Raw genomic sequence first — 53,280 nt, 5'->3', positions numbered from 1 at the left:
TAATTAAAATGATTAGATTAAGATTTAGAATGAACTAGCAGCTAAAAAAAGTGCAATGTTTAATGTAAATCGAAGAGGCTCAGTAGCTCAGTCGGTAGAGCAAAGGACTGAAAATCCTTGTGTCGGCGGTTCGATTCCGTCCTGAGCCACCATTAATAAGCCGGAGTAGCTCAATTGGTAGAGCAACTGACTTGTAATCAGTAGGTTGAGGGTTCAAGTCCTTTCTCCGGCACCACTCTTGGAGGGGTAGCGAAGTGGCTAAACGCGGCGGACTGTAAATCCGCTCCTTAGGGTTCGGCGGTTCGAATCCGTCCCCCTCCACCAGTTTTTAGGGGCATAGTTTAACGGTAGAATAGAGGTCTCCAAAACCTTTGATGTGGGTTCGATTCCTACTGCCCCTGCCAATTAATAAGTTAACTTGAATAATGGCGGTTGTGGCGAAGTGGTTAACGCATCGGATTGTGATTCCGACATTCGTGGGTTCGATTCCCATCAGTCGCCCCATTGGGGTATAGCCAAGCGGTAAGGCAACGGATTTTGATTCCGTCATGCCCTGGTTCGAATCCAGGTTCCCCAGTTTATTTGCGGAAGTAGTTCAGTGGTAGAACACCACCTTGCCAAGGTGGGGGTCGCGAGTTCGAACCTCGTCTTCCGCTCCATTATTTCCTCCGGCGGCATAGCCAAGTGGTAAGGCACAGGTCTGCAACACCTTTATCACCGGTTCAAATCCGGTTGCCGCCTCCAGTTTTTTAAATTAAACTTTGATACTTATATTTTGCCGGTGTGGCGGAATTGGCAGACGCGCGGGACTCAAAATCCCGTATCCTCTGGATGTGTCGGTTCGACCCCGACCACCGGTATCTTAGCTAAAAACCAGTTAATACAAGAAATAATAAAACACCCTCAAATGTTGATTTGATAACATTTAAGGGTGTTTTTGGTTTATATAATAGAGGCCAGCTTTTTGCTATTAGATTTTAGGTAGAAAACATAAAAGATACTGGAGGATACCGTTGGATATGTAACACTAAATACATGTTTAGCACATCAACTATTTTCTTGCGAAACAGGTAGATATTATAATAGATTTGATAGATATATTTCCTTACAAAAGTGTGTAATTATCGAAAAAGTTAAGGATGACTACATTACCAAAAGAAGTTACCTATAGTATAAAACTTTAGTTTAGAACTTACATATTTTAATTAATATCAAACACTAGTGCTTTTATTAACCGCCTGTTCCACCTATTAAATTTGGTAAAAACATAATAAATGGCTCTGCAAACATAAAAACAAATAGTAATATGATTAAGGCTATTGTAAATGGAAGTGTCGCTTTAGCAACTTGTTCTAAAGACAATCCACTAATAGCACTAGCAACGTTAAGGTTATCCCCAACCGGTGGTGTTAAAAAGCCAATTTCTGCTGCTAAAATCATGATAATTCCAAAGTGCACAGGATGCATTCCTAATTCTGTTACAACAGGCAATAAAATAGGGGCTAATAATATAATTCCAGCTAATGTTTCCATAAACATTCCGATAAACACAAGTAGTATAACAATTGCAGAAAGAATAACCCAGGAGCCGACAGGAAGAGATGTTAAAAACTCCGCAATTAATATTGGGATTTTTTCTATTGTAAGAATTCTTCCATAAGTAGAAGCAGTCGCTATAATAATAAGGATTATCCCAGAAATTAAAGTTGTCTGCTTAAATAATTCAATTGCATCTGCCCGTTTTATTTCCTTATAAATAAAAATTCCTAAAAAAGCACTATATGCTACTGCAATACCTGCCGCTTCAGTAGGAGTAAATATTCCTCCGTAAATTCCACCTAGTACAACGATTGGCATTAAAAGCGTCCATTTTGCTTCATTAATATACTTAAAGCGTTCTTTCCAAGTAGCTTTTTTTCCGGATCCAATAAACCCTCTTTTTTTAGAGATAATATAACTAATCGACCAAAGTAACACTGCGATAAATAAACCAGGTATGATGCCTGCAATGAATAAATCGCCAATAGAAGTATTTGTTGTAATACCATAAATAATTAAAGGTATACTTGGTGGAATAATTATCCCAAGAGTTCCAGCGGAAGCAACTACTCCTGAACTGAATCCTGGATCGTACTTTTCTTTTACCATCGCTGGAATCATAATTCCCCCGATTGCTGCAACTGTTGCAGGACCAGATCCACTAAGTGCGGCAAAAACAGTACAAGCCAAAATTGCAACCCCAGCAAGCCCTCCAGTCTGGTGACCAACAAATGACTTTGCGACATCAATCAATCTTCTAGAGAGCCCTCCGTGTTCCATTATTAATCCTGCGAATACAAATAGTGGAACTGCCATCAAAGCATAAGAATCTACTGTAGTGAACATTCCTTGTGCAATGAACTGAAGTGGCATTTTTTCAGTGATGAATAATGTTAAAACGGATGATATACCTAGTGCAAACGCAATAGGAACACTAAGAATCATTAAAATAATAAAACTTCCAAATAATATTAGAGTAGCCATGCTCACACCCCCTGTAAAATTAATGGCTTTCTTTTATGTTTTTCAATTCCTTAAAGCCATTTACGATATGTTGGGTAACTCTAAATGTCATTAATAAAGCTCCCATTGGTAATCCAAGATATACAATATACATTGGAATTTGGTTGGCAGGTGATACTTGTCCCATGTTGAACTGATTCATAACTGTTTGAACACTATAGTAATCTACAAATATTAGAAAACCTACCCAACAAAATAAAGCAATTATTTTAAGGATTTGACTATAAGTTGGAGAAATTTTATGAAGTATATTCACTAAAAAGTTAAATTTTACATGTCGCTGATATCTTACCGCAAAGGCTGCACTTGTATAAACAAACCAAACAAATGCATATCTGGATAATTCCTCGGACCATGTCAATGACTCATTAAAGATATAACGCATAACAACTTGGAAGATACATAAAAATGAGAAGAAAATTAATAAAATTGCGGATAAATACGTTTCAACATGGTCATCCAAATGTTTATAAAGATTCATTAAAGTCGCCTCCTTGAACACATTTAAACTAAATTACACCCAGAATTTCGTGATTAGATAATGGTATAATCGCCAATTTTCTGGGTGCTAATCTAGAAATTATTATTTTATTGCATCTAGGAATTTATCGTTTCCAGTAGCTTCAAGTAGTTGGATTAGCTTTTCTTTATCCACTTTATCTGCATTTTTTTCATAAAAAGGCACGGAAGCTTCAATCCATGCATTATATTCTTCATCAGTTAGGTCTCTAAAGATAGCACCTTCTTCTTCGAGCTTAACTCTTAGCTCTGCATCAATGGAACTATTTAATTCTCTCAAATACGTAACCGTATCATTTATAGAAGATTGGATTATTTCTTGATTTTCTTTAGAAAGGCTATTAAAGAAATCTTTGTTCATAATATAGATTTCAGGATCATAAATATGCCCAGTTGTTGTAATATACTTACTAACCTCGTGGAATTTACCCGAATGGATTAGTCCAAGAACGTTTTCAACTCCATCGACAACACCTTGAGATAAACCTGTAAACACTTCAGTGAAAGCTAAAGGTGTTGGATTTGCTCCTACTTCTTTCCAATAAGCGATATGCATAGGGACTTCCATCGTACGAATCTTCAGCCCGTTAATATCCTTAGGTGTAACGATTTCTCCTTTATTGTTGGATAAGTGTCTATAACCAAGTTCACCATAATTCAATCCAACAAGTCCGCTTTGTTCTAATCCTTTCAATAATTCTTGTCCAAATTCACCATCAACAACTTCATGTGCTGTCTTTGAATCTTTAAAAATAAATGGAAAATCAAATATTTGTAGTGCAGAAGAGAAGTTTGCAAGTACTCCAACTGAAGGAGAAGACATCTGAATATTACCTGCTTGTGTACTTTCTATCATTTCTCTTTCTCCACCTAGTTGACCATCAGGATAAATATCTACTTCGATATTCCCATCAGATCTTTCTTCAACAAGCCTTTTAAATTCCATAAATGCTTTATGTTGAGTAGTTTCTGTAGAGACAACATGCGCTGCCATAATGGTGATTTTTTTATCACTACTTGAAGCAACGCCACTACTACTTGACGTTGAATTTGTTTTAGAACACGCTACTAGTGTTAATGCAACAACAGCTAAAATTAAAAACAATAACTTTTTTTTCAATTTCTTCATATCCCCTTTATCAATGTGATAGGAACTTTCTTTAAGAACACACCATTCAATTACTTCTTAAAGTCTTAGTTTTTTTATATCTTCGCTCCTTTCAGTCGATTGTCGACATCAAAATTTTATTTTTTAATTCGCCAATACCTTTAATACGAACTACCATTTCATCTTTAGGATTTACGGGACCTACTCCAAAAGGGGTTCCTGTAATAATTACATCTCCCGGAAGAAGGGTCATTATTTTGGAAACATAACTCACGATATAATCTATTCCGAAAATTAAATTTTCAGTATTGGAACTTTGCTTTAATTCACCATTAACATGAAGAGTGATATCTAAATTACTGGGATCGATGTCTCTTACAATACCTGGGCCAATTGGACAAAATGTATCAAACGATTTTCCCCTAGTCCACTGTCCATCAGAAAATTGTAAATCTCGTGCTGTTACATCATTTGCGATTGTATAACCCAAAATTGCGTCTTTAGATTCTTTTTCCGTTATGTTTTTAGTTTTCTTTCCAATGACTATTCCTAATTCTGCTTCATATTCAACATGATTAGTTTGTTTAGGGTAAATAACTATATCCTCTGTAGCAATTACCGTTGTGTTTGGTTTAAGAAAAATAAGTGGTTCTTTCGGTAGTTCAAGATTAACCTCTTTTGCATGATCAACATAATTAAGGCCAATACAAACTACTTTAGAAGGCTCAGTAGGGGGTAATAATTTTAAATCTGTTATGTCTAATTCTTGTTCTGTCACAGTAAAATTGGTAAAAATGTCTCCGTCAATCACTTTTACTTTTCCGTCTTTTAATAATCCATACAATATATTACTATTTTGATTTTCAAATCTAATTATCATCGTAAATAACTCCTTTCATATTTCTTTGATTTTTTACATAACCCATAAAAAGGTAACAGTAGATTGAGGTATATTAACCAGGTAACAGATTAATAGTTTTAATACTCTATGTTCAGGGTAATCACATTTATTCTCAGCTAGAACTTTTCTAAAGTTTTTTTAGTAGTCATATTGTCGACTATCGACAATATAATAAAATATGGAGGGAATTATGTGACCAAAAAAGGATTATTGCCTATAATCGATTGGAGAAACCAGTATTAGAAGAATTAAAAAGTAAGTATGACGTTAAGTTTTTTAAAAACATAAATACTAAAACTGACAAAGTCTTTCTAGATTACTTAGAAAAAACGGAAGGGATTATTGGGTTAGATTTAGTAGTTGATAAGGATCTATTAGAAAATGCACCTAATCTAAAAATCGTCAGTAATGTTTCTGTTGGCTATAATAATTTGGATGTTGAAGAATTAACCAATAGGAACATTATGGCAACAAATACACCAGATGTCTTAACGGATACTGTTGCCGATACTGTATTTGGTTTATTATTAGCTACGGCAAGACGAATTCCAGAGTTAGACCATTTCGTTAAATCAAAACGATGGAATAATCCACTAGAATCAGAACATTATGGCATAGATGTGCATCATAAAACATTGGGGATTATTGGAATGGGGAAAATTGGGCAAGCAATTGCTCAGCGTGCAAGCCTTGGATTTGATATGAAGATTTTATACAATTCTCGTAAAAAAAAGCCGGAAGCTGAAGCAAAGTATAATGCTACTTATTGTAGTTTGGATGAATTACTTAAACAATCTGATTTTGTTATACTAATCACTCCATTAACGGAGGAAACAAATGGTTTTATTGGTCGAAGGGAGTTTCAACTGATGAAAAAGTCAGCCATTTTTATCAATGGGTCTCGAGGAAAAACCATTATAGAAAAAGATCTCATTGAATCATTAAAAAACGGGGAAATTGCCGCAGCTGGTCTCGATGTTTTTAAAATAGAACCGGTTGAACATGATAATCCATTATTAAACATGAAAAATGTTGTGACACTTCCTCACATTGGTTCCTCAACCTATGAAACTGAGTTGAAAATGTCTGAACTAGCGGCTAAAAATCTCGTTGCTGGTCTAAATGGTGAAAAACCACCTTCTTTAATTAATACGGACGTTTGGGAAAATATTAAGCCAGTAGTGAGTAAAAAAGTCAATTGACAAGTAAAAAAATAGAATTATATACTCTTGAACTAATTGTCGACAATCGACTAACTGGCTGATCTTTTCATTCAGGCAATATTAAGGGGGAATATCATTTATTATGAATGATTCCATCAAACAAGAGTCCTTAGGTGAACTTGTAGCAAATGAAATAAGGAAAAGTATCTGGAATAAAGAACTAGAATTTGGCCAAAGGTTAATTGAAAATGATTTATCGGAAAAGTACGATGTTAGTCGGAGTACAATAAGAGATGCACTGAAAATTCTTGAATTTGAAGAATTGGTAATTAGTAAGCCAAGAAAAGGCACTTATATTTCTCCGTTTTCTAATAAAGATTGGCGAGAAATAATTGAACTTCGAACGATGGTAGAAGCTTATGCTTTCGTTAAAGCAATTCCAAAACTTGACAGTGGGCAAATCAAGAAATTAGAGATGATTCTAGAAGATATGAACATCAATACAATAAATGAAAATTGGAACAATTTATTTGACTTAGACATGAAGTTTCATAGTTACGTTGTAAATTTATCTGGAAATTCTCGAGTTATTAGAATTTACGAATCCATTCAGGTTCAAATAAGAACTTTTCTTGTTAATCTTGATAAATATTATTCTAACCACCAGTCATTCTATGAAGAACAAAAAGAACTATTTGAAACTATGTTAACGAAGGACCCTGAACTAATTGATAAAAAGATCCGTATCCATATTGAATATGTAGAAGGTGAACTTCTGGCAGATGACCAAAATACAATTAATGATTAATTAACTTTATTAGAGGTGATAAGGATGCAAAACTTATTGTTTATTGATGGAAATTGGACTGGGGAAAACTTGGAGAAGTTTCCGGTCTACAACCCGGCTACTGGTGACATAGTATCTGAAGTCCCAAAAGGCGGTAAAGAAGAGGCGTTTGCAGCCGTGGAAGCAGCACATCGAGTATTTGAATCATGGTCTGCCACGACAGCTTATGAGCGAGCTGCTCTGCTGAAAAAATACTTTCATTTAATTATTGACCATGAGGAAGAATTAGCAGAATTAATGACAAAAGAAATGGGAAAGCCGTTTACTGAAGCAAAAGGTGAAGTTCATTATGCTGCGAACTATATTGAATGGTACGCAGAACAGGCAAAACGAATTTATGGTGAAACAATTCCTAGCCATGATAAAAACAAACGACTGCAAGTTTGGAAAAAACCTATTGGTGTTGTTGCTGCAATTACACCATGGAATTTCCCAGCTGCCATGTTAACGAGAAAAATGGGTCCAGCTTTAGCTGCTGGATGTACAGTCGTTATAAAGCCAGCAAGTGACACACCATTAACGGCAATTAAACTTGTAGAATTGGCGGAAGAAGCAGGGTTTCCAAAGGGAGTTATTAATATTGTAACTGGTTCTTCTAGTGAAATAGGTGGTGTCTTTTTATCAGATCCACGAGTAAAAAAGATTACCTTCACGGGTTCTACGGAAGTTGGAAAAGTTCTAATGCGACAAGGTGCTGACACCGTGAAAAAGCTAAGTCTTGAGCTTGGTGGTCATGCCCCAATGATTGTTCTTAACGATGCAAATATCGAAACTGCAGTTCAAGGAGTCATGGCTTCAAAATTTAGAAATGGTGGTCAGACTTGTGTTTGTGTTAATCGGGTTTATGTACAGTCTAAAATCTATGAACAGTTCATCGATGTCTTTGCCGCTCGAGTAAAGGAACTTAAAGTAGGTAATGGGATGGAAAGTGGTGTAAATATCGGTCCGTTAATTAATCAGGCTGCCGTGGAAAAAGTCGCTGAACATGTCCAAGATGCTGAAAAAAATGGTGCTACAGTAATTGTGGGTGGCGGCCAGCCAGAAGAAAAAGGGAATTACTATTTGCCAACAATCATTAAAGATGCAAATGAAAATATGTTAATTATGCGTGAAGAAACATTTGGTCCAGTTGCTCCAATCCAAAAATTTGAGAGCATTGAGGAAGCAATTAAATTAGCAAATGATACACCATATGGTTTAGCGGCATATGTCTTTACAGAAAATATTTCGCAAGGTACAAAAATTATTGAAAGATTAGATTATGGAATTATCGGTTGGAATGACGGAGCGCCTTCTGCTGTGCAAGCTCCCTTTGGGGGCATGAAAGAAAGTGGGCTTGGCCGCGAAGGCGGTCATCAAGGGATGGATGATTTTCTAGAAATACAATATGTATCGATCGGAATCTAAACATATATTAGGGGGAGAAGAAATATGTCAATAACACACGGGAAAAGTTTAAAAGAAGAGTTAGTGGAGTTAGACAAAAAGCATTTTATTCATCCGACATCTAATATGAAACAACTTCAAGAGGATGGTCCAACATTTATTTTTACTGAAGGTGATGGGATTTATTTGAAGGATGTAGAAGGAAGAAAATTAATCGACAGTCTTTCTTCCCTATGGAATGTAAACATTGGACATGGGCGCAAAGAACTTGCAGAAGTCGCAAAAAACCAAATGGAAAAACTAGCATTCACTTCTACTTTTAATAACTGGAGCCATGAACCCGTTATAAGACTTGCTGCTGAAATTGCAAAATGGACACCTGGAGATTTAAATGCGACATTCTTTACTTCTGGAGGATCGGAATCTAATGATACTGCTTTTAAAACTGTTCGTCATTATTGGAAAATTAAAGGTCTACCAGAAAAAAAGAAAATTATATCTAGAAAACTTTCTTATCATGGCGTTGCAATGGGAGCTACAAGTGCAACGGGTATTGAACAATTTCATACGTTTACAACGTCAATTGCTCCCGATTTCCACTATGTCGATAGTTCAGTAGAATCATTGAAAGAACTGATTGCTAAAGAGGGTGCTGATACGATTGCTGCATATATTTCAGAGCCGGTTCAAGGATCTGGTGGGGTAAATCTTCCTCCCGAAGGATATTTCCAAGCAGTTAGAGAAATTTGTGACGAAAATAATATCTTATTTATTGCAGATGAAGTGATTTGTGGTTTCGGTCGTCTAGGAACCAATTTCGGTATTGAACGATTCGGTGTGATTCCTGACATTATTACAATGGCTAAAGGTATAACGAGTGGGTACGCGCCATTAGGGGGGATGATTCTTTCCGAAAGACTTCATAATGATATCATTGAAAAAACGGAAGGAAACTTCTGGCATGGGTATACGTATAGTGGTCATCCGACTGCAGCTGCTGTTGCACTCAAAAATTTAGAAATTATTAAGAACGAAAATCTAATGGATAATGTTAATATCGTTGGAAAACAAATGCTTGAAGGTTTTGAGTGGATTAAAGAACAAAATGATAATGTAGACAATGTTCGTGGAATCGGGTTACTAGGAGCGATTAGTCTAGAAAAAGCTTCAAAATCTGCTGAACCAATCGGACCTAAAATAGTTGCAAAAGCCCTTGAAAAAGGATTAATATGCCGTTCTGTTATTTACGACGGGCAAGATACTCTTGCATTCGCTCCACCACTTATAATAACGAAAAATCAAATGGATGATATGATTACAATTGTCAATGAATCTATTAAAGCAGTAAAATAGTACGCGCAGGTTGGCATTTATGCCAACCTGTTTTGTGTTATTCCCCAGAGTTGCATGTGCTCATTATCTGGATGATTTTTATTAACTATTATTTATCACCTATCATGCTGATATATGAAAAACTATATAATCGAGCATTGGAACTAAAACAATTACTTTCTTCAACTATATACGATGAATAGAGATCTAAAAAGACAATTTGAATCTGCTAACTTGGTGATGCTAGATTTACATTGGGAATATTAGAAGATGAATAATTTGGAAGAGGAAATGGTAGATACAGAGAATGAAACAGCATTAAATCTATACAAATCCGTCGGGTCTGAGGTCATAGAAAAGGAAAATAGATATTTTATTGAGCTCTAATCGTTAATTTCTTTCGACAAAGGGTTCTTCGTTTAATGGTCATTCAGAGAAATTTATTAGTTAATTGTTTAATAAAAACGAAAACAGGGAAGTTAATAATATAGAAGTTGGCTAGGTGAAAGGTATTTCAGAGTGAGCCGACGTAGTAGAAAAATATAAGTAAAATGGGGGACCTAAAAATGATCAAAAAATATAACTTCATTATGAATGGTAAAATTATAGAAGTAAATGCTTCCTCTAAAGCAGAAGCGTATAAAAAAGCAATGACGATAAACTTTGAAATGGATAAGGAAAAGAATCTTCCTACAAAGAATTGTGTATAAATTCCTGATACAAATTTGATGAGGACATTAAAACAGGAATATATTGCAGTTTGTTGAGAGCTATATCGACGCTTTTTAATCAAGCCTAAAACGACTCGATTATGTCAGCCATAATCGAGTCGTTTTCGTTAATAAATGTATTAGAGAGCTAATAGTGAATTGAGCTTAAACCAAGATGGAGAGGATAGGATATTAGCCTGAACATTTAGTTGAATGGGGAAACAATAAAAGGCAGGTTCAACTAAATGAACCTGCTTTAACTTTATTATATTAGTATGAGTTCGTGTTATAGTCTATACCGCTTTCATTATCTATGCTGATCTAACAGAATCTGATTACCATCTGGATCTTCAATTGTAAAATATGCAGGTCCTTCTGTAGTTTCATCCGCTTCTTGCAGTATTTTTATTCCTTTTTCTTTCAGCTGTTTTTGAAGTTCTCGAACATCTGTAAACGCCTCAAGATTTTCTGCATTACTATTCCATCCAGGATTAAAAGTAAGAATATTATTTTCAAACATACCTTGGAAGAGACCAATTATACAATTATCATTTTTCATGATAAGCCAATTTTGTGTAATATCTCCTCCCATAGCTTGAAAACCGAGATTTTCGTAAAATGTTTTTGATATATTTATGTCTTTTACTTTTAAACTTACAGAAAATGCTCCTAAATTCATATCATAACCGCCCTTTAGTCAGAATTATTAATAAGTATAAGAGAGTAAACGAAATTATACAAGCACCAGAAAATAGAAGAGTATCATAACCCTGATGGCTCCATGGGAATAACTACGCTAGTGGTTCCATGAAGTAAGAATGGAGATTGTATTAAATTCATCTATTTGGTATATTATTAAGTATATACAATCTTTGATGTGGCCAAGTAAATAAGAATTGTGAAACAGAAAATATAGCAGCTTGCTGAGAGCTATATCACCGCTTCTTGTTGAAACCTACCACGGAGATGTTATGCAAACATAACCGAGTCGTTTTCGTTAACAAACGTATTAGAGGGCTAAAAGGAATTTTAGCTAAACTAAGGTGGTACCACGTCTATCCAGCACAGAGACGTCCTTTTCCGAGGACTGCTCTGTGCTTTTTATTATTAGGAGGGAACTTTATGACAAATCAACAACAAAATGATTTTTCGAAATGGTATATCGACACAATTCAGAAGGCAGATTTAATGGATTACACACCTGTTCGTGGGTGTATTGCATTTAAACCGGATGGCTTTGAGATTTGGGAGCATATTCAAGCTGAAATGGATCGACGTTTTAAAGAGACTGGACATCGCAATGCTTATTTCCCAATGCTTATTCCAGAATCATTTTTTCAAAAAGAAAAAGATCATATCGAAGGCTTCTCACCAGAGCTACCATGGGTAACAGAGGCAGCAGGTGAAAAATTGGAAGAGCGCCTAGCACTTCGTCCAACCTCTGAAACAATGATAGGTCATTTATATTCTGACTGGATTAAGAGTTACCGTGATCTACCAGTGCTTATCAACCAATGGGCAAACGTATTCCGTTGGGAGAAGAAAACTCTTCCTTTCATTCGTACTTCTGAATTTTTATGGCAAGAAGGGCATACTGCGCATGCAGATGAAGAAGAGGCACGTACGGAAACAATGCAGATGCTTAACATCTATAAAGAGGTCGTAGAAGAGCTATTAGCAATTCCAGTATACGATGGTCAAAAAACTCCTTCTGAACGCTTTGCAGGGGCTGTAGATACGTATTCTATTGAAGCCATGATGAAGGACGGAAAAGCAGTGCAAGCTGGTACATCTCATTACCTTGGAACAAAGTTTGCTGAAGCATTTGATATTAAGTATTTAAATAAAGAAAACAAGCATCAGCATGTGCATACAACATCTTGGGGAACATCTACACGTCTAATCGGTTCGGTTATTATGGTTCATGGTGACGAGCAAGGGCTTGTATTGCCACCACGTATTGCTCCAACTCAAGTTGTATTAATACCAGTAGGTCCTTGGAAAAAGAATCCTGCTATTATGGAAAAACTAGATGAAGTGTTTGCTGCATTAAAAGCAAAAGGTATTCGTGTTCGTCTAGATGATTCTGACCAATCTCCAGGCTATAAATTTAATGAGTGGGAGTTAAAAGGAGTTCCAGTTCGTATTGAATTAGGACCACGTGATTTAGAAAACAACCAAGCACTATTAAAAGCTCGAGATGAAGAGAATAAAGTATCTGTAGATATCCCTAATTTAGTGGAACGCATTGAAGAAGAGTTAACAACAATGCAAACACGTTTACTTGAAAAAGCACGTGCATTCCGTGATCAAAACTCGCATACACATGTGAATTCATTAGATGAGTTAAAACAACATCTTACTGATTCAACTGATAAAGGAGAAATCCCAGGATGGATTCTTGCAGGTTGGTGTGGAGATGACGCTTGTGAAGAGCATGTGAAGAATGAAACGAAATTTACGACACGTAATATTCCATTCAACCCACCAGCTGAAAAAGCAACATGTATCAACTGTGGCAAGGAATCGAAACATACTGTATGGTTCGGTCGTGCTTACTAATTAAATAGAAAATATAAGTTAAAAAATCAACCATTGCTTGTTAAATGGTTGATTTTTTATTTTTTCAACATTTCATGTAAGATAAATGAAATACATTCGTCTAATTATTAAAGAAAGGGGGGATCCCTTGGAGAAGAGCTTAATAGAAGAATGGTTTGAGCTATACGAACAAGATATAACCAGCTTTCTAATATACTACACTGGATCAATGGAAATAGAAGATCTGGTACAAGAAACATTTCTTCGAGCGTGGAGCAAAATAAATAAATATAAAGAGAGCTCCCATCCAAAAACATGGCTTATATCCATCGCCAGAAATATGGTAATCGATCGTTACAGAAGAAATCGAGTTTGGAGCAAAATCAGGCATACCTTATTACAAGAGCAGAATTTTTCTATTAGTACAGAACAGCATATCATTCTAAATCAAGAAAACAGCCATTTATACAATGCTATTAGTCAGCTTCCATCAAAATATAAAGAAGTCATCATTCTTAAAGGGATTTTGGAGATGTCATCCAAGGAAGTTAGCCATGTGATGAAAAGTAATGAGAATAATATAAATGTGATATATCATCGCTCCTTGAAAAAAATAAAGACACTCTTAGAAAAGGAGGGATATGAATATGGAGGATTATAAGGAACTGCAAAATCGTTTGAAAAACCTTCCAAAGTATTCACTGGAGAATGAACAAAAAGAAAAATTATTATATACGTTGAGAGCTAAGCAAAATATAGTTAAGAAACCAGTCTTATTAAAACCAATATTTACGATTGTAGCCATATGCTCTATACTTCTTTTGCTTTTATTAACGCATGAAGATTATTACAAATTTAGTGCACAACAAGGAACAGTTTTTACATTACCAGATAGAGATCAAGAAGTACTGGGAGTGGAAGGTAGGATAGGGATTCTTGTTTTTAATGAACAATTTGTTGCAGAGGACAAGAGAAGAGTGTCCAAGATGATGCTTTACTTCTGGGGAGATGAGCATGCGCTTGTGGACAAAAAGTTCAGAGTAGAAGCGGAAAATATAAAAAGAGAAAAGATTGTGTTAACAGAAGGTGTTCTCTCAAGCGGCCTTTATAGTGAGGATGCTCATACATTAGCTAGATTTGTTCCGTTCCCATCAGAAGGGGAATGGCAGTTATCGTTTTATGTGGAAGATGTACTATTCGAAGCATTTACAGTTAATGTCTTCCCACCATTCCCTAAAACGGAAAACTATGCACTCGTTGATTCTCCAAAGGAAATTCCAATCGGTGAAGCTTATGAAGTATATTTACAAAGTACACTTGGAGAAAAGGAAATAATCGAGGTGAAGTTACTCGATAACAAAGGGAGAGTAGTGGAAACTACCGTTTTTAAGCAGGACAGTAGCGTGATAGACGGTGGAGGGGGAGGAATAATTTATTATTACAAGGGTAATCTAACATGGAAAGATCATGGAATGTGGAAGCTCCTTATTGATGGAGAACAAACGGGAATATTTGAGAATTAGTATGAAAAAGTATTCAAACTCTTGATGATAGTTTACACACATAATTTTCGATAAAATAATAGTAGAGACGTTCCTTCCTTAAATGAAAGGAACGTCTCTATCTACATAATGTATTTACACTAATACTACAGAATCTTTGGAGGAAGATAATATTACCGGCTGTTCAATATGCGTTGCTTTCACATCAAACCTAGGATCAAGGGTTTCTAATTGCTCGCCTAGTAATAACTTAATTGCATAATAGGGGAAATTAATATCGGATAGGCAGCTTATATGTAACCCACCACTCATACGAGGGTTAATTTCTAATAGTTTTGGAATGCCGTCTTTATATCTTACTTGGATATTAAATACGTAAGGAATTTTATATTGTGCAGCCATTTTCTCAGCGATTTCGATTAATTCTTTATTGTATTCAATCTCACGAATGCGTCCATTTCCTTTTTTCCTTGGTATTGCCGTAAGTAAAGTTCCATCGGCTTCGGCTAGACAGTCAATGCTATACTCATAACCATCAAGATATTCTAAAACCATTAAGTCAGGGAAATGTTCTTGCGTTTTTAAAATTTTAATAGCTGTATCATAGGAAATCTTTTGGGAGGAAGCTGTACTGAATATAAAAGGAATAGTATCTGCTTTATTATCGATAATACGGAATCCGCTCGCTCCTTCTCCAATAACAGGCTTAATACATAGCTTCGTATTATTCTGACTTAATGCTTCATAAGCTGCTTGGAACTCTTTCGCATTGTTGACAATTCGGTAGGAAGGAATAGCTACTATAAAATTCCCTTCATTTTCTTGGTCCTGCAAGGAGCGGTACATAGCTGCTTTGTCATCTACTAAGGCCATTAAATCACCATCTGGACAAACTAACACTTTCACACCGATTTCCTCGAATTTGTCTAAATTTTGAGAGATAAGCACATTTTCTTTTCGTGGAACAAATACATGGATCTGGTTTTGTATACAGTAGTCTATACAAAACTGTAAATATGCTTCTCCCTCGATATCTGGTTCTGTGCCTGATACATCACAGTAATTAAAATACACCGTATCTGGATTAGGATGTGTGCCATAGATAACAAACTCTTGTTGATCTGAATTATGTCGAATCATCTCCATGTAATGTGCTACAGTTGAAAACCATCTATTGAACCAAATATTAATCGACATGTTAATTCCTCATTTTCTATGTAATATTTTAGGTTAATTAAAGAAGATTATATTATTAAAACGCTCCTCCACAAAAGTGGGAAGGAGCGTTTTACATAGCAGGAAATCACAGAGCACACTAATTAGAAATCGTTTGCTATTGCAATGGATGGTCATTAGTCATGAGTCACAAAGTGAAAGGTTAGAGGTCATTGGTTTGTCTAATTCAATTTGAGAGTGATTTCCTAACTATGCCCTTGGTAAAGAGTCTCACCTTACCAAGGATTATGCGTATTTTTCATCATCAAAATTAATCGTGATGGAGTAGTTTTTTGCATTGATGATCCCAGATAGCTTGTTTGCTTCTTTTTCGTATTGAAGAGCATTTACACGATATTCTTCAGGATTAAATAGGGCAACCTGGACATAGGTCGTTCCATCTCCATATCCGTACTGTACTCTTTCTTTTTCTGATGCGCCTAATTGTTTATAGATCCTTGCTTGGGCACGCATTTGTGTAGCAAGTTCTATTGCTTCTACAATTGTATAAGCTTTGTCTTTAAAAGTCACTGTATTGCTTATATTCGCTTCATAGATAAGTTTATCGAGTGTTCGAATATCTTTTCTTGTTAATGTAATTTCATTGTCTACTACAGAGACCGTACGAGGTCCAATTTCAGGAGAACTGCCTTTTTCGATAGTTATAAAAGCTACGCGCATAATTTCTTCTTCCAGCTCATGAATTCTTTTTAATAGGATACTTTTTAGTTTTACAGCCTCTGCTAACGAAATATTTGCCATATGTTAAATCTCCCATTCTCTATTATTTGTATTTAAAACAAAAGAATTTGGTTCTCCGCCATGAATTTGAGTAAACATTGCTTCCATCGAATGGATTAGTTTTTGACTTTCCTCCATATTCATCGTTGGACGGAGGAAGACGATTTGAACGGCATCCGTTGTTGTTTCCGTTACTGCTGTGCGGATTGAATCGACAAAGGGACTACCAAATGCTCCGGCAGTATCTTGAAGCGTAAGTATATTATGTAAATTGTTTTCTCTACCATTCAAGCCTTCATAAGATGTGTCTTCATTGCCAATAGAAATTTGAACATTTCCTTCAATCTTTTCTAAATCGTATATGCCTATTGGTATTTCATAACGCAACGAGAAGAAATTATTTAAATCTACTGCAGAATGCATTGGTGTGATATAATTTTGTTTTGCAATTCGTCGATATAGTGTTTCAGCTGAGTGACGGTATCTATTTGGATCAGCACCAAAATTCTTCCACAGAACTCGCCATTCTTTTATGCCGTCAAATTCGGTAACTTTTTTCTCTTCCATTTCAAAGAAAAGCTGTTCTTGAAATAATTGAAGCCGACCTTTAAGCATTTGAGGAGAAGGAGAAACGACAATTTTGGTATAATGAATAATGCCTATTTTAAAATTAGGTTCGATTTGCAATAAAGAATCATTTAATGTAAACATCATAGCAACCATCCTTACAACTATTTTCTTAAGTGTATCATAAGAAAGGAGAACAATTGTGAATATCAATCAATTTCAACAACAACTAATAGAATATGCAGCTTCCATTGGAATTGATAAAATTGGGTTTACGTCTGCTTCTCCATTCAAGGAATTGAAAAATAGATTAATTCGACAACAAGAGCTAGGATATGCTTCGGGTTTTGAAGAACCAGATATTGAAAAAAGAACGCATCCAGAGCTTTTACTTTCTGACGCAGAGAGTATTATTTCGATTGCCGTAGCGTATCCATCGAAAATGAAAGATGCTCCGAAAAGTATAAAAGGAGCACGACGAGGAATCTTCGCTAGAGCTTCCTGGGGAATGGATTATCACACCGTCTTACGAGAAAAGCTTGCGCTCTTAGAATTATATATATTAACCCATATACCGGATGCAAAACTGCGTTCCATGGTAGACACTGGTGAGTTGTCCGATCGTGCAGTTGCAGAACGTGCTGGAATCGGTTGGAGTGCAAAAAACTGTGCGGTTATTACACCCGAATTTGGCTCCTACGTATACTTAGGTGAGATGATCACATCCATTCCATTTGCTCCAAGCGAACAGATGGAGGATCAATGTGGCGAGTGCACACTTTGTTTAGATATTTGTCCGACTGGAGCATTAATCCAAGGAGGACAGTTAAATGCACAAAGATGCATCGCTTTTATCACACAAACGAAAACAATGGTTCCGGATGAATTTCGCACAAAAATAGGGAATCGTATATATGGGTGCGATACATGCCAAACGATTTGCCCGAAAAACAAAGGAAAAGCGAATTTGCATCAAGAAGCATTTACACCAGATCCAGAGCTTGTAAAGCCACTGCTTCTACCATTGCTGAACATGACGAATCGGACTTTTAAAGAGACATATGGACATATGTCTGGTGCTTGGAGAGGGAAAAATCCAATTCAGCGAAATGCCATATTAGCGCTTGCTCACTTTAAAGAAGAGTCCGCTGTACCAACATTGATCGAACTGATGGAAAAGGATGCTCGTCCAGTAATAAGAGGAACAGCAGCTTGGGCTATTGGAAAGATAAACACAGAAGAAGGTCGGACTGCATTGAAGAAAGCAGAGCAAACCGAAAAAGCAGAAGAAGTACTAATAGAAATTCGTAAAGGCTTAGAGTTTTATACAATTGAGAAATAGGAAGTGGAAATAGTGAGTATTAATATCGTGTTATATCAACCTGAAATACCAGCAAATACAGGGAACATCGCTAGAACATGTGCAGGAACAGGGGCAAAATTACATTTAATCAGACCTCTTGGATTTTCAACAGACGACAAAATGTTAAAAAGAGCTGGCTTAGATTATTGGGAGCATGTAGATATTACGTATTATGATGGGTTAGATGACTTTTTTGCGACACACCCTGAAGCGGAATATTATTTAATCACGAAGTTTGGTGCGAAGCCGCATACTACTTATAACTTTAGTGACGCGGAGAAGGATCATTTCTTTATTTTTGGACGCGAAACGAAAGGGTTGCCACGTGAACTAATTGATGCTCATCCGGACCGAGCCCTTAGAATTCCGATGAATGATAATATTCGTTCCTTAAATTTATCTAATACGGCTGCTATATTAATATATGAAGCATTAAGACAACAAGATTATCCTAATTTACATTAAAAAAAACGGACGAGCCCGTAAAGGCATCGTCCGTTTTAACATACATTCTTATTTTTTAGATGCACCTGGTTTGTCATCATATCCTGCAGTGAAGATCGCAGTAAGGAATGCTACACAAACGCCAAGAACTAGGATTAATCTCATATTAAGCGCCTCCTCCAGTATATTCAACCATAAGTATACATTACTTTAGGGTAAAAAGAAATATTGGCAAAAATGAATTTATGGCAAAAAATGTACCTTTTGAGAGTTGCATCTGCCATACAATTCTACTAGGATATAGAAAAGGAGTGATTTTTTAAATGAGTAATTTGAAAAATGGTCCAGAAAACGGTTCGATGGCAACAAATATGGAAGAAGTAAAGCAACTAGGAAAACAAATGGAGAAGCTTCGCGATGACAATGAGCTAGAAAAAGATCATCGAGTATCTGATCCAGCACAATCAGATGATACTTCTTCTATTAAACAGAGGAAAAACGACTGAGCTTTTCAGTCGTTTTCTTTAAAAGAAAGGACGATCAATATGGAATTACATATGGATTCAACAAAACGTTTAGCAAACGGAGTAGAAATGCCACGTATTGGTTTAGGAGTTTACAAAATGACCGAACCAGATATTGCGTTACAAGCAATATCCACTGCACTTGATAATGGTTATCGCCATATAGACACGGCATCTCTTTACGCAAACGAGAAAGAAGTCGGAGAAGCAGTTCGTCACTCTAAACTTGCAAGAGAAGATATTTTCATTACCACAAAAGTATGGAATACCGATCAAGGATACGATCAAACATTAAAAGCGTTTGAAAAATCCTTAGAGCTTCTTGGCTTGGACTATGTAGATTTGTATTTAACCCATTGGCCAGTAAAAGAAACGTTTGTTGACACATATCGTGCAATCGAGCGTTTATATGAAGAGAAACTAATTCGTGCAACTGGTGTTTCGAATCACCACCAGCATCATCTAGAAGCAATTGCAGCAAAAGCCAACATACAACCGATGGTCAATCAGATTGAGTGTCATCCAAGATTAACACAAGTGGATCTTAGAAATTTCTGTACGGAAAAAGGAATTGCCGTTACTTCCTGGTCGCCTCTAGCAAGAGGTAGATTGCTTGATGAATCTACTTTACAAAATATTAGTGCAAAGTATGGTAAAACAACGGCACAAATAATTATCCGTTGGCATTTACAGAACGATTTAATCGTCATACCGAAATCAGTGACACCTGCTAGAATTATAGACAACTTCCAAGTTTTTGATTTTGAGCTGTCAGCTGAGGATATGAAAAATATCGATGCACTAAACTTAGATGAAAGAACAGGGATGGATCCAGAGACTTTTTAGTCCGTAAAAAGAAAAAAGAGGTACATGGATGCTATTCCTGTACCTCTTTCTTTTTTTTTATTTGTTTCATTTGTTCCTGATATTCTTTTTCAACGTCAGTAGTTGTCGGGATAAAGGGCTGCTGATTATAATCGGTTCTTTTACCATATCGTAACATCTCATAAATAATCATCCCGTTATTAGGCATGCCATTTAAAGTTTTCATCGGAATCAAATCAAACAAAACATAGTAAAACGCATAAAAAATAAATCGCTCCCAAAAATCCTTGTATTCGTTCAGAATTCCATTCGCTAAAAGTGCATTAATAACTAATGCAAGCAAGAGGTTAACGAGAATAGGACCAGCATAAATAAAGACATAAGTAAATTTACTTTTTCTTCGTATATCATCATAAGAAAACCAACTATATAGATGGTAATATTTTCGAACATCGAAAATTCCTATTTTAAAAATCCGAGGGCCAGAGCCAATAGTGATTCTTGGGTTTTCCACGCCTAAAATTTTACTTACAATTAAGTAACCACTCTCTCTTAAAAATACTACAATGGGCAAAATGATAAAGGCTGAAATAGCTACTGATAATAAATCTGAAAATCCAAACAAGTATATCGCTTCCCTCTTCTTCAGGATACTCCTCTACTAATGAATACCCATGATAATTAAAATAAATCTTGTAATCATTTCCAAAATCTATTCTAAAACGATAAAGAAAAGTATTGGTGATGTACTGATACCTGATACTTATTTAGTTGTGTCTCGAATGAGTATGGACTTTAGGAATATTTTGTTTAATCGATTAGTGAGAGGGAAGATAACTAAAGAGAATCCATTTAAATAATTTCAAAGAAAGGAATGGGAATATTGAATATGAACGAACAAACCAACCAGCCATATGGATCAATTGAGCGCACAGGAACGATTACAAACAGCTGCAATTGCGATGGAATCTAACAAGCAGCTTCATGCGACTGATATGAATGGGAAAAGAGGCACTAATACTACAGTGGACCTTACAGTAGTTGAAAAGTTAATAGAGGACTGGCCAACACTTTCCAAAAAAGTAACGCAAAAGATGATCGAGTTTTATGGTCCACCGAATGACACTACACATTCAACAATTAGTTGGTACTATAATGGTCCATGGAAGAAAACAATCGTTTATAAAGAAGGAGTTCCTCATGACTTTCCCGAACCTCATGTGGATATGCTCGAACAGTTTATTGACTATCATGTGCCAGCGGAAAAAGCAGGGGAAGTAGCAAAACTATAGGGTAGTCTCGTTATTGACAGAACAAGGGGAGAGGTATCTGTACATTGCGATAACGAAGGCGCCAATACTTTTTCTATGAATATGATGCATGAAATAGTAACTGGTAAGAGGACCGCTGAAGAAGCTCGTGAAAAAATTGCGGAACAGATTACGGAGTTCTTAATGAATAGACCTGCACCATATGCAGAAAAATTTCAATTTGAATTACCTCAAAAGGAACAAGTGGACCCTGATGTGACAATTGTTAAAGATGCAGAGCTTATGCAGGCAGTGGAAAATGCAAAGAAAGAGTTAAATTTATAAACTAAAAAGTCATTATCAGAGCGTAATAGTTCTGATAATGACTTTGTTCGATTTTATAGATAATGTGGCATTACTATCTCTTGTCTTCTACGACGATCATTTCACCTGTTATCGGATGAGCAAATTGTACTTTAAAAGCATGGAGCTCGTATGTTTTAGTAGGTGTTTTCTTCGCTCCATATAAATCATCTCCAACAATTGGATGACCCAGATGGGCAAAATGTACACGGATTTGATGTGTACGACCCGTTTCTAATATGGCATGTACCTTTGTAAACTGCGGATGTCTGCCGACTACTTCGTAATGCGTGATAGCTTTTTGACCAGAAGGGGAAACCCGCTTTCTCGTTGGGTGATGGCGATCGTTTCCGATTGCAGCCCGAATCGTGCCGTGCTGGTTTTTTAACTCTCCTTCCAAAATTGCCTCGTATGTGCGGATAATTGTTTTATTTTCAAGCATACGATCGAGCATTCCTTTAACAATCGGGTTTTTCGCAACCACGATTAAACCTTTTGTGCCTTCATCAATTCGGTGAACATGTTCCCCATAATTTTGACCTTTACTTGATAGATAGTGGGATACGGTATTCATAAATGTATGGTTTTGACCTTCTTCGTTCGGGTGAGTTGCAACGCCACGCGGTTTAGATGCTATTAATAAGTATTCATCCTCATATGCAACATATAATGGGATTTGGTCGGAAGGGGCGTAATTGGACGATTCTCCTTCCCACTTAAAAACTAATACATCTCCTTTTTTGTTTGGTAATTTCCATTGCAATAGTTCCCCACTAGTATTACTCACTGCTTTTTGCATACGTAAGTCATGGATAAGTTTTTTTCCAAGCTTCCAGTTATTTTGTAAAATTGTTTCAATCGTTAGTCCGTCTTCTGGAACTGTATAGGTTAGTGTATGTAACATCCTTTATTCTCCTTTAAAAAAGGTCATGTCTAATGGACACGACCCCTCTAATTATTTTAATACGACTTGATCAAAAAATGCTTGGATATTTTCATTTGGTTGCGCACCAGTCATTCTCGCTACTTCTTTTCCATCTTTAAAATAGATAGTTGTCGGAGTAGCTTCGATCAAATAATCGTCCCAACCTTGTTCATATTCTAGGACATTGTATTTCACAATATCTACTTTATTTTCTTCTGCAAGTGGCGTTAGTCTTGGTGTCATTTCCTGACAGTGCACACATTCTGGGCTGAAGAAATAAGCAGTAACAGGCTCGCCGCTATCGATTTTCTTTTTTAGGTCATCTGGAAGGATGATATTTTGGTAGTTGGGATCTTTTATTAGATCAATTGTAGACTGTCTTAGGTTTTCTTTATCGTAAGGGTTGTCCGATAATGCTTGTTTGTTTTTTTGTCCATTCAATACGAATATTAATACGAAAACTAAGATGATAATCCCGCCAAATATGGCTAATTTCTTCATAATGATTTTTCCTCCTTCAAACTTCTTAAAACAAGTACACTACTAACTGCGATTAAAATGAAAGCAATAAGTGCTAAAAATGGAATCGTAATAAAGCCTAAATAATTTATATACTCACCAGTACAAGATACTCTTCCACAAGCTGGAGCAGAATCTTGCATAAAGTCTAACTTTTGAATGCTATAATGGTATGCAGAAATACATGCACCAATGATAGAAAAGGCAAGAGAAGTAAGTGCAATTTTAGCATTTTTCTGGACAAAAGCAATTCCTACTATCAATACGAGAGGATACATAAGTAGTCGTTGATACCAGCATAATTCACAAGGCTCGTACTGTCTTATTTCTGAAAAATATAGCGACCCAAGTGTTGCGGTAAAAGCCACTACCCACATAAATAACATTAAATTTTCGACTTTTTTTGTCATAGGCTTCTCCTTTGAACTCATTGAACTCCATTCAAAGTATACGGCTTCTTTGAAAACATGTAAAATATTTTAACTGAGCCCTAAAGAGTTATATAATAGAAATTAGTGAAAAGTTTGAGGAGTGGATATTATGTCGGAAGAATTTGATCTATCCCAATTTGAAAAAAGCATGGTTATAAGAGAAACGACTTTTTCTGATATTGAATCTATTTTAGAAATACAGCGCCTGTGCTTTCCAGGGATGGACCCTTGGGAACTAGCTCATTTGCGCAGTCATTTAACGATATTCCCAGAAGGTCAACTAGTAGCTGAATTGGACGGAAAAGTAATCGGTTCATGCTCCAGTCTTATTATTAACTTTGATGAGTACGATGATCGTCATTCATGGTCTGACGTAACAGATTCAGGTTATATTACAAATCATAATCCAGATGGATATAATTTATATGGGATTGAAGTAATGGTGCATCCCGAATATAGAAGAATGAAAGTCGGTCAACGTTTGTATGAGGGCAGAAAAGATATAGCTAGACAGTTTAATTTAAAATCCATTATTATTGGTGGCCGCATTCCAAATTACCATAAACACGCAAACGAAATGTCACCGAGAGAATATGTAACGGCTGTTTCTCGTCATAAAATATACGATCCCGTATTAACCTTTCAATTGATGAATGGTTTTACCTTAATGCGTATTAACCCAAATTATTTACCGGATGATAAAGCTTCCGTTAAATACGCCACTTTAATGGAGTGGAATAACGTAGATTATATCCCATTATCAAAGCGGCATTTTAAAACGAGCTATCCAGTGCGAATTTGTGCAGTGCAATATATGATGCGCAAAATAAATTCGTTCGAACAATTTGCTCATCAATGTGAGTATTTTGTAGACGTTGCATCCGATGCACAATCCGATTTCGTTGTATTTCCAGAAATTTTTACGACCCAGCTTATGTCTTTCTTAGATGAGCCTTCTCCAAGTCAGGCAGTTCGTAAATTAACGGAATATACACCACAGTATATGGAATTATTTGCAGATTTAGCTGTACGTTACAATATTAACATCATTGCTGGCTCTCATTTTGTAGAAGAAGAGAACGAGGAAATTTATAATATTGCGTATTTATTTCATCGTGATGGCGCGATTGACAAGCAGTATAAAATCCATATTACACCAAACGAACGCAAATGGTGGGGAATTAGTGCAGGAGATTCTGTGCAAGTATTTGATACGGATTGTGGGAAAATTGCCATTCAAATTTGTTACGATATCGAATTTCCAGAGCTTGCCCGAATTGCAACAGATATGGGTGCCAATATTATTTTCACGCCATTTTGTACAGAGGATCGCCAAGGATACTTACGAGTTCGCTACTGTGCACAAGCACGCGCAGTGGAAAACCAAATTTATACGGTTATCTCAGGTACAGTAGGAAACTTACCACAAACCGAAAATATGGATATCCAGTATGCACAATCTGCCATTTTTGCTCCATCTGATTTTGAATTTGCGAGAGACGGGATTGTAGGCGAAACAGAACCGAATGTCGAAATGGTTTTAATAGGAGATGTCGATTTAGAAATATTAAGACGACAACGACAAGACGGAACAGTTAAGCATTTAAAAGACCGTCGACATGATGTCTATAGTATAGATTATAAAAAATGAGGAATGGGTGTTTCACGAATGTCTTATAAACAATTGTTCGAGCAATGGAATCGTTTTGCTGAGTTAGAATCTGTTTGGAAAGAAGACCTTCATCTGTTAGCAAATGATGAAAAACGTGTGGAAGATGCGTTTTATAGGGATCTAGAATTTGGTACAGGTGGAATGCGAGGAGAAATAGGAGCAGGGACGAATCGTATGAATACATATACGATTCGTAAAGCCACTACTGGTCTTGCGGCTTATATTAAGATGGCCGGAGTAGATGCGATGAAACGTGGCGTCGTTATTGCTTATGATAGTCGTAGATTTTCTCCTGAATTTGCAAACGAAGCAGCGAATACATTAGCTTCTAATGGTATTCAAGCTTATCTGTATAATGAGCCTAGAACGACGCCGCAGCTGTCTTATTCAGTGCGTAAACTAAATGCATTTATGGGAATTGTTATTACGGCAAGCCATAATCCTCCTGAGTATAATGGCTACAAAGTATACGGAGAAGACGGAGCACAGTTAAATTTACAAGATGCAGATGCCGTTATTCGTTATGTTTCCGACGCTGGTGATGCACTTCAAATAACTCACCAAGCATTTGATGATCGCTTAGTTACCTATTTAGATGAAGATATTGATCAGGCTTATATAGAGGAATTAAAAACCGTGCAAGAAAATCCAGCAATCGCATCAACTACCGATTTAACAGTAGTTTTCACTCCACTACATGGTGCGTCTGGTAAAACAGTGAAACAAATCTTAAGCGAAGTAGGTTATAAAAATATCCATTATGTAGAAGAACAAATGGAACCAAATGGTGAGTTTCCAACGGTGAAATCACCAAATCCAGAGGAACAAAGCGCTTTTGAATTCGCAATACAATATGGAGAAAAATATGATGCAGACATTTTAGTGGCAGCAGACCCTGATGGAGACCGTGTTGGACTAGCGGTGAAAACAGCAGGAGGATACAAACTGTTAACTGGCAATCAGACTGGCGCCATTTTAATCGAGTATTTATTAACACAGCGAAAAGAAAAAAGGAACGATGCCTGCAAATGGCCGTGTGTTTAAAACGATTGTGACATCTGATCTTGGACGAGTGATTGCAGAGTATCATGGTGCAAGCACGGAAGATGTGTTAACAGGATTTAAATTTATCGGAGAAAAGATTAAACAATATGAAGAAACGAAAGAGTACGAGTTTCTGTTCGGCTATGAAGAGAGCTATGGTTATTTAGTGAAAAGCTTTGCGCGGGATAAAGATGCGATACAAAGTGTGTTAGCAATCGTAGAAGCTGCTGCTTTTTATAAAGAGAAAGGCATGACACTAGTAGACGTTCTATATGCGTTATATGAGCGACATGGTTATTATTTAGAAGGACTTGTTTCTGTTACGAAAAAAGGAGTAAGTGGAGCGAGTGCGATAAAAAACTTACTTGAACAAGTTCGTGTCAATCAACTAACAGAAGTTGCAGGCATTGCTATTTCTTCTCAAGAAGACTATGCGACGTCCCTTCGAACATTTGTTGATGGTCGGAAAGCGGAGCAGATTGTATTACCAAAATCGAACGTACTAAAATACTTTCTTGTAGATGGCTCGTGGGTTTGTGTGCGACCAAGTGGAACAGAGCCGAAGATAAAATATTATTTCGGTGTGACTAGTGGGACAGAAGCAGAAAGTATGGAAAAGCTTGCACTTCTAAAAGAAGCATTCTCAGCTGAAATGAATAAATATTTAGAGGATGGATTGCAATGATCCCATGTAAGCATTGATTCGTTATGTGATTAGCGAAGACTTACTTGAAAATCTAGTACTAAAAACTTTCATACGTGTTAATTAGATAGCACTAATATATCTCCATCTTAAAAACCAGCCCTTTCATATGCGAAGGGGCTGGTTTTTACTTGCTTTTGATACAAAGAGTTAAGTTTTTCAGTCAAAAGTATGAAGCTATGTAGATACTGTGCGGTTCGATTAAGTGATATGATGGAAAGTAAGAGAACATAAGGTGGAGGAGTTTACATGCAGTTAAATGAACTCTCAAATATTGAATTATTAAAAGAAATTGCAGAATTTCTAAACGAAGAAACAGAAATGGAGAAAATGCTTCAAGGTGCGCTTCGTAAGCTATTAGAAGGGACGATATTCGAGACCGGTTGGATATTTTTTATCAACGAAAAAGGGAAGCAAGAACTAATCGCCCATGAAAATCTGCCAAATGCATTGCAACAAAATGACTGTAAACACCTGCAAAAAGGTGGGTGTTGGTGTGTTACAAGATTTCTAAATAGCGAGTTAGACAAGGCTTCTAATATTATCGAATGTAAAAGAATTGTCCATTCCAGAAGGAGTAGCAGTAAAGATTATAGTAATATCACACATCATGCAACGGTTCCTTTACAGTCTGGCCAAGAGAGATTCGGTCTTTTAAATGTTGCAACCCCAAACACGATTCGTTTTTCAGAAGGAGAACTTGCGTTATTAGAGTCTGTTGCTTTTCAAATTGGATCTGCGATTAAGCGAATTTTATTAACAAAACAAGAGCAGCAAGTTGCACTTGTACAGGAAAGAAATCGACTCGCTCGCGATTTACATGATTCGGTCAATCAATTACTATTTTCGGTTACCTTAACTGCTAGAGGCGGTATAGAAATGACAGAGCAGCAAGATGTTAAAGACACATTTAAAGAGATTCAATATTTAACGCAAGAAGCTTTAACGGAAATGCGAGCACTTATATGGCAGCTCCGCCCGAAAGGCTTAGAAAATGGAATAATAGAAGGATTAAAAGGGTATGGAGATATACTAGGGTTAACGCTTAATGTGAATGTTAAAGGAGTTATAAATTTACCAGTTAAAATTGAAGAGACTTTGTTCCGAATCGCACAAGAAGCAATGAATAATGTACGAAAGCATTCAGGTGTTTTACAAGCAGAACTGTATTTAACCATTACTTCTACAGATGTATTGTTAGTCATAAAAGATGAAGGACGTGGATTTCATATGAATGAATTAAACAGCCTTAGATCGCTAGGATTACAAAGTATGAAAGATAGGGCATATTCCGTTAGTGGAACAGTAGATTGGGTAACAGAATGGGATAAAGGAACGGAGATATTAGTCCGTTTACCGTATTAGGGGGGATAGAAATGATACGAGTTTTAATCGCCGACGACCATCATGTAGTTAGAAGAGGGTTAATGTTCTTTTTAAAAACGCAAAAAGATATGGACATAGTGGGAGAGGCCTCGAATGGAAAAGAAGCGGTGGACCTGACTGCAACTTTAAAGCCTGATATTGTATTAATGGATCTTGTAATGCCAGAAATGGATGGTATTCAAGCAACAAAACGTATTAAAGCAAAATACCCACAAATTCAAATTCTAATGCTTACAAGTTTTTCTGATAGAGACCACGTTATACCAGCACTAAAAGCAGGAGCTGCAGGGTACCAATTAAAAGATATCGAACCAGATGATTTGGCAGAAGCTATCCGCAAATTAATGCGTGGAGAAAATACATTGCACCCAGAGGCCACTTCTCAGCTTCAAAAAGAAGTGGAAGTCACACCACTTTCCCCGCATGAAGAGCATCCTTTAACTCCAAGAGAGCAGGATGTGTTGGCTGAGCTAACAAAAGGAAAAAGCAATCGTGAAATAGCATCATCCTTATTTGTAACAGAAAAAACGGTGAAAACGCATATATCGAATATATTTGTTAAGCTACAAGTGCAAGATCGAACCCAGGCTGCGCTATATGCAGTCAAACACGGACTCACAGAACCAAGTGGGCAATAAAGTAAAAAGGAAGTTCGCAAAATCATTGCGAACTTCCTTTTTGAATCTGCAAATATGCGTTCAATTGAACAATTAACAAAAAACGGCCAATCAACAACTTATTCATCTGCTAAATGCGGCTCAATATGCACAAGCGCTACGGAAAAAGGCTTTAACTTCATAATACGTTGTTCTATTTCTTCTGTGATTCGATGACTTTCAATTACGTTAAGATTGGGATTTACCGTAACGGTTATATCAACGAACATTAAATTGCCATGCATTCTAGCTTTAAAATCCTTTAGCGTTTCTACCCCTTGCACGCGTTTTACGACAGTAGACAATGATTCAGCCTCTTCCACATTGAATCCATCCGATAATGTATAGGCAGCCTCATGAAAAATTGTATAAGCTGTATAAATAATAATAATCCCAACAATCAATGCAGTAATACCATCTAACATAGGGAAACCAAAAATGGATCCTAATATACCGATTGTTGCACCTATACTAACTAATGCATCTGAACGATTATCATATGCAGCAGCTTTTAAAGCTGCACTATTTATTCGAGTACCTAATTTTAAGTTGTACTTGTACACGATATACATGGCGAGTGCACTAATAAGCCCAACAATTGCGGTTAATATGGAGGGAGTTTGTTGTACTGGATTTGTTATATGTTGAATCGCTTGAATAATTACTTGAATTCCAATCGACGCCATTATGAAAGCAGCAATTAAAGATGCAATAGTTTCTGCACGTAAATGTCCGTACTGATGATGATCATCTGGTGGTTTTTGTGAAATTCGAAGTCCTATTAGGATGGCAATAGATGCAATAATATCTGTGAAGTTGTTTAACCCGTCTGCTTTTAATGCTTCAGACGAGCCGAGAAAACCCGCACTAAGTTTAATAGTACTTAATAGTAAGTAAATACCAATACTTACCCAAGCTCCTCTTTCCCCTTCACGTAAATTTGTATATAGCTCCAAAGTGTTTCCTCTTTTCAACATTTTATTGCATATGAAAACGACTCTCAATTTGAGAGTCGTTTCACATAACTGTATCATTTTTTACTGTTCTTCTGTTATTTCATCTAAATCATTTAATGGAGTGGCTTTAATGATTTCCAAGTATTGAATGTGATGCCCATCAATATCTTTTACCATGAAATCATATCCTTGTTCGATAATCTTTTCACCTTTAACGGCTTCAAAGCTTTTTGTCATAAACCAGCCACCAATAGTATCGATATCTTCTTCATCGATATTAATACCAAGGAGATCATTGACATTTTCGATTAACATTTTTGCATCGATGATAAAATGATTTTCGTCAATCTTTTGAACTTCTGGAAGCTCATCTGTGTCGAATTCATCACGTATGTCACCGACGATTTCTTCGATAATGTCTTCAATTGTAACAAGACCTGAAGTACCACCGTACTCATCCATTAGAATGGCCATATGAATACGTTCTCTTTGGATTTTAAGCAATAGGTCAGCTATCGGCATATTTTCAATCACTCGAATAATTGGCTGCATATAGTCAATTACTGGAGTAGATGCATTTGCAGGATCTTTAATATAAGCTGTTAATAAGTTTTTCATATTAACAAGTCCTATAATATGGTCTTTGTCACCATCGGTTACAGGATATCTCGTATATTGTTCCACACCAATTAGCTCAAATACTTCATGTAGCGTTAAATCTTTTTCAATCGAAATAATTTCTGTTCGTGGAACCATAATTTCTTTGGCAATACGATCATCAAATTCGAAAATCTTGTTTACATATTTATATTCGGCTTGGTTGATCTCTCCACCTTTATAACTGTCAGAGAGAATCATACGAAGTTCTTCCTCTGAATGGGCTACTTCCGATTCGGATACGGCTTTTAAACCAAACACTCGGGTAGCTAAAAATCGTGCAGACCCATTCATACCGTGAATAACTGGATACATTAGACGGTCAAAAATAATTAGTGGTTTTGCAACTGCTAATGTAATTTGTTCCGACTTTTGAATTGCCATTGTTTTAGGTGTTAGTTCCCCAACAACTACATGTATAAATGTTACTAGAGAAAATGCAATGATAAATGAAAGTACGGAGGTAACACTCTCCGGAAGCTCAAAATACTCGAATGCAGGATGTAGTATAGCTTCGATTGTCGGCTCTCCAAGCCACCCCAAACCTAGAGCGGTAATGGTTATTCCGAGCTGACATGCAGATAAATACTCATCCAAATTAGAAACGACTTTTTTTGCATTTATCGCCCTTGTGTTTCCTTCAGCAATAAGCTGATCAATTCTTGTCGTTCTTACTTTTACAATTGCAAATTCACTAGCAACGAAAAATGCAGTGAATGCGATTAAGACAGCAAATGCTGTCAATCGTATGGCTATTTCCAAATAATTACTTTGTCCCTAACCCGAATGAGGGGTAGAACAAAGTATACACCTCCTGTTTTCTAAAAAATAGTTTATACGTTTAATAATAAAATATATAAAAAGAAAATACAAATCTTTCTTCTCACATGGAACAAATTTCTATAGAAACTTAACATAAACTTATCAATTCAATAGCCTAAAAAATGTGATAATAGTAGCTGTATGGATGGGAGGATGACAATTGAAAGATACATATGTTGAAATTATAAAGGCTTCTATTAAACTAGGTTTTACTTCCTTTGGAGGACCGGCTGCACATATTGGTTACTTTCGAGAAGAGTATGTGGAAAAGAGAAAATGGCTGGATGATAAAATGTATGCCGATATCGTAGCGCTATGCCAGTTTTTACCTGGTCCCGCATCTTCCCAAGTTGGAATATCGATTGGTTTGTTAAGAGGAGGAATACTTGGAGGTCTCCTTTCTTGGATAGGCTTCACTTTGCCATCAGTCATTATATTAATGCTTTTTGCAGCTTACGTTACAACTGCTGGTTCATTTGATAGTGGCTGGATTCAAGGGCTTAAAATTGTTGCAGTCGCAGTTGTGGGACAAGCGCTTCTTGGTATGCAAAAGTCACTTGCTCCTGACAAAGTACGTATTTCTATTGCCGTAGTATGTGCTATTTTAACTTTGCTTATTCCAACCGCTATTGGTCAAATTAGCATCATTGTTGCCGCCGGTCTGTTTGGCTACATATATTACAAACAAGAAACCGTGGTACCAGCTCCTAATATGGCACTTACTTTTGGTAAAAAGACAGGGATTATAAGTTGGATTTTATTTTTTGGACTATTGATTTTATTGCCTGTTGTTAAACCTTACTTTCAATCAGTATATTATTCTATTTTTGATACGTATTATCGAGTTGGGTCTATTGTGTTTGGCGGGGGACATGTCGTTTTACCGATGCTTGAAAGAGAAGCGGAGGTAACTCCAGATATATTTCTTGCTGGATATGGAGCAGCGCAAGCAGTGCCGGGACCTCTGTTTACAATCGCAGGCTATTTAGGACAAGTGACTGCCGGAATTCCAGGAGCTATTATAGCAGTAATTGCGATGTTTTTACCGTCGTTTTTATTGGTAATCGGTACTTTGCCATTTTGGTCTTTTATCAGGTCGCAAAAGGGAATTCAGGCCGCCTTAAAAGGAGTTAATGCAGCTGTAGTGGGAATTCTTCTAGCTGCGTTATATGATCCCGTTTTTACAAGTGCGGTAACAAGCACGTTTGATTTTATTATTGTATTAATTAGTTTTATGTTATTAGTCGTGTATAAATGGGCGCCTTTTAAAGTAGTATTAATAAGTGCGTTATTAGGTGCCGCTGTACAATTAATCTAATAAATTTCTTTTTTCAAAATGTATTGACAACGGAATTTTCTGTATGCTAATGTTAAGGGACACTAAATAAAAGGAAATGGAGGTATGAAAAATGATTCGTTTAAAAGATAGCGTAAAAAACTTAATAATTTATTCATACCGACCATTAGACGAAAAATGATTTATTAATAGACATGTAAGAAAAGAAATATGTCTATTTTTAAAGCACATTGCCGTATTGTGGGCAATGTGCTTTTTTGCGTTTAATGATTTCCATTTTTTGGTGAAAATTGATGTGAAGGAGTGTTGGATATGAATATTCAACGAACAAAACAAATTTTATTAAAGGAATCTCTAGAAGGCGGATAGCCGAATATGTAAGTGGATTTGAAGAGAAAAGAGGGGTTAATGAATGTTTTCTGTTTTATTTAAATTAAAATGGTTTTTCCAGGATAACTGGAAGCGATATACGGTTGCGGTAGGACTGCTTATAGTTGCGAGTGTTATAGAAATTTTACCTCCTTGGGTAGTTGGGAATGCAATTGATACCATTACTTTGGGTGAAATGACGTCCAGTCAATTATGGCAATACTTTTTCATATTTATCGCAATAATTATTGTTGCTTATGCACTAAATTTTATATGGCAATATCAGTTATTCGGAGGTTCAATCTCGATTGAGCGAATTTTACGTACTAAGTTAAATCGCAAATTTTTAAGTATGACACCAACTTTTTATGAAAAAAATCGTACGGGTGATTTAATGGCTCGTGCAACTAATGATTTAAATGCAGTGTCCCAAACAGCAGGATTTGGCATTATGACACTAATTGATTCAACGATGTATATGGCGGCTTTAATACTCGCAATGGGTTTCATCATTTCTTGGAAGCTCACATTCTTCGCACTTTTACCTATACCGGTTTTAGCACTTATTATGCAATATTTAGGAAAAATCATTCATGAAAAATATATGACTGCCCAAGATGCATTTGGTGAGTTAAACGACCGCGTTTTAGAATCAATCGCTGGTGTTCGCGTAATTCGTGCATATGTGCAAGAGCGTGCAGATGAAAAAAAGTTTGCTGATATGAGTGAAGACGTCTACCAAAAAAATATGGTAGTAGAACGAATTGATGCACTTTTTGGACCGATTACGAAAGTAGGTACGGGCATAAGTTATGTAGTTGCTTTAGGATATGGTGCGTACTTAGTATCTAGAGGCGAGATGACAGTTGGAAATTTGATCACTTTTAACGTGTATTTAGGTATGGCAATCTGGCCGATGTTCGCAATCGGTGAACTGATAAATGTCATGCAACGCGGGAATGCTTCTTTAGATCGTGTACAGGAAACGTTAGATTATGAACAAGATGTAAAAGATCCGACTAATCCAATCGCATTAAAAAATGCAAGCTCCGTTGGTTTTGAACAAGTTGGATTCCAATATCCCTTATCCCAAGTGAAAAACCTGCAAAATATCCAAGTGAAGCTGAAAAAAGGGCAAACGCTTGGAATCGTAGGGAAAACAGGTTCTGGGAAAACGACTTTTATGAAGCAATTATTGAAGGAATATCCGATTGGTACGGGAGCTTTAACGATTGGAGAAACGACAATTTCAGAACAAACTAAAGCCCAAGTATTAGAGTGGATTGGCTATGTTCCACAGGACCATGTGTTATTTTCACGTACGATTCGTCAGAACATCCTTTTTGGGAAAGAGGATGCAACGGAAGAAGAGCTAGAAGATGCAATTCGGTTAGCCCATTTCCAGCAAGATTTGATGAATTTACCGATGGGTCTAGAAACATTAGTAGGAGAAAAGGGAGTTTCCTTATCAGGTGGCCAAAAGCAGCGTGTGTCGATTGCTCGTGCGCTTATTAAAAATCCTGAAATCCTATTGTTAGATGATTCGCTTTCAGCGGTAGACGCGAAAACAGAAGCGAAAATCATTGAAAATATTCAAACAGAACGTAGTGGGAAGACAACAATTATTACGACGCATCGATTATCCGGTATTCAGCATGCAGACCATATTATCGTGCTAGATGAAGGACTGATAGTAGAAGAGGGTACTCATGAAGAGCTTCTTTTACAAAATGGTTGGTACAAAGAGCAATACGATCGTCAACAGCTTGAGGGGGTGTCGTCATGAGTACAGGAAAACGACTCTACCATTACGCATTATTTTATAAAAAGCCAATTTTGCTTGGTTTAATCTTTTTAACCATTGCGGTGTTTGCCGATTTGTCGGGCCCTTTCATCGCCAAAACAATCATCGACGAACATATTGTAGAAGGTGCCATTGAATTTCAACCGATTCTACTGTTGCTAGGATTGTTTTTTGGGTTAAGTGTTGTTACGGCAGTTTTTCGATATTTCATGTTTATACAGCTACAAGTAGGAGCGAATCGAGTTGTACAAAAACTACGAAACGATGTATTTCAACATATCCAGACGCTACCGATTCAGTACTTTGACAATTTGCCTGCTGGTAAAGTAGTAGCTCGCGTTACTAATGACACAGAGGCAATTCGTAATTTATATGTGCAAGTATTATCACAATTCGCAACGAGTATTATTTCCATTTTAGGGGTCTACGTCGCGCTTTTCATACTAAATGTACGAATGGCTTTGATGGCTTTATTTGTTCTACCGATCATTTATATTTGGATGATTAGTTATCGAAAATATGCCTCTAAATATAATCATATAGTTCGGACGAAAATTGCGGATTTAAATGCAATGCTCAATGAATCGATTCAAGGGATGTCCATTATTCAAGCATTTAAACGGGAAGAACAAATGGACCGAGAATTTGAAGAAATGAATGAAGAGCATTATCGCTATCAGAGGAAATTATTAATACTAGATTCCGCAACTTCGTTTAACTTAGTAAGCGTTTTGCGTTCCGTTATGTTTATTGTGTTTATTACTTATTTTGGCTTACAATCAATGGAACCAGGTACAATCGTGTCAGCTGGGATGCTGTATGCGTTCGTAGATTATACAACTAGACTATTTAATCCAATTACAGGGATAGTGAACCAGTTTTCGCAATTGGAAAGATCATTAGTAGCAGGTTCTCGCGTGTTCACATTACTCGATGAATCAGGTGAAAAAGTAGCAGATAAGAAGATGGAGCGATACGAAGGAAATGTAGAATTCCAAAATGTTTCATTTGCATACAAAGAGCAAGAGTATGTATTGAAAAACTTGAACTTTATCGCGAATAAAGGAGAAACGGTGGCACTTGTAGGGCATACAGGATCTGGTAAAAGCTCTATTATGAACTTATTGTTCCGTTTTTATGATTCTTCCAAAGGTAAAATTCTTATTGATGGAATCGATATTACCACCTTACCAAGACAAACGATTCGCGAACATATGGGAATTGTTTTGCAGGATCCCTATTTGTTTTCCGGAACGATTGCATCAAATGTGAGCTTAAACGATCCGAAAATCTCCAGGGAGAAAGTAGAAGCTTCATTAGCAGCAGTTGGTGGAGAACGAGTGTTAAAAAACTTGGAAAAAGGTTTGGATGAACCAGTTATTGAGAAGGGGAGCACATTATCCTCTGGTCAAAGGCAACTCGTCTCTTTTGCTAGAGCACTTGCATTCGACCCAGCTATTCTCATTCTGGATGAAGCAACCTCTAATATTGACACGGAAACAGAAGAAATCATCCAACATGCAATGGATGTATTGAAAAAAGGAAGAACGACTTTTATCATTGCGCACCGACTTTCTACTATTAAAAATGCAGACCGTATTTTAGTATTAGATCGCGGCGAAATAGTTGAAAGTGGAACACATGAAGAATTACTGGAACTACAGGGACGCTATGAGCAAATGTATAAACTACAAGCAGGAGTATCCTCATACGCATAATGCGTGTGGGGATATTCCCTTTTTTTGTATTGAAAGCATGTAAAGATAGAGCTTCTTAGAATTGAGCAGGGTAACGATGGGTCATTCCAGCAGCTTGATCGTAGTTTGGACAATTTCCTCGCGAGGTTGGACGATCACTTTCGGAAGCTGGACGATCTTTTTAAAAAATTGGACAATCTCCTCCCGAAGTTGGTCGATCTTTTCAAATAGTTGGACAATCTCCTTCGAGAACTGGACAATCATTGCAAGATTGGACGATCACTCCTCAAAGTTGGACAATCTTTTCGAATAGCTGGACAATCTCCTTCGAAAACTGGACAAACATTGCAAGGTTGTACAATCTCTGCTCAAAGTTGGACAATCACCTCTCGAAGTTGGACGATCCCATCAAATAGATGGACAATCTACCTAAAACTGGACAATCATTGAAAGATTGGACAATCTTACCCCAAAGTTGGACAATCTCATTCCTAAGTTGGACGATCCCTTCAGATAGTTGGACAATCACCCCAAGGTTGGACAATCTCACTCCGAAGTTGGACGATCTTTTTAAATAGTTGGACGATCTTTTTAAATAGTTGGACAATCACCCTCGAAAGCTGGACAATCATTGCAAGACTGGACAATCTCACTCCGAAGTTGGACGATCCCATCAAATAGATGGACAATCTCCCTCGTAAACTGGTCAATCATCACTCGATGACTATACTTTACAAGAGAAATTTTTTATCCTGTACGGCGTAATCCCTATTGAAGTTTTATGACGACCATCGTATATTTAGAGAGTCGAAATAAAATGAAAAAGAGGTCATCTATGTTAAATTGGCTACGGGATTGGAAAGTTAAAATAGCTTCCTTCAATAGAAATATTCGATTGTTTATGTTTGCCAATATATTCATACAAACCGGAATGGGAATATTTGCGGTTATGTATAATTTATATATTAAAGAATTAGGCTTTCCCGAAACTGTTAATGGAACGGTCATCTCTATGACCTCCCTTGCAACGGCAATAATACTTATTCCAGCAGGATTTTTAAGTGACCGATACGGGCGAAAAGGAATGATTATTCTTGGGACTATCGTTTCCGTAATAACTCTTTTTTATCGAAGTGTCACAATAACCGAACAGTCCATTATATACGCAGCATTTCTAACAGGTCTGTTTATGGCGCTAGTTCAGGTTTCAGGTGTTCCTTTTCTTGCTGAAAACTCACGTGCTAGCGAGCGAATGCATTTATTTAGTATTCATTTTTCATTAGTCACGATAGCCAGTGTAGTTGGAAGTTTAGGGGGAGGGGTATTGGCGGATGCATTACATTTATATGCCAATATGTCCGTGCTTGTCTCGATTAAGTGGGTATTAATAATAGGATCAGTTATTTTTGGATTGGGATTAATCCCTTTATTTCAATTAAAGCCAAGTGAAAAAGTGGAAGAGACAGTAAAAACGACAGATGCAAGACCAAAAAAAATTCCTAGTAATTTCAAACGAAATATTACTGTAATCGTGCTGTTTGGATTTGCCAATTTGTTAATAGGAACGGGTTCTGGTTTAGTCATTCCTTATTTGAATTTATATTTTTCCAATCGATTTGAGGCCTCCAATTCTTATGTTGGATTAATCTTGTCGCTAGGTTCCGCCATGACTGCAGTTGCCATGTTACTAGGTCCTGCACTTGTGAAGAGAGTGGGGCAAGTGCGTGCATTAGTAATATTCCAGTTACTTTCTATTCCTTTTTTATTTATCACGGGTTTTACAAATTCTCTCATCGTTGCATCCCTTGGTTTCCTACTCCGTCAAGCGTTGATGAATGCTGGAAACCCGATTCAAAGTGCAATCGCGATGGACCTTGTGCATGATAAATATAAAGGACTTGCTAATTCAGTAAATCAGATGGTATTCCACATTGGGTGGGCGAGTACTGGAGGAATTGCCACAGGACTTGTAATGGCATATGGTTTTTATTGGGGCTATGCATATACGTTTTCGATTACAGGTGTTTTATATATAATTGCTTCTACTTATTTCTATATTTTATTTGGACGCAAAAAACTGGGGGCAGTATAAAAAGTGCAAGGGAGAATACTCTCTTGCACTTTTTAGTCGTATACATGAAAAAGCATAAGTTCATGAATCATGTTCTTTACTTCTTGTTCGTCAGTTGGGGTCTCGCCTAGCCATTTAATCGTTCCATCTGGTTCATATTCCGCTGTGTATCTTGCTTTCTTATAGAAGAAAGAAATAGACCAACCTGGTAGTTGCTTATTTTCATATAGTGGCTTGAAGCTAAAATGCTGTAGCAATTCTATCAACCTTTCATGTGGCATAATTTACTCGCATACACTAGTAGAAATGACTAATGAAGGAGCGTCAAATTGTTTACTGATAAATTAAAGCAAGCAATACTAAACGAATATGAAGATTATCACTTTTATCGTTCTATGTATAAATTAACTGACGACCCGTATTGGCAAAGTTTTATCGAGCATGTATATATAGATGAAAAAAGCCATTACGAAATGTTCCAACAACTATATTATATGCTTACTGGGACATTTGTACAGGATTTCCCTGAACCCAAAGAATGTTTTGATTTAAAGGAATGTGCAAAAAGCGCAATTAGAGATGAGTTAGAAGCGGCTGAAATGTATAAAGAAATGCTGCTCCAAATACCGATCCAGCAAGCATACGCTCCACTATTTGTAGCGATGCATGACGAAACAGAACATGCTATTCGTTTTTCAACCATGTACAACGCATTGTAAATTCTTTTAGTGTTTGTCCTTCCTCTGCTATAATAAGTGAGAAGCTAGAGGAAAAAGGTGAAACAGATGAATTTTATATGGACAATCGCATTTATGGCAATCGTTGGAGCAGCTATAGGAGCAGTAACGAATCATTTGGCCATTAAAATGTTATTTAGGCCGCATGAAGCAAAATATATTGGACCATGGCGAGTTCCATTCACACCAGGTTTAATACCAAAAAGAAGAGATGAACTGGCAAAACAACTAGGAAATACAGTGATTAATCACCTATTAACCCCTGACATTTTTAAACGAAAATATTTCAATGAAGAAATGCAAGAAAAGACAACAAAATTGATCGTCCGCCAATTGAATGAAAAAATACTTCTTTCCGATAAAACAATTGCTGATTGGCTGAAGCTTGGTGGTCTTGAAAATATTGCGTCCATGGCAAATGGAAAAATTGAAAACCAAGTAGATATCCAATTTCAACAACTAAAATCAAGATTTGAACAGGAAACGATTCGTGAGCTAGCACCTGCCGAATGGCAACAAAAAGCAGATACAAAAGTCGGAGAAATAGTTGCTTATATTCTGGAAAAGGGAGAAGAGTTTTTCGAGTCCGAACAAGGGAAAATGACGGTAAAAAACTTAATCGATGATTTCCTTTCCACTAAAGGAACACTCGGAAGTATGATTCAAATGTTCGTTGGAGAATCTTCTTCACTTGCTGGAAAAGTGCAACCCGAAATCTTGAAATTTTTAAAAGCACCAGGAACAAAGAATATGTTAGAAAATATTGTACGAAATGAATGGGAAAAGCTAAAAGATCGCCCAATTGTGGAGATGATTGATGGATTCGATTTTGAACCGGTCATTGCGAATGTGAAGAAGTATTTAACTGAGCAATTGGCTATTGAAGAACGTTTAAGTCATAGCTTAGTCCATTATTTTCCGGAAGCAACAGAATGGACACAAACAAAGCTTGTTCCGAGGCTTACTAATTTTGCTTTTATAGAAGCTGAAGCAAAATTAGAAGAAGTGTTGCGTAAAATGAAATTAGAAGATATGGTAAAAGAGCAAGTCGATTCTTTCCCAGTAGAACGTTTGGAAGATATTGTACTTGGTATATCGAAAAGAGAATTTAAAATGATTACCGTTTTAGGTGGATTTCTTGGGGGTCTCATCGGGATTATTCAAGGAATTATTGTATTTATAACGGGATAAAAGGGGCTAACAATAATGATCAATATTTATGATGACATTAACAAATTAGAAGCGACATTACGAAAAACAAACGAGTTCGCAAACGTACAGGCGGCTGTTGATGCTGTAAAAGCAGATGCAGAAGCACTAGCATTATTCCAAAGCTTTCGCAAAATCCAATTAACTCTTCAAGAAAAGCAAATGAAAGGCGAAGAAATTGCTGGCGAAGAATTAGAATATGCGCAAAAAACTGCACAGCTTGCCCAAAACAATGAGAAGATTTCAAAAATGCTTCAAGCCGAAATGGGATTAAGTCAGTTGATTGAAGAAGTAAATCGTGTATTAATCAAACCAGTACAAGAATTATACGAAGGCATTTGATAAAAAGGATCTCTCCACAATTGGATGAGATCCTTTTTATATTATAAAGAAGGAATATTGTAAGGGATGACGAATGTATTATTAATGAATGACTATTCACTGACAAAGGGGAGTATGGAATGTATAACACGTTAAGATTAGAAAAAGAAGGAAGAATTGCTACATTAACATTAAATCGACCAGAAGCAATGAATTCGATGAATGAAATGATGATGCAAGAGCTAGCCGTTTGTTTGGAATCCCTAAAGGAAGATACTTCTATTCAAGTACTACTGCTTAGAGGAGAGGGACGTGCATTTTCAGCTGGCGGAGATATTAAAGCGATGATCAATACAGAAAATCCTTTTAATATAGAAGAAGCGATGGAATATGTATCACGCATTGCATTAGCATTATATACTTTACCGCAAATTACAATCGCATCTGTACACGGAGCAGCAGCTGGACTTGGTTTTAGTATGGTACTTGGCTGTGATATAGTCATTGCCGAAGAAAATAGTAAATTGGCAATGAACTTTATAGGTATTGGATTAGTTCCAGATGGAGGAGGACACTTCTTCTTAAAAGAAAGAGTGGGAGTTTCAAAAGCAAAGCAACTTATATGGAGTGGTCAGTTGTTAAAAGGGATAGAGGCAAAAGAGCTTGGTTTAGTAGATGAAGTTGCTTCTGATAGTCTTGGATGGGCAACCGCAACATCCTATGCACAAAAGCTCCTGCAATCGCCAATCGCAGCGATGATTGCCTCAAAAGAAATTTTACATGCAAGTAAAAAAGAGGAACTGCAATCCATACTTAAGCAAGAAGCAATTACTCAAACCGCAATGCGTAAAACCGCTGATCATATAGAGGGCATTAATGCATTCGTTGCAAAACGCAAACCCGCATTCCAAGGACAATAGTTAACGAATTAACTGCAGAAGATCAACATAAGTGATCTTCTGCTATTTTTGTGGGAAAAATATCCTTTTCAACTAAATGCCTCAGAATTCCAACTAAACCCTCCGTTTTTCCAACTAAATACGCTAGAATTCCAACTAAACTCAATTCTCAAGAAAAATCCCGCCAAAATCCCGCTTTCTCAGGACATTTAGATGGTAAAAATATCCTTTCTAAACTAAATGCCTCAAAATTCCAACTAAACCCTCCGTTTTTCGAACTAACCACGCTAGAATTCCAACTAAATTCATTCTCCAGGAAAAAAGCACAAAAAAAGGACTAAAACCAAGACGGTTTTAGTCCTCACTAGTTCATACATGAAACAATACAAGTTTCCCTGCGCTATTTACTAAACGATGTGTCTTTTCAAGCAGACCTTTTTCTTCGATTGCTGCTTCCCCTTTTTTCTTCGCTTCCTCATCATTTTCGAAAGTCCATGTTTCTTCAACAATTAGCTTTCCTGTTGGTTCAAATGCAGTAAATTTATATGTTTTCATGAAAACACACCCCTTTATTCGTCTCCATTCTATTATACATTAAAAATTCTAAAAATAAATGTAAAGTAAGCTTGACAACGAAATGGGGTGTAAAGTATACTTTACGTAAAGCTAGCTTTACAAAGAAAGAAGGTGTACACATGGAAAATTTAGTTAGAGAAAAGCGAATGGCGCTTGGGATGACGCAGGATGACCTGTCAATCAGGTTAGATGTTTCTAGGCAAACAATCAGTTCATTAGAAAAAGGACGTTATAATCCATCGATTACATTAGCTTTTAAGCTTTCAAAATTGTTCCAATGTACGATTGAGGAAATATTTATATATGAGGAGGAATAGGGATGTATGAGGGGTTTGATTTATTTTCATTTTTAATAGGTTTACCTTTAGCGATTGTCATCATAGCGATAGTATTTTTGGTCATGAGACGGATTGGAAAGCAAAAAAGATGGTTTGATGAACGTTATGTTAGAATCCATGAAAAGGCACGCTCTTTATCTTGGACTGTTACTACGATAACTATATTAATCGTGTGGCTGATAATTATTTTTATGGAAGGGCCAGGGTTAGCTTTCTTCTTAATGACTGCAATTTGGGTGATTCATATGCTCTCCTATGCAATCGGGTCACTCATCGCCAATAGGTCTAACTAGAATGAATGGAGGAGTACTGAATATGAAAAGCAATACAAAATTAGCGCTAGGTGTTTCCTTATTTGCATTAATTGGAATTCCGTTGATTTTTCTATGTGTCTCATTAATAACAGAGAATTGGAAGTTTCTGGTTTTCAGTATTTTCCCAGCTTTTTTAGCTGGATTCACGAGCTTAATGGCAACTCTTAGGCAAATGAAAAAAGAGCGCATTTATAATTAGTAAAGAATAGAAAAGATTGCCTACATTTAATTGTATGCAATCTTTTCTTTATGTTAAAATAAGAACAAATATTCGTTTTTAGAGTGAGGTGGAAGCAATGACAGAAATTCGATTTCTTCATATAGCAGATTTGCATTTGGACAGTCCTTTTAAAGGGATTTCCTCCATTCCGCAAGATAAGTGGAAGGACATACGTGAAAGTACATTTAACGCTTTCACAAATATTATAGAATATGCATTGGAAAATAAGCCAGATTTCGTCCTAATAGTTGGTGATATTTATGATGGAGAAAATCGAAGCTTACGTGCCCAAGCACTATTTCAAAAAGGAATGGAATCGCTACAATCATTAGGAATTCCTGTTTTAATTTGCTATGGAAACCATGATCATCTAAGTGGAAATTGGGTGCGGTTTCAGCTTCCAGACAATGTGCAAGTATTCGGAGGAGAAGTGGAAACAAAATCACTAAATATTAAAGGACAGGAAATTTATATATCAGGATTTAGCTATAAAGAGCGACATGTTTTAGAAGGAATGCATCGCCACTACCCAACTGCTAACGGTAAACATATTCATATTGGCATGTTGCATGGTAGTGTGGAAGGAAATGTAGAACACGATGTATATGCCCCTTTTCAAATACAAGAATTAATAGCAAAGGACTATGATTATTGGGCTCTGGGCCATATCCATAAACGGCAAACATTGCATAATGATCCTCCTATTGTATATCCAGGCAATACACAAAGCCGCCACCGAAACGAAAAAGGGGTAAAAGGATTTTATGAGGTCACCTTAACGAAGCATCATGCAATGCTTCAATTTATCCCATCATCTGTATTTATTTATGATGTAGTAGAAGTTTCCTGTGAGGGAATTGTCCATGCAAATGAATTAATAAAACATATCGAACTAACTCTAGACCACTATCGGAAAATAAACGGAAATGCATTGATTGAACTTATTTTAATAGATATTAGTGAAGAGACGAACGAGCTCATTCAAGGTTCCTCTAAGGAAGAGTGGCTACTACTCTTACAAGAAAGCTTGGAGATGGAAAGTCCATTTATCCTTGTAAAGGACTTGTATATAGCTCATCCTAAAAAAGATAGAAAAGAATTAAATATGCTTTTGGAAAGGATGAATGAATGGGATTCATGGGATTGGAAGCATGTTTTAAAGGATCTGTATCGACATCCTAAAGGTAGTAGATATTTACCTACAGTAGATGAACTGTTTTTGAATGAGACGCTGCAAGAGGCAGAACAACTCCTTTCAAAAGCGGGGGAAAAGGTGGATAAACAGTGAAAATAGAAAAGCTCCATATTTATGGTTTTGGAAAACATGAAAATGTAGAAATCAGTTTAATGAATGGGATCAATGTCTTTTACGGGGAAAATGAAGCCGGAAAGTCTACAATTCAGCAATTCATTTTACACATTCTCTTTGGATTCCCACAAAAAAATGCACAGCTTTTACGCTACGAACCTAAAAGTGGGGCGATGTACGGTGGTAAAATTCATCTAATAGATCAGCATGGGGCTCGTGTGATAATAGAACGGGTAAAAGGGAAGGCAAGTGGGGACGTCACCCTATATTTTGAAGATGGTACAAGAGGTGGGGAGAAGGAACTTTCATCTTTACTTCATTCATACAGTCGTACAGATTTCGAAGCGATTTTCTCTTTTTCATTGCTTCAATTGCAAGGCTTCGAAAAAATGACAGAAGAAGAGCTGACTAGAACACTTCTTACCTCAGGCACGACTGGTATGGACATGTTAACAAACGTGGAAACGCAATTTGTAAAAGAAATGGGAGAGCTCTTTAAGCCTACTGGGAAGAAACCATTGATCAATCAAAAAATGGAAGAGTTACGAGCATTGGAGTTAGCATGGAAACAACAGATGGAAGAAGTACAGATGTATGAGCCTTCTATTAAACGTCTACATGAACTGGAATTGCTCATCGCGGAAAGACTAGAAGAGGAGAAAAATATCTCTGATCAATTACAACAATATATACAGTGGAAGCAACTAAAGCCCATAAAAGAAAAAGAAATAGCGTTAGAACAAGCACTGAACAAGATAGACCATCAAACCTTCCCATCAGATGGCATACGGAGATATGAACAAATAAAAGATAAAGAAACAAGCCTAAAAATTGCCAACGAACAAATAAAAGAAGAACTCAAATTGATAACAACCAGTAAAACTGTCCTTTCGCAAGAAGAATTAGAAGCAATACAGGTTTTTTTAAACAATGAAAGCGAGTGGCATGAGCTAAGAGCAAAGCGAATACAAATAGAAGAGGAACAAAGTAAAACTTTGCAAAGTCAAATGCAACAATTAGCTCTAATAGGTGTAGATTGGGAAAAAAGCTTAACCCAAATGGTTCAAGCGGATGTTTCCATTGGGAAGGAGGATAAACTTGTTTCCTTCTTAAAAAAACAAGAACAACTAGATAGACAAATCGTGCAAGAAAATCGTTTATTGCAAATGAAAAAAGAAGACTTCGCAAAACATCAACATCATTTAAACGAATCGAAACGAACAAACAGATCCTCTTCCCAGAAGAACAATCCAAACGGGATAGCTTTCTTGCTTATTGCAGTCATTCTTTTAATCGGTTTTACATTTAGCTTTCTCCAAGCAAATTGGATAATTGCACTCACAACTGTCCTTATTAGTGTGATTGTTTACGTTGGCTTTACGTTCCTGCTTAAGACATTGCAACAAACAAATGATGTGCAAAAGTATGAGCACTTGTTGTTGAAAGAACAACAGGCTTTAAAAGAGCAAATAGAACGGCTTGAATATACTATACGTGAACTAGAAGGTGAAAAAAGTGAGATTGGTCATCAGGTACGTGCATTTTTAGCAGAGTACCATATTAGTGAACAGCTTTCCCCAAGCTTGTTGCCTAAAGTTTTTAATAGACTTCGAATGATTCAAGAGCAACAAATGCTATTAGATCAAATGGAAATTAAATTATATGAAGTAAGTAAAAGATTACAAACACTATTCGGACGAGCCAAGGAAGTGGCAGCCATCCAGTTAATAGAAGAGATGCTTTTTCACCAGCTGCGTGAATATTATTTAACAGAAAAGAGAAAAGCAGAGGAACAGGGTTTTAAAGCTGAAAAGATTGAACAGCTGGAAACAAAAATACAGGAAACTAGATTAGTTCTTACCACATATGCCAAAAAAGTTGGGGAGCTATTCAAGGAAGCGAATGTAGAAACAGAAGAAGACTATTACACTGCATTTAATATTTATGAAGAGAAACTAGCGCTAACAAAAGAAATCGAGCAAATTAGAATGCAACTAGACAATAGAGAAATAAATATGCATGATTTTAACGAAAGCTTTGAACTAGACTGCAAAGAAAAATTACAAGCCTCTCAACAAGCACGGAATCAATTGCTAGAAGAAAAGGCAACCCTTCAATACAAAACAAAAATGTTGATCGAAAATGATGAACAAAGTGAAAGGCTACAGCTGTTAGAACAGAAAAAGACAGAGCTATATGAATTAGTGAAAAAGTGGGCTGCTTATAAGGCGGTTGTAGAAGCGATACAACAAACTTTTGCACAGTTAAAGGAAAAACGTCTCCCAGAAGTATTGGAGTACGCACAGAGCTATTTTCGCACGCTCACAGCCAATGTTTATGAAGCATTAATCCTGTCGCCAGAGGGAAATTTTGAGGCAGTCAGATCAAACGGACAGCGATTTAAAATTGCCGAGCTTAGCCAAGCAACTAAAGAACAAGCTTATATTTCGCTTCGAATTGCACTTGCAGTAGCATTAAAAGGGACGACACCTTTTCCAATTATAATGGACGATCCTTTTGTACATTTCGATCGTTTCAGGCTGCAACACATGGTACAATTAATGACAGAGCTACAGAAAAAACATCAACTACTGTATTTTACATGTCATGAAAATATGCGATATGGATGGAAAGATGCACATATCGTTGAAGTAGCTGACATATTAGCCGGAAGTGGAGGGAATGTGAAATGAAAGGTATTACACAACTACGAGTAGGGGATCCAGTAGATCATTTCTTACTAATAAAACAATCAACAAAAGGGATAACAACTGTCGGAAAGCCGTTTATGTCACTTATTTTACAAGATAAAAGCGGCGATATTGAAGCGAAACTATGGGATACAAACGAAGAGCACGAAAAACTATATGCTGCTAGTCAAATTGTACGTGTTGGAGGAGAAATTCAAGATTATCGAGGAAAGTTCCAACTTCGAGTAAAAAGTATCCGTCCAGCAAAATCAGACGAACAAGTGACGATTAATGACCTCGTGCCCTCAGCTGAAAAGTCGAAAGAAGAACTAATGGAAGAAGTAATGCAATTTTTCTTTGAAATGAAGAATCCATTGATTCAGCGTGTAACTCGTCACTTACTAAAAAAACATCAGCCTGCTTTCATGACATACCCAGCGGCGACGAAAAATCACCATGATTATGCATCAGGTTTAATCGACCACGTTGTTTCCATGTTAAAACTTGCGAAAGCATTATGCGAATTGTATCCGACGCTTAACAAAGACCTTTTATATGCAGGCATTATCCTACATGATATCGGAAAAGTAATCGAGCTATCTGGACCGGTTGCAACCACCTATACAACTGAAGGAAATTTACTTGGTCATATTACGATAATGGTCAATGAAATTTCAAAAGCGGCAGATGAGCTTCAAATAGAAGGTGAAGAAGTAATGCTTCTTCAGCATATGGTGCTTTCTCACCATGGTAAAGAAGAATGGGGAAGTCCAAAGCGGCCAATGGTTCGTGAAGCAGAGATCTTGCATTATATTGATAATATCGATGCAAAAATGAATATGCTGAATCGTGCTTTAGACAAAACAAATCCTGGAGAATTTACTGAACGTTTATTCCCATTAGAAAACCGTTCGTTTTATAAACCTACATTTGAATAACTGAAAAACAAAAAAGCGTAAAGGCCCATGCCCTTACGCTTTTTGTATGAAAAATTATTTACTTTCTTCTGTTGAAGTATCTGCATCTTCAGTTGTTTTATCTGTATCTGTACCTGCTTCTGCATCTGTTTCAGTTGGTGCTGGTGTATCAGCAGCATTTAAAAACTCATCCAATGCTGTTTTTAAATCTTCATCTTTGATTTTGATATCTGCATCTTTCATCATTTTCGCTACTTTTGTTAATAGCTTTGAAGTATCTGCTTTTTCAAGCTTTAATTGTTTTTCAAGCTCTGCTTTTTTATCTTCGTATGATTCTTTAATTTCACGCTTGTCCGTTACTTCAATGATGTGATAGCCAAAGCTAGATTGTATTGGCTCGCTTAGCACGTTTTTCTCCAATGCAAAAGCACCTTCTAAAAATTTCTCATCCATATTAGTTGCTTTGTTAAACCAACCTAAATCTCCACCAGTTGTTTGTGCTGCTTGTTCAATAGAATATTCTTTTGCAACTTCTGCAAAATCTTTTCCAGATTCAATTTCAGCTTTCGCCTTTTTGGCAGTCTCTTCGTCTTCTACTACTATATGACGAGCTTGGATTTCATTTTTGATATTTTCGTATTCCGCTTTAACTTCTTCTTCAGTTACATCCACGTCCTCAATTAATGCTTTCTCTTGCATCAAGTTAAGTTCTAGGTATTTTTTGTACGAAGATTCTGTATATCCTTGTTGTGCGATCATGGCTTCGAAGCTATCGCCATATTGCTTTTTATCTGCTTCTAGTTGTGCATTTACTTCATCTTCTGTCACCTTATACTTCGATGAAAGTACTTTTTCAATCATCAGAAGCTGAAATGCTTGATCCCCTATAGATGCTTTCATCTCTTCATATAAGTCATTCTGAGTGATATCTCCAACTTTAGAAGTAGCAATTACTTCGTTGTCAGCTGCGGAATCATTACTACAAGCACCTAATGCAAAAACGGATGCTGCAAGTGTGAATGTTAATACTGTTTTTTTCATAGAATTCTCTCCTAACTTCTTGTTGCTGCAGTTGTTACTATAACATAAACGAAATAAAAACAAAAATGGTTCCCGTTCATTTGCCTACCGATTGTTCAAAATATCGCATAGGATACATGGAAAAGGAGGTGTTTTAAATGGGCGGACAATATAACGGTGGTTATGGTTCTGGTTCTGGCTTTGCTTTGATTGTTGTTCTATTCATTCTATTGATCATTGTAGGGGCAGCGTTTCTTTACTAATGAAGACGTGAACTAAGATCGTGTAAAATCGGTCTTAGTTCCCTATTCATTTTTAGGATTATGCAAATCAGAAAAAGAAATGACCCTAAATCATTCAGATGATTTGGGTCCATTTTTTTCTCTTAAACTGTGTAAAATAGTTCTACGTAGAAGGAAACAAGAAGAATCGTGATCAGTATATTAATGGTACGAAAAATCTTCGGGTGTTTTTCTTCTGGAATTTCTTTTGACATAACTAAAGCGTATGTCATTCGGTTTATTTGTAGCAAATAAAATGCTGAGAATAGAACTAACGTAAATATAATCATGTCTAGACTCCCTTCATATACTAGTAAGCATATCAAAGAAGGAACGAATTTTACAAGTGTTACATTTTGCTAAGTATGTGTTGGAGCGATCAAAATTTCAAAACCTGCTTCCGTTTCTTCAATATATGCACTTTTTGGAGACTTGCTTAAATGCTTTACATATATTAAATCGATTAAACATATACCACAATGGTACGCTAATAGCATAGTAAAGTAATGGGAAAAAACAGGTACAAGTAAAGCTCCTATTATTAAAACAAGATTGATAAAGATAAAAGGCGCTAATAAAGAATAGATAAATCTTTTTTTTATAATTGGTTCCACTACTCTAATCGAAACAGTAGGTAAAAATCCAAATTGTTTTTTATTTACTATCTTCAAGTTCTCACGGAACTTATAAAGTGGGAGGTAGTGTAATAACTTATGAAGCGGGTAAATACTTAAAAATCCTAGTGTAAATAATAAAAAATAATCATCTGATTTATGTGTATCATTTATAATTCCTAACAAAACGTATGCGAAAGAAAAAACGATTATAACTAATAGAGAGGATAAGAGAAATAACCTTTCTAAGCCATATTGCTTTTTTACATTAATTGTTTTCCAACAGTGCAAATTGTATGCAACTCCTAAAGAAGAGAATAACTTCAGATACATACAATACGACTTTTACTTTTAAAATGCAATACATAAATTATTAAAAATTATAGAGCGCTTACACTAGCAAAAATTATTCCTTTTGTGTGAAGGATTCGTCGATATTTTTTATAGAGCGTTCAAATATTTCCATGAAATCTTCACCATAAATATTTCTTATCACTGTCATTACATCTAAAAATTCTGGAAACTTTCCATACAATTGTTTCATGGAGCGGGATCCTTCTATAACGGAATGGGGGGTCTCATGATAGTTTTCATACATTTCGTCGAGTAATGTTTTTCCCTTGGGAGTAATCTCTACGTATGTGTTCCGTTTGTCGGATTCTCTTTTAGAAAAAGCAAGTAAGCCGCGTTCTTCTAACTTTTTAGAAAAATTAAAAGCAGTTGAAACATGCATTACTCCAAATTTTGCTACTTCCGATACGGTAGCGCCCTCTAAATGATAAGAAATCCATAATATATGATGTTCATTAATATTCAAGTCATAAGGTTTTATCCATGCTTGCCAATCTTTTTCTACAGCTTTCCATAATGCTTTTGATAGTTGTGCAATACGCTGACTATAGATCATGGCTTCTTTCATCGTATAAAACTGTTCATTCATATGTATACCTTCTTTCTCTATTATAATCTTTCAAACATTATAGCAAGAAAGTATGTAACTGAATACATATTATCGAAAAAAATGATAGTTCATATTATAAAAAATAGAAAAATATTAAGGCACCTATAAAGTAGGACACATAATATATAGGAACAATGGGTTATTTAACTATTCGGCTTTTCAACTTCCATGGCCATAAAAATAGGACCCTTGTTGTTTTAAGATTAAACAACAAGGGTCCTATTATATTGGAAAATGAGCTTAGTTTATAGCAACCTCTTTTTTCTTTGGTAATGCTTTTTCCATTTCTTCGATCGCTGATTGAATAGCGGAAATTTCTTCTTGAAGTTTTGTTTGTAGTGGGGCAGTTTCATTTTTCCATTGCTCCACATCTGCCTTAATCTCTTCAATTGCCTCTGGGATAACTTCTTTCGACTCTTTTGTTAGAGTGCGAATAGAATTTTTTACATCTTGCAATTGAAGTTTTATATCAGACAATTTGTCCCGAAAATCAGTTGAAGTCGATTTTAAGGAAATACGTACTTCACTACCCGACTTTGGAGTGGATAACAATACAGTAGTAGCCCCAGCTAATACGCCCGTTGCAATCCCTAAAAATAATGGCACTATTTTCATTTATATTCACCCCTTATGTATTATATTATTCCTTTTCATAACCTAATTAAAACATATTAATCAAAACAAAAAAAGCTTTCCTCAAGAAAAGGAAAGCGAGTAATTTTAAGCTGTAAGTGCTGTTTCAAATTTAGAGCGTTTAACCAGTTTGCCGATAATCGGATAGATAATAAAAAATGCTACTGCATTAATCGCGATTGCTGGAAGAACAACTAAAACAAATAATTCACCAAATGCAGCACCTGCTCCAAAAACAAAAATCGCAGATGATAAAAATACCGTACCTGATACAAGTGTTCCTACACATGTAAGAACTACAGCTACAGGTAATTTGTTAGCAAATTTAGTAAGTAATAGTACTAATCCAAAGAAGACAAACGCTGTTACCGATTTATCAATAATATTTGGCACAAATCCACCTGGGAATGTAGAAAATAATCCAGAGATTACACCTGTTGAAACACCAAGTAGAAATACACTTTTTACTTCAGGAAACAATAGGATGCCTATAAACATCATCGTTAACATGAAGTCTGGTTTCATCCCGCCATTAAATCCAGGGATAATAATATAAAGCACAGCACCGACCCCTATTAATAGGGACATTAATACTAAATTTTTCGTATTCAATTCTCATCTCTCCTCAGCTTTTCTAAGCTCGATTTGTTAAAATTCCTCTAACGTATCCTCTTGATCGTTAGCAAGAATCTTACTCCTGATTGTAAGTCTTTTTTCCTGTAATTGCAATAACTAGTTTGCCAGTTTTTCAGCTAATTCTTTTGCTAAATCTTGAATTACTTCTGATGTGAAGGTTTTTTCTTTTGTATGCCATGTAGCTCGGAAACCATCCGTTTGGTCATAACGTGGTATAAAGTGTAAGTGAAAATGGAAAACACTTTGTCCAGCAGGTGCCCCATTATTATTGAGCAAATTCATGCCAACAGGTCCAAATGTTTCTTTTAAAACAGAAGCAATCTTTGGAACTACTTTAAATAGATTACTCGCTTCGTCTTCGGATAAATCATATACATATTCTTTATGACTTTTTGGAATAACGAGCGTATGTCCTTTTGTAAGTGGTTGAATATCCATAAAGGCATAAACATGCTCATCCTCATAAATTTTCGCACTTGGAATAGAACCGTCAATTATTTTGCAAAAAATACATTCACTCATGGAAAAACCTCCTATTCATTGTTACCAATAGTTTAGCATATAATAGGACAACTTAAAGAAGATTTTTCGTACAGGTTTTGATAAACTATTTAGAAGAGATGAGGTGCAAGAAATGACAGTATTAGAACTAACTAACGTAACAGGTGGCTATACAAGGAAGCCAGTGCTACATGATCTAACTTTTTCTATTGGAAAAGGAGAGCTAGTTGGG

Annotated in this window: 56 protein-coding genes, 9 tRNA genes, 1 pseudogene and 1 other annotated feature (1 of these 67 only partly in view); of the genes and pseudogenes, 43 read left to right on the top strand and 23 right to left on the bottom strand. The window is 36.3% G+C overall.

Going from position 1 to position 53,280, the window contains the following annotated elements; all coding sequences use genetic code 11:
* Nucleotides 1-76 precede the first annotated feature (76 nt).
* The 9 genes from OR571_RS06570 to OR571_RS06530 all read left to right on the top strand — a co-directional run bounded on the left by OR571_RS06570 (nucleotide 77) and on the right by OR571_RS06530 (nucleotide 860).
* Nucleotides 77-152: transfer RNA gene (locus OR571_RS06570), tRNA-Phe, on the top strand.
* Between the two features lie 7 nt (nucleotides 153-159).
* A tRNA-Thr gene (locus OR571_RS06565) sits at nucleotides 160-235 on the top strand.
* 5 nt (nucleotides 236-240) lie between these two features.
* A tRNA-Tyr gene (locus OR571_RS06560) sits at nucleotides 241-324 on the top strand.
* Between the two features lie 6 nt (nucleotides 325-330).
* Nucleotides 331-404, top strand: a tRNA-Trp gene (locus OR571_RS06555).
* Between the two features lie 24 nt (nucleotides 405-428).
* Nucleotides 429-504, top strand: a tRNA-His gene (locus tag OR571_RS06550).
* 1 nt (nucleotide 505) lies between these two features.
* Nucleotides 506-577 (top strand) — tRNA-Gln (locus OR571_RS06545).
* Nucleotides 578-584: 7 nt separating this feature from the next.
* Nucleotides 585-659: transfer RNA gene (locus OR571_RS06540), tRNA-Gly, on the top strand.
* 11 nt (nucleotides 660-670) lie between these two features.
* Nucleotides 671-744, top strand: a tRNA-Cys gene (locus OR571_RS06535).
* Between the two features lie 33 nt (nucleotides 745-777).
* A tRNA-Leu gene (locus OR571_RS06530) sits at nucleotides 778-860 on the top strand.
* A gap of 370 nt (nucleotides 861-1,230) precedes the next feature.
* Here the strand turns inward: OR571_RS06530 and OR571_RS06525 are convergent.
* The 4 genes from OR571_RS06525 to OR571_RS06510 form a co-directional block, all read right to left on the bottom strand.
* Complete coding sequence (locus OR571_RS06525) at nucleotides 1,231-2,523, bottom strand: TRAP transporter large permease (protein ID WP_282242056.1); 1,293 nt, start codon at nucleotides 2,521-2,523, stop codon at nucleotides 1,231-1,233.
* Nucleotides 2,524-2,542: 19 nt separating this feature from the next.
* Nucleotides 2,543-3,043, bottom strand: a complete 501-nt coding sequence (locus OR571_RS06520; protein WP_282242055.1) for a TRAP transporter small permease — start codon at nucleotides 3,041-3,043, stop codon at nucleotides 2,543-2,545.
* 102 nt (nucleotides 3,044-3,145) lie between these two features.
* Nucleotides 3,146-4,201: a TRAP transporter substrate-binding protein gene (locus tag OR571_RS06515; protein ID WP_282242054.1), complete on the bottom strand. Its 1,056-nt coding sequence runs from the start codon at nucleotides 4,199-4,201 to the stop codon at nucleotides 3,146-3,148.
* Between the two features lie 100 nt (nucleotides 4,202-4,301).
* Nucleotides 4,302-5,069 (bottom strand): fumarylacetoacetate hydrolase family protein, encoded by a 768-nt coding sequence (locus OR571_RS06510; protein ID WP_282242053.1) that lies wholly within the window; start codon nucleotides 5,067-5,069, stop codon nucleotides 4,302-4,304.
* Between the two features lie 197 nt (nucleotides 5,070-5,266).
* Between OR571_RS06510 and OR571_RS06505 the strand changes: the two genes are divergently transcribed.
* From OR571_RS06505 to OR571_RS06485, 5 genes are all read left to right on the top strand, one after another.
* Complete coding sequence (locus OR571_RS06505; protein WP_481900367.1) at nucleotides 5,267-6,292, top strand: 2-hydroxyacid dehydrogenase; 1,026 nt, start codon at nucleotides 5,267-5,269, stop codon at nucleotides 6,290-6,292.
* Between the two features lie 103 nt (nucleotides 6,293-6,395).
* The gene (locus OR571_RS06500) at nucleotides 6,396-7,061 is read left to right on the top strand and encodes a GntR family transcriptional regulator (RefSeq protein ID WP_282242051.1); all 666 of its coding nucleotides are present in this window, start codon (nucleotides 6,396-6,398) and stop codon (nucleotides 7,059-7,061) included.
* 24 nt (nucleotides 7,062-7,085) lie between these two features.
* Nucleotides 7,086-8,507: an NAD-dependent succinate-semialdehyde dehydrogenase gene (locus OR571_RS06495; RefSeq protein ID WP_282242050.1), complete on the top strand. Its 1,422-nt coding sequence runs from the start codon at nucleotides 7,086-7,088 to the stop codon at nucleotides 8,505-8,507.
* 24 nt (nucleotides 8,508-8,531) lie between these two features.
* Entirely contained in the window at nucleotides 8,532-9,839 is a 1,308-nt protein-coding gene (locus tag OR571_RS06490; protein WP_282242049.1) for an aminotransferase family protein, read from the top strand.
* 545 nt (nucleotides 9,840-10,384) lie between these two features.
* Nucleotides 10,385-10,528: a hypothetical protein gene (locus tag OR571_RS06485; protein WP_282242048.1), complete on the top strand. Its 144-nt coding sequence runs from the start codon at nucleotides 10,385-10,387 to the stop codon at nucleotides 10,526-10,528.
* Between the two features lie 307 nt (nucleotides 10,529-10,835).
* Here the strand turns inward: OR571_RS06485 and OR571_RS06480 are convergent, their stop codons facing one another.
* Nucleotides 10,836-11,207 carry a VOC family protein gene (locus OR571_RS06480; protein WP_282242047.1) on the bottom strand — a complete coding sequence of 124 codons (372 nt, stop codon included), beginning with the start codon at nucleotides 11,205-11,207 and terminating at the stop codon, nucleotides 10,836-10,838.
* Between the two features lie 184 nt (nucleotides 11,208-11,391).
* Nucleotides 11,392-11,609: a binding site (T-box leader), on the top strand.
* Nucleotides 11,610-11,650: 41 nt separating this feature from the next.
* On the opposite strand from OR571_RS06480, the gene proS reads away from it, so the two are divergent.
* The 3 genes from proS to OR571_RS06465 all read left to right on the top strand — a co-directional run bounded on the left by proS (nucleotide 11,651) and on the right by OR571_RS06465 (nucleotide 14,592).
* Nucleotides 11,651-13,090, top strand: coding sequence for a proline--tRNA ligase (gene proS, locus OR571_RS06475; RefSeq protein ID WP_282242046.1), 1,440 nt, complete (start codon nucleotides 11,651-11,653; stop codon nucleotides 13,088-13,090).
* 127 nt (nucleotides 13,091-13,217) lie between these two features.
* Complete coding sequence (locus OR571_RS06470; protein WP_282242045.1) at nucleotides 13,218-13,730, top strand: RNA polymerase sigma factor; 513 nt, start codon at nucleotides 13,218-13,220, stop codon at nucleotides 13,728-13,730.
* Nucleotides 13,717-14,592, top strand: a complete 876-nt coding sequence (locus OR571_RS06465) for a hypothetical protein (protein WP_282242044.1) — start codon at nucleotides 13,717-13,719, stop codon at nucleotides 14,590-14,592. The genes OR571_RS06470 and OR571_RS06465 overlap by 14 nt, the downstream gene beginning before the upstream one ends.
* Before the next feature lie 114 nt (nucleotides 14,593-14,706).
* Here the strand turns inward: OR571_RS06465 and OR571_RS06460 are convergent, their stop codons facing one another.
* The 3 genes from OR571_RS06460 to OR571_RS06450 form a co-directional block, all read right to left on the bottom strand.
* Nucleotides 14,707-15,768 carry an ATP-grasp domain-containing protein gene (locus OR571_RS06460; protein ID WP_282242043.1) on the bottom strand — a complete coding sequence of 354 codons (1,062 nt, stop codon included), beginning with the start codon at nucleotides 15,766-15,768 and terminating at the stop codon, nucleotides 14,707-14,709.
* Between the two features lie 264 nt (nucleotides 15,769-16,032).
* The gene (locus OR571_RS06455) at nucleotides 16,033-16,548 is read right to left on the bottom strand and encodes a hypothetical protein (protein WP_282242042.1); all 516 of its coding nucleotides are present in this window, start codon (nucleotides 16,546-16,548) and stop codon (nucleotides 16,033-16,035) included.
* A 3-nt stretch (nucleotides 16,549-16,551) separates the two neighbouring features.
* Complete coding sequence (locus OR571_RS06450) at nucleotides 16,552-17,241, bottom strand: B3/B4 domain-containing protein (RefSeq protein WP_282242041.1); 690 nt, start codon at nucleotides 17,239-17,241, stop codon at nucleotides 16,552-16,554.
* 55 nt (nucleotides 17,242-17,296) lie between these two features.
* On the opposite strand from OR571_RS06450, the gene queG reads away from it, so the two are divergent.
* The 4 genes from queG (at nucleotide 17,297) to OR571_RS06430 (ending at nucleotide 20,271) form a co-directional block, all read left to right on the top strand.
* Entirely contained in the window at nucleotides 17,297-18,436 is a 1,140-nt protein-coding gene (queG, locus tag OR571_RS06445) for a tRNA epoxyqueuosine(34) reductase QueG (RefSeq protein ID WP_282242040.1), read from the top strand.
* A gap of 12 nt (nucleotides 18,437-18,448) precedes the next feature.
* Nucleotides 18,449-18,922, top strand: a complete 474-nt coding sequence (gene trmL, locus OR571_RS06440) for a tRNA (uridine(34)/cytosine(34)/5-carboxymethylaminomethyluridine(34)-2'-O)-methyltransferase TrmL (RefSeq protein ID WP_282242039.1) — start codon at nucleotides 18,449-18,451, stop codon at nucleotides 18,920-18,922.
* A 302-nt stretch (nucleotides 18,923-19,224) separates the two neighbouring features.
* Nucleotides 19,225-19,407, top strand: a complete 183-nt coding sequence (locus tag OR571_RS06435) for a hypothetical protein (protein WP_142540633.1) — start codon at nucleotides 19,225-19,227, stop codon at nucleotides 19,405-19,407.
* A 39-nt stretch (nucleotides 19,408-19,446) separates the two neighbouring features.
* Nucleotides 19,447-20,271: an aldo/keto reductase gene (locus tag OR571_RS06430; RefSeq protein ID WP_282242038.1), complete on the top strand. Its 825-nt coding sequence runs from the start codon at nucleotides 19,447-19,449 to the stop codon at nucleotides 20,269-20,271.
* A gap of 31 nt (nucleotides 20,272-20,302) precedes the next feature.
* Here OR571_RS06430 and OR571_RS06425 read toward each other — a convergent pair whose 3' ends face one another.
* Nucleotides 20,303-20,875, bottom strand: a complete 573-nt coding sequence (locus OR571_RS06425) for a hypothetical protein (protein WP_282242037.1) — start codon at nucleotides 20,873-20,875, stop codon at nucleotides 20,303-20,305.
* A gap of 289 nt (nucleotides 20,876-21,164) precedes the next feature.
* On the opposite strand from OR571_RS06425, the gene OR571_RS06420 reads away from it, so the two are divergent.
* Nucleotides 21,165-21,542 (top strand): hypothetical protein, encoded by a 378-nt coding sequence (locus OR571_RS06420; protein WP_282242036.1) that lies wholly within the window; start codon nucleotides 21,165-21,167, stop codon nucleotides 21,540-21,542.
* Between the two features lie 75 nt (nucleotides 21,543-21,617).
* Nucleotides 21,618-21,845 carry a hypothetical protein gene (locus OR571_RS06415; RefSeq protein WP_282242035.1) on the top strand — a complete coding sequence of 76 codons (228 nt, stop codon included), beginning with the start codon at nucleotides 21,618-21,620 and terminating at the stop codon, nucleotides 21,843-21,845.
* A gap of 73 nt (nucleotides 21,846-21,918) precedes the next feature.
* Here the strand turns inward: OR571_RS06415 and OR571_RS06410 are convergent, their stop codons facing one another.
* The 3 genes from OR571_RS06410 to OR571_RS06400 are packed head-to-tail and all read right to left on the bottom strand — an operon-like array spanning nucleotide 21,919 to nucleotide 23,717.
* Nucleotides 21,919-22,767 (bottom strand): RluA family pseudouridine synthase, encoded by an 849-nt coding sequence (locus OR571_RS06410; RefSeq protein ID WP_282242034.1) that lies wholly within the window; start codon nucleotides 22,765-22,767, stop codon nucleotides 21,919-21,921.
* A 51-nt stretch (nucleotides 22,768-22,818) separates the two neighbouring features.
* The gene (locus tag OR571_RS06405; RefSeq protein ID WP_282242033.1) at nucleotides 22,819-23,289 is read right to left on the bottom strand and encodes a thioredoxin family protein; all 471 of its coding nucleotides are present in this window, start codon (nucleotides 23,287-23,289) and stop codon (nucleotides 22,819-22,821) included.
* Entirely contained in the window at nucleotides 23,286-23,717 is a 432-nt protein-coding gene (locus OR571_RS06400) for a disulfide formation protein C (RefSeq protein WP_282242032.1), read from the bottom strand. Before OR571_RS06400 ends, OR571_RS06405 begins: the two co-directional genes overlap by 4 nt.
* 130 nt (nucleotides 23,718-23,847) lie before the next feature.
* Between OR571_RS06400 and OR571_RS06395 the strand changes: the two genes are divergently transcribed.
* The 4 genes and pseudogenes from OR571_RS06395 (at nucleotide 23,848) to OR571_RS06380 (ending at nucleotide 29,181) form a co-directional block, all read left to right on the top strand.
* Nucleotides 23,848-25,389, top strand: coding sequence for a carbon-nitrogen hydrolase family protein (locus OR571_RS06395; RefSeq protein WP_282242031.1), 1,542 nt, complete (start codon nucleotides 23,848-23,850; stop codon nucleotides 25,387-25,389).
* 18 nt (nucleotides 25,390-25,407) lie between these two features.
* Nucleotides 25,408-27,139, top strand: a pseudogene (locus OR571_RS22910) (phospho-sugar mutase).
* Nucleotides 27,140-27,406: 267 nt separating this feature from the next.
* Complete coding sequence (locus OR571_RS06385; RefSeq protein ID WP_282242030.1) at nucleotides 27,407-28,522, top strand: GAF domain-containing sensor histidine kinase; 1,116 nt, start codon at nucleotides 27,407-27,409, stop codon at nucleotides 28,520-28,522.
* Nucleotides 28,523-28,533: 11 nt separating this feature from the next.
* The gene (locus OR571_RS06380) at nucleotides 28,534-29,181 is read left to right on the top strand and encodes a response regulator transcription factor (protein WP_282242029.1); all 648 of its coding nucleotides are present in this window, start codon (nucleotides 28,534-28,536) and stop codon (nucleotides 29,179-29,181) included.
* Nucleotides 29,182-29,279: 98 nt separating this feature from the next.
* Here the strand turns inward: OR571_RS06380 and OR571_RS06375 are convergent, their stop codons facing one another.
* Both OR571_RS06375 and OR571_RS06370 read right to left on the bottom strand, forming a co-directional pair.
* A complete protein-coding gene (locus tag OR571_RS06375; protein WP_282242028.1) occupies nucleotides 29,280-30,155 on the bottom strand; it encodes a cation diffusion facilitator family transporter in 876 nt (291 codons plus the stop codon).
* 81 nt (nucleotides 30,156-30,236) lie between these two features.
* Entirely contained in the window at nucleotides 30,237-31,574 is a 1,338-nt protein-coding gene (locus OR571_RS06370) for a hemolysin family protein (RefSeq protein ID WP_282242027.1), read from the bottom strand.
* A gap of 220 nt (nucleotides 31,575-31,794) precedes the next feature.
* Between OR571_RS06370 and chrA the strand changes: the two genes are divergently transcribed.
* The 4 genes from chrA to OR571_RS06350 all read left to right on the top strand — a co-directional run bounded on the left by chrA (nucleotide 31,795) and on the right by OR571_RS06350 (nucleotide 38,893).
* Nucleotides 31,795-32,952, top strand: coding sequence for a chromate efflux transporter (gene chrA / locus OR571_RS06365; RefSeq protein WP_282242026.1), 1,158 nt, complete (start codon nucleotides 31,795-31,797; stop codon nucleotides 32,950-32,952).
* A 391-nt stretch (nucleotides 32,953-33,343) separates the two neighbouring features.
* The gene (locus OR571_RS06360) at nucleotides 33,344-35,086 is read left to right on the top strand and encodes an ABC transporter ATP-binding protein (RefSeq protein ID WP_282242025.1); all 1,743 of its coding nucleotides are present in this window, start codon (nucleotides 33,344-33,346) and stop codon (nucleotides 35,084-35,086) included.
* Nucleotides 35,083-36,822, top strand: coding sequence for an ABC transporter ATP-binding protein (locus tag OR571_RS06355; protein WP_282242024.1), 1,740 nt, complete (start codon nucleotides 35,083-35,085; stop codon nucleotides 36,820-36,822). Before OR571_RS06360 ends, OR571_RS06355 begins: the two co-directional genes overlap by 4 nt.
* Nucleotides 36,823-37,636: 814 nt before the next feature.
* Nucleotides 37,637-38,893: an MFS transporter gene (locus OR571_RS06350; protein WP_282242023.1), complete on the top strand. Its 1,257-nt coding sequence runs from the start codon at nucleotides 37,637-37,639 to the stop codon at nucleotides 38,891-38,893.
* Nucleotides 38,894-38,925: 32 nt separating this feature from the next.
* Here the strand turns inward: OR571_RS06350 and OR571_RS06345 are convergent, their stop codons facing one another.
* Nucleotides 38,926-39,129, bottom strand: coding sequence for a YheE family protein (locus tag OR571_RS06345; RefSeq protein WP_282242068.1), 204 nt, complete (start codon nucleotides 39,127-39,129; stop codon nucleotides 38,926-38,928).
* 72 nt (nucleotides 39,130-39,201) lie between these two features.
* Here OR571_RS06345 and OR571_RS06340 point away from each other — a divergent pair, with 72 nt between their 5' ends.
* The 4 genes from OR571_RS06340 (at nucleotide 39,202) to OR571_RS06325 (ending at nucleotide 42,059) form a co-directional block, all read left to right on the top strand.
* On the top strand, nucleotides 39,202-39,591 hold the full coding sequence (locus OR571_RS06340) for a ferritin-like domain-containing protein (RefSeq protein WP_282242022.1): 390 nt from the start codon (nucleotides 39,202-39,204) through the stop codon (nucleotides 39,589-39,591).
* A gap of 66 nt (nucleotides 39,592-39,657) precedes the next feature.
* Nucleotides 39,658-40,800, top strand: coding sequence for a DUF445 domain-containing protein (locus OR571_RS06335; RefSeq protein WP_282242021.1), 1,143 nt, complete (start codon nucleotides 39,658-39,660; stop codon nucleotides 40,798-40,800).
* Nucleotides 40,801-40,815: 15 nt separating this feature from the next.
* A complete protein-coding gene (locus tag OR571_RS06330) occupies nucleotides 40,816-41,160 on the top strand; it encodes a YlbF family regulator (RefSeq protein ID WP_282242020.1) in 345 nt (114 codons plus the stop codon).
* A 119-nt stretch (nucleotides 41,161-41,279) separates the two neighbouring features.
* Nucleotides 41,280-42,059: an enoyl-CoA hydratase gene (locus OR571_RS06325; protein ID WP_282242019.1), complete on the top strand. Its 780-nt coding sequence runs from the start codon at nucleotides 41,280-41,282 to the stop codon at nucleotides 42,057-42,059.
* Nucleotides 42,060-42,407: 348 nt separating this feature from the next.
* On the opposite strand, the gene OR571_RS06320 is transcribed toward OR571_RS06325, so the two are convergent.
* Complete coding sequence (locus OR571_RS06320; protein ID WP_142540654.1) at nucleotides 42,408-42,593, bottom strand: YhzD family protein; 186 nt, start codon at nucleotides 42,591-42,593, stop codon at nucleotides 42,408-42,410.
* Between the two features lie 140 nt (nucleotides 42,594-42,733).
* Between OR571_RS06320 and OR571_RS06315 the strand changes: the two genes are divergently transcribed.
* From OR571_RS06315 to yhaM, 6 genes are all read left to right on the top strand, one after another.
* On the top strand, nucleotides 42,734-42,931 hold the full coding sequence (locus tag OR571_RS06315; RefSeq protein WP_282242018.1) for a helix-turn-helix transcriptional regulator: 198 nt from the start codon (nucleotides 42,734-42,736) through the stop codon (nucleotides 42,929-42,931).
* Between the two features lie 2 nt (nucleotides 42,932-42,933).
* Nucleotides 42,934-43,245 (top strand): DUF2178 domain-containing protein, encoded by a 312-nt coding sequence (locus tag OR571_RS06310; RefSeq protein WP_282242017.1) that lies wholly within the window; start codon nucleotides 42,934-42,936, stop codon nucleotides 43,243-43,245.
* A 22-nt stretch (nucleotides 43,246-43,267) separates the two neighbouring features.
* Nucleotides 43,268-43,465 (top strand): hypothetical protein, encoded by a 198-nt coding sequence (locus tag OR571_RS06305; protein WP_282242016.1) that lies wholly within the window; start codon nucleotides 43,268-43,270, stop codon nucleotides 43,463-43,465.
* A gap of 97 nt (nucleotides 43,466-43,562) precedes the next feature.
* Nucleotides 43,563-44,774, top strand: coding sequence for a metallophosphoesterase family protein (locus OR571_RS06300; protein WP_282242015.1), 1,212 nt, complete (start codon nucleotides 43,563-43,565; stop codon nucleotides 44,772-44,774).
* Nucleotides 44,771-47,488, top strand: coding sequence for an ATP-binding protein (locus OR571_RS06295; RefSeq protein WP_282242014.1), 2,718 nt, complete (start codon nucleotides 44,771-44,773; stop codon nucleotides 47,486-47,488). Before OR571_RS06300 ends, OR571_RS06295 begins: the two co-directional genes overlap by 4 nt.
* A complete protein-coding gene (yhaM, locus tag OR571_RS06290) occupies nucleotides 47,485-48,423 on the top strand; it encodes a 3'-5' exoribonuclease YhaM (protein ID WP_282242013.1) in 939 nt (312 codons plus the stop codon). Before OR571_RS06295 ends, yhaM begins: the two co-directional genes overlap by 4 nt.
* A 54-nt stretch (nucleotides 48,424-48,477) precedes the next feature.
* Here the strand turns inward: yhaM and OR571_RS06285 are convergent, their stop codons facing one another.
* Nucleotides 48,478-49,443, bottom strand: a complete 966-nt coding sequence (locus tag OR571_RS06285) for a peptidylprolyl isomerase (protein ID WP_282242012.1) — start codon at nucleotides 49,441-49,443, stop codon at nucleotides 48,478-48,480.
* Nucleotides 49,444-49,580: 137 nt separating this feature from the next.
* On the opposite strand from OR571_RS06285, the gene OR571_RS06280 reads away from it, so the two are divergent.
* Entirely contained in the window at nucleotides 49,581-49,685 is a 105-nt protein-coding gene (locus OR571_RS06280) for a YjcZ family sporulation protein (RefSeq protein WP_282242011.1), read from the top strand.
* 122 nt (nucleotides 49,686-49,807) lie between these two features.
* Here the strand turns inward: OR571_RS06280 and OR571_RS06275 are convergent, their stop codons facing one another.
* From OR571_RS06275 to OR571_RS06250, 6 genes are all read right to left on the bottom strand, one after another.
* Nucleotides 49,808-49,993 carry a hypothetical protein gene (locus OR571_RS06275; RefSeq protein WP_093270511.1) on the bottom strand — a complete coding sequence of 62 codons (186 nt, stop codon included), beginning with the start codon at nucleotides 49,991-49,993 and terminating at the stop codon, nucleotides 49,808-49,810.
* Between the two features lie 69 nt (nucleotides 49,994-50,062).
* Nucleotides 50,063-50,608 carry a DUF3267 domain-containing protein gene (locus tag OR571_RS06270; RefSeq protein ID WP_282242010.1) on the bottom strand — a complete coding sequence of 182 codons (546 nt, stop codon included), beginning with the start codon at nucleotides 50,606-50,608 and terminating at the stop codon, nucleotides 50,063-50,065.
* 115 nt (nucleotides 50,609-50,723) lie between these two features.
* A complete protein-coding gene (locus tag OR571_RS06265) occupies nucleotides 50,724-51,263 on the bottom strand; it encodes an HTH-type transcriptional regulator Hpr (protein ID WP_282242067.1) in 540 nt (179 codons plus the stop codon).
* Between the two features lie 255 nt (nucleotides 51,264-51,518).
* Nucleotides 51,519-51,893, bottom strand: a complete 375-nt coding sequence (locus OR571_RS06260) for a YtxH domain-containing protein (RefSeq protein WP_282242009.1) — start codon at nucleotides 51,891-51,893, stop codon at nucleotides 51,519-51,521.
* Between the two features lie 105 nt (nucleotides 51,894-51,998).
* Nucleotides 51,999-52,523, bottom strand: coding sequence for a tryptophan transporter (locus tag OR571_RS06255; RefSeq protein ID WP_282242008.1), 525 nt, complete (start codon nucleotides 52,521-52,523; stop codon nucleotides 51,999-52,001).
* Nucleotides 52,524-52,643: 120 nt separating this feature from the next.
* The gene (locus tag OR571_RS06250) at nucleotides 52,644-53,069 is read right to left on the bottom strand and encodes an HIT family protein (protein ID WP_282242007.1); all 426 of its coding nucleotides are present in this window, start codon (nucleotides 53,067-53,069) and stop codon (nucleotides 52,644-52,646) included.
* A 112-nt stretch (nucleotides 53,070-53,181) separates the two neighbouring features.
* Here OR571_RS06250 and OR571_RS06245 point away from each other — a divergent pair, with 112 nt between their 5' ends.
* Nucleotides 53,182-53,280, top strand: the start of a protein-coding gene (locus OR571_RS06245) for an ABC transporter ATP-binding protein (RefSeq protein ID WP_282242006.1). The gene runs 651 nt beyond the window's last position; 99 of the gene's 750 nt are visible here — the first part of the coding sequence; its start codon is at nucleotides 53,182-53,184; the stop codon falls past the right edge of the window.

Origin of the sequence: Psychrobacillus sp. NEAU-3TGS (genome assembly GCF_029955155.1) — a bacterium.
Classification (GTDB): Bacteria; Bacillota; Bacilli; order Bacillales_A; family Planococcaceae; genus Psychrobacillus.
Note: the sequence above shows the minus strand (reverse complement) of the source record. Positions and strands in the feature narration are given on the sequence as shown.

Excerpts from the sequence above, each read along its gene's own strand:
- OR571_RS06380 (WP_282242029.1), top strand. The coding sequence starts at position 28,534 with ATGATACGAGTTTTAATCGCCGACGACCATCATGTAGTTAGAAGAGGG.
- OR571_RS06480 (WP_282242047.1), bottom strand. The coding sequence starts at position 11,207 with ATGAATTTAGGAGCATTTTCTGTAAGTTTAAAAGTAAAAGACATAAAT.
- OR571_RS06350 (WP_282242023.1), top strand. The coding sequence starts at position 37,637 with ATGTTAAATTGGCTACGGGATTGGAAAGTTAAAATAGCTTCCTTCAAT.
- OR571_RS06355 (WP_282242024.1), top strand. The coding sequence starts at position 35,083 with ATGAGTACAGGAAAACGACTCTACCATTACGCATTATTTTATAAAAAG.
- OR571_RS06455 (WP_282242042.1), bottom strand. The coding sequence starts at position 16,548 with ATGGCAAATATTTCGTTAGCAGAGGCTGTAAAACTAAAAAGTATCCTA.
- OR571_RS06520 (WP_282242055.1), bottom strand. The coding sequence starts at position 3,043 with ATGAATCTTTATAAACATTTGGATGACCATGTTGAAACGTATTTATCC.
- OR571_RS06495 (WP_282242050.1), top strand. The coding sequence starts at position 7,086 with ATGCAAAACTTATTGTTTATTGATGGAAATTGGACTGGGGAAAACTTG.
- OR571_RS06510 (WP_282242053.1), bottom strand. The coding sequence starts at position 5,069 with ATGATAATTAGATTTGAAAATCAAAATAGTAATATATTGTATGGATTA.
- OR571_RS06410 (WP_282242034.1), bottom strand. The coding sequence starts at position 22,767 with ATGTTACATACACTAACCTATACAGTTCCAGAAGACGGACTAACGATT.
- OR571_RS06320 (WP_142540654.1), bottom strand. The coding sequence starts at position 42,593 with ATGAAAACATATAAATTTACTGCATTTGAACCAACAGGAAAGCTAATT.
- OR571_RS06275 (WP_093270511.1), bottom strand. The coding sequence starts at position 49,993 with ATGATTATATTTACGTTAGTTCTATTCTCAGCATTTTATTTGCTACAA.
- OR571_RS06450 (WP_282242041.1), bottom strand. The coding sequence starts at position 17,241 with ATGATGTTTACATTAAATGATTCTTTATTGCAAATCGAACCTAATTTT.
- OR571_RS06260 (WP_282242009.1), bottom strand. The coding sequence starts at position 51,893 with ATGAAAATAGTGCCATTATTTTTAGGGATTGCAACGGGCGTATTAGCT.
- OR571_RS06335 (WP_282242021.1), top strand. The coding sequence starts at position 39,658 with ATGAATTTTATATGGACAATCGCATTTATGGCAATCGTTGGAGCAGCT.
- OR571_RS06285 (WP_282242012.1), bottom strand. The coding sequence starts at position 49,443 with ATGAAAAAAACAGTATTAACATTCACACTTGCAGCATCCGTTTTTGCA.
- OR571_RS06415 (WP_282242035.1), top strand. The coding sequence starts at position 21,618 with ATGAATATGATGCATGAAATAGTAACTGGTAAGAGGACCGCTGAAGAA.
- yhaM (WP_282242013.1), top strand. The coding sequence starts at position 47,485 with ATGAAAGGTATTACACAACTACGAGTAGGGGATCCAGTAGATCATTTC.
- OR571_RS06305 (WP_282242016.1), top strand. The coding sequence starts at position 43,268 with ATGAAAAGCAATACAAAATTAGCGCTAGGTGTTTCCTTATTTGCATTA.
- OR571_RS06525 (WP_282242056.1), bottom strand. The coding sequence starts at position 2,523 with ATGGCTACTCTAATATTATTTGGAAGTTTTATTATTTTAATGATTCTT.
- OR571_RS06460 (WP_282242043.1), bottom strand. The coding sequence starts at position 15,768 with ATGTCGATTAATATTTGGTTCAATAGATGGTTTTCAACTGTAGCACAT.
- OR571_RS06360 (WP_282242025.1), top strand. The coding sequence starts at position 33,344 with ATGTTTTCTGTTTTATTTAAATTAAAATGGTTTTTCCAGGATAACTGG.
- OR571_RS06325 (WP_282242019.1), top strand. The coding sequence starts at position 41,280 with ATGTATAACACGTTAAGATTAGAAAAAGAAGGAAGAATTGCTACATTA.
- OR571_RS06250 (WP_282242007.1), bottom strand. The coding sequence starts at position 53,069 with ATGAGTGAATGTATTTTTTGCAAAATAATTGACGGTTCTATTCCAAGT.
- OR571_RS06405 (WP_282242033.1), bottom strand. The coding sequence starts at position 23,289 with ATGAAGAAATTAGCCATATTTGGCGGGATTATCATCTTAGTTTTCGTA.
- OR571_RS06500 (WP_282242051.1), top strand. The coding sequence starts at position 6,396 with ATGAATGATTCCATCAAACAAGAGTCCTTAGGTGAACTTGTAGCAAAT.
- OR571_RS06485 (WP_282242048.1), top strand. The coding sequence starts at position 10,385 with ATGATCAAAAAATATAACTTCATTATGAATGGTAAAATTATAGAAGTA.
- OR571_RS06280 (WP_282242011.1), top strand. The coding sequence starts at position 49,581 with ATGGGCGGACAATATAACGGTGGTTATGGTTCTGGTTCTGGCTTTGCT.
- OR571_RS06315 (WP_282242018.1), top strand. The coding sequence starts at position 42,734 with ATGGAAAATTTAGTTAGAGAAAAGCGAATGGCGCTTGGGATGACGCAG.
- OR571_RS06490 (WP_282242049.1), top strand. The coding sequence starts at position 8,532 with ATGTCAATAACACACGGGAAAAGTTTAAAAGAAGAGTTAGTGGAGTTA.
- OR571_RS06465 (WP_282242044.1), top strand. The coding sequence starts at position 13,717 with ATGGAGGATTATAAGGAACTGCAAAATCGTTTGAAAAACCTTCCAAAG.
- OR571_RS06435 (WP_142540633.1), top strand. The coding sequence starts at position 19,225 with ATGAGTAATTTGAAAAATGGTCCAGAAAACGGTTCGATGGCAACAAAT.
- OR571_RS06395 (WP_282242031.1), top strand. The coding sequence starts at position 23,848 with ATGTCGGAAGAATTTGATCTATCCCAATTTGAAAAAAGCATGGTTATA.
- OR571_RS06400 (WP_282242032.1), bottom strand. The coding sequence starts at position 23,717 with ATGACAAAAAAAGTCGAAAATTTAATGTTATTTATGTGGGTAGTGGCT.
- OR571_RS06300 (WP_282242015.1), top strand. The coding sequence starts at position 43,563 with ATGACAGAAATTCGATTTCTTCATATAGCAGATTTGCATTTGGACAGT.
- OR571_RS06385 (WP_282242030.1), top strand. The coding sequence starts at position 27,407 with ATGCAGTTAAATGAACTCTCAAATATTGAATTATTAAAAGAAATTGCA.
- OR571_RS06330 (WP_282242020.1), top strand. The coding sequence starts at position 40,816 with ATGATCAATATTTATGATGACATTAACAAATTAGAAGCGACATTACGA.
- OR571_RS06310 (WP_282242017.1), top strand. The coding sequence starts at position 42,934 with ATGTATGAGGGGTTTGATTTATTTTCATTTTTAATAGGTTTACCTTTA.
- OR571_RS06420 (WP_282242036.1), top strand. The coding sequence starts at position 21,165 with ATGGATCAATTGAGCGCACAGGAACGATTACAAACAGCTGCAATTGCG.
- OR571_RS06430 (WP_282242038.1), top strand. The coding sequence starts at position 19,447 with ATGGAATTACATATGGATTCAACAAAACGTTTAGCAAACGGAGTAGAA.
- proS (WP_282242046.1), top strand. The coding sequence starts at position 11,651 with ATGACAAATCAACAACAAAATGATTTTTCGAAATGGTATATCGACACA.